This window comes from Microbacterium sp. UMB0228 (genome assembly GCF_002871415.1).
Classification (GTDB): domain Bacteria; phylum Actinomycetota; class Actinomycetes; order Actinomycetales; family Microbacteriaceae; genus Microbacterium.
In genome coordinates, this window is record NZ_PNFU01000002.1 from 581,009 (window position 1) to 637,389 (window position 56,381).

Below are 56,381 nucleotides of genomic sequence, written 5' to 3' on the forward strand. Positions count from 1 at the left end.
GGCCTCGTCTCCGCGCAGCTGCTGTGGGTGCCGCCGAGCTACGAGTGACAACCGAGGAGAGACCGAGATGACCTTCGAACCGATGCCGGCCGCAACGCCGATGGTCCCACCCGTGCTGTACCTGCCCCTGAGCGTGACGTCGACGCCCGAGGAGCAGCTCGTCGAGATCCGGGAGCTGAAGGACGGGCGGCGTGCACTGCTCGCCTACACCGCCCTCGACCGGCTGCTGGAGCTCGCCGGCGAGCGGCAGCCCTGGGTGCTGGTGCGCACCGAGGACCTCGGTCAGATCAAGGAGGCGCAGCCCTACGATGTCGTGATCTTCGACCTCGACGTGCCCGCGTCCTACCGCCGGAACGGAGCCATCGCATGAGCCGCATCGCGATGGACCCGGAGGTGATGGCCGTCCATGCGGACATGCACGAGGAGGCGGTCGAGCTCATCGAGACGAAGCTCTCCGGCATCCCGACGGCCGTCGACGGCGGGCTCGCCTCCGACACGGTCGCCGCGATCATGCAGCGGGTGGGGGAGGGCGTCGACGCCCTCTACCGGATCAACGGCACCCTGGGAGAGATCGTCCGCGCCATCGCCGACGACGCGGAGACGAACGAGCAGGACGTGATCGACCAGCTCGACCCGGTCGCGGCCATCGTCGAGGACCTCTGATGACGATCGACACGACCACGTACGGCGACGCCGACCAGGTGCAGGCGGCCGCGGACTGGCTCGATCCCGACCTGAAGGACGCCGCAGACGTCTCCTCCAACGTCACGACCTTCATCCCGACCGGCGTGCGCGGGCACTGGTACGGCGAGTCGGCGGACGACTACGTCACGATCCTCTCGCGCACGACCGACGCCGCGAAGGAGATCAAGGATCTCGCCCGTGACGCCGCCGAGAAGCTCCGGTCGTACGCCGGGCAGCTGCGGCGCATGAAGGAGGACTTCGCGACGCACCGCGACAATGCGCGGGCGGCGGGGCTCCCGGTCAACGGGATGATCATCGGCCGGCCGGTGTCCCTGATCCCGGTATGCCCCACCTCGCGCGACGACCCCTACTGGGACGAGTGGCAGGAGCACCTCGACCGCATCGAGCTGTACAACGAGATCGCCGCCGACGTCGGCTCCTGGTGGGGCGAGCTCGAGGTCTGGATCAGCGAGAACCTCGACGGCTTCCTCGGGACCATGCCGAGCCAGTCCACGGCGGACAAGATCCTGTCCGGTCTTCGGGAGGCGAGCGGCGAGGTCCCGAAGATCTACCTCGAGGGCCAGGGCCTGGCGTGGGCGGAGACGGCGGCCGAGCTCACCTCCCACGCGGAGGATCTGCGTCTCGGAGCATCGGACTTCGTTCGCGAGCTGCGCTCCGGCAACCCTGCCGTCAAGGCCGCTGCCGAGGCCGCCAACCCCACCGGCATGCGGTGGGCGGCGGACGAGGCCGAGGATCTGGCCCGCGGACTCTCTCGCGCGAGTCGGGCGGTGCCGTTCATCGGCTGGGGCGTCGACGCCTGGAACCTGGGCTCGGCGATGTCGTCGGGCGATGACCCGTCGTCCACCGCGGTGGAGATCATCGGCGGTGCGGCGGGTGGCGCGGCTGCGGCTGCCGGGGTCGCCGCGCTCGCGGCGGCCGGTGTCGTCACGCTCCCGGTCTGGGGCACGGCGGTGGTCGTCGGCGGGGCCGCGGTGGCGGTCGGTGCCGGTGCGGTGTGGGCGTACGAGAACTGGGTGCCGCAGGACGTCCGGGAGTCGATCGACGCCGGCATGGCGGATGCATGGGACGCCACGACGGACTTCGCGGAGGACGCCTGGGAGAACACGACCGACTTCGTGGGCGACGCGGGGCACAACATCGGCAAGGCGTGGAAGGGACTGTTCGGGTGACAGGGCAGCAGCAGTCGACGTCTCCGGAGACGATCTGGGTACCCGGTCATCCGGGGTGGCAGGGGCAGCAGCGGGCGACCACGGCACTCACCGTGTTCGGCGTCGTGTTCGCCATCGTGGTCCTGCTGTTCAGCCTGATCCTGTTCGCCGATCCGGCTCCCGCGATGAAGGCTCTGGGGATCGGTGTGCTCGCGGCCGTCGCCGTGGGCGTCTGGCTGCTGGTGGCCCATGCCCGCGTCTCGCGGGTCCGAGTCGTCCGGCCGGTCGTCGACGGTCCGGCGATCGCGTTCGGCGGGGCCGCGGGGATCGTCTGGCCGCTGCGCGCCCTCGCGCCCGTGGGGGCCCTGCTCCTCGCGGCGTGGGCATGGAGCATCTTCACGGTGCCCGCAGACCGACTGCCGCTCCTCACCCTGCTCCTCCTCCCGGTGGTCGCGCTGATCATGACGATCGCCGGCACCCGGTCGTGGTTCCGGGCTCCCTCCGCCCATCGCCTGACGCTGCGCCCGGACGGGGTGGAGCTTCGGATCCCGCGCAACAACGTGGCCGTGGCATGGGAGGAGGTCGTCGGCGCCGGCCTGGAAGGCAACCGCGTGGTGCTGCGGACGGCGACCGCGCAGCCGTCCTCGTGGGCGGCGGCCGACCTCGCGAGCGATCCTGTGCTCCTGGCCGAGCTCGTCACCTTCTACGCGAACCGTCCCGACGTCCGTGCCGAGATCGGTGCGGGCACGCTCGCCCGCCTGCGGTCCGGGGAGTTCTAGCGGCGCCTCTCAGCGGGCGCCGGCGGCGTCGGCGAGATGACGCGCCTCGTGGCCGAGGACCTTCACGATGATCCCGTGGCGCCGGAGTTCAGCGACGGTGCGCGCGCCCTCCTCGGCGTCGAGCCCCAGGGCCCGGATGTTCGCCACCACGACCACGTCTCCGGTCCGGAGCGTCGAGATGAGTCGCGCGAGGCGGTCGTTCCAGCTCTCCAGGATGTCCGGCGCCGGGTGACGGAAGCCCTCGATGGGCACGCCGAAGCGGGTGAGGTCGGCGCGCTGCTCGACGACCGACGGCATGCCCTCGCGGGCGACGACGAGGCCGACCAGGCGGGAGCCCGCGGGACGCGCGGTCCAGAAGTTGCGGTTCTGCTGCAGCTCCGTGAAGCACTTCGGGCACTTCGCTGCGTCGTGCGGGAGGTGGAGCGGGCTCGTCAGCGCATCGTCGAGAGACGGCGTCGTTCCCGCCGGGTCAATCGTGTCGCTCATCCCGCACCTCCGCCCTCTATTCTGCCCTGCCCAGGTGTCCCGCGGCGACCGGATCAGAGCAGTCCGAGGGCTCGGACCGCGTCCCGCTCCTCCACGAGCTCCGCGACCGAGGCGTCGATGCGCGCGCGGGCCCGGTCGTCGATCTCCAGACCCTCCACGATGCGCCACTCGCCGTCGACGGACTGCACGGGGAACGAGGAGACGAGGCCCTCTGGGACACCGTACTCCCCGCGCGAGACGACGGCGGCGGAGGTCCAGTCCTCGGTCCCGCGGACCCAGTCGCGCACATGGTCGATCGTCGCGCTCGCGGCGGAGGCGACGGAGGACGACCCGCGGACCTCGATGATCTCCGCGCCGCGCTTGGCGACCCGGGGGATGAACGTCTGGTCCAGCCACGCCGGGACGTCGCCGACGATCCGCTCCAGGGCATCCTGCACGGGCTTCCCACCGACGGTCGCATGCGACACGTCGGGGAACTGCGTGGCCGAGTGATTGCCCCAGATGGGCACCCGCCGCACCGTGTGCACGGGGGCGCCGAGCGTCTGGGCGAGCTGGGCCCGTGCGCGGTTCTCGTCCAGCCGTGTGAGGGCGGTGAAGCGGTCGGCGGGCACGCCGTCGGCCGCCGCGGAGGCGATCAGGGCGTTCGTGTTGGCGGGGTTGCCCACCACGGTCACGCGGACGCCGGGGGCGGCGTTCGCGGCGATGGCGGCGCCCTGCGGCCCGAAGATGCCGCCGTTCGCGGCCAGCAGGTCGCCGCGCTCCATCCCGGGACCGCGGGGGCGGGCGCCCACGAGCAGGGCGAGGTCGCAGCCGTCGAAGCCGACCGCGGCGTCGTCGGTCACCTCCACGTGCTCGAGCAGGTCGAATGCGCCGTCCTGAAGCTCCAGCGCCGCGCCCTCTGCCGCGCCGAGTCCCTGCGGGATCTCCAGCAGCCGCAGCCGCACCTTCTCATCCGGACCGAGCATGTCCCCGGCGGCGATGCGGAAGAGGAGCGCGTAGCCGATCTGTCCGCCCGCGCCGGTGATGGTGATCGTGGTGGCCATGTCACGAGCCTACGTCCGTCGCGGTGTCGGCGCGCGGAGTACCCTCGACGCATGACGTTCAATCCCGACGCCGACCTCTCCCGCAACACCACGCGTCGCCGCGGACGCACGGCGGCGATCGCGGGCGGCTCCGGCGTCGGCGTGCTCGCCCTCCTCGCCCTCATCGCCGGCCCCCTGCTGGGCATCGACCTGAGCGGACTCGTCGGGGGCGCGCCCGGGGGCGGGAGCGAGCCCGCCGGTGGTTCGGCCATCGAGAACTGCGACAGCGGCGCCGACGCGAACGCGAACGTCGACTGCCGCATGGCGGGGGCGCAGGTCGCGCTCGACGCCTTCTGGGAGGACAACGTGGAGGGGTATCAGGCTCCGCAGCTCATCGTCGTCGACGGAGCGACCTCCACGCAGTGCGGCACCGCTTCCAACGCGGTCGGCCCGTTCTACTGCCCGCCGGAGGAGACCGTCTACATCGACCCCACGTTCTTCCAGCTCATGCAGCAGCAGTTCGGGGCCTCGGCCGGGAACCTCGCGCAGCTCTACATCGTCGGGCACGAGTGGGGTCACCACATCCAGAACCTCCTCGGGGCGATGGAGCGGTACCCGAACAACGGGACGGGTCCCGGCAGCAACGGCGTGCGCATGGAGCTGCAGGCCGACTGTTATGCCGGCGGCTGGCTCGGCCGCGCGACCGAGCAGACCGACGCCGACGGCGATCCGTACCTCGAGAAGCCGACGGAGGAGCAGATCCGCGACGCCCTGAACGCGGCGTCGACCGTCGGCGACGATCACATCCAGGAGCAGTCCGGGCAGGTGAACCCGGAGACCTGGACCCACGGCTCCAGCGAGCAGCGTCAGCGCTGGTTCGCGGAGGGATACCAGAACGGGCTCGATGCGTGCGGGCAGGTGTTCACCCTCCCCGCCGATCAGCTCGACCCGTAGGCCCGGTGGTCCCGCCGTTGTCAGATAACGTGGACTCGGCAGGACCGCACGACCGGTTGGGGGACCGAACATGACGAACACCGAGGGGCTCTATCCGCCCATCGAGCCGCACGAGACCGGAGTGCTGCTCGTCGGCGACGGGCATCGCGTGGCCTGGGAGATCAGCGGCAACCCCGAGGGTAAACCCGTCGTGTTCCTCCATGGCGGCCCCGGCAGCGGCACCTCGCCGTGGCAGCGCCAGTTCTTCGACCCCGACGTCTACCGGATCGTCCTTCTCGATCAGCGCGGATGCGGTCGGAGCACGCCGTCCGCCGCGGAGCCGGAGGCCCATCTCCGGCACATCACCACCGCGCACCTCATCGCCGACCTCGAACTGCTGCGCAAGAACCTCGGCATCGAGACGTGGCAGGTGTTCGGCGGGTCCTGGGGCAGCGCCCTCGCGCTCGCCTACGCCCAGGCCCACCCCGACGTGGTCTCCGAGCTGATTCTGCGCGGGATCTTCACGCTCCGTCGCGCCGAGCTCGAGTGGTTCTACGAGGGCGGGGCGGCGGCGCTGTTCCCCGACCTGTGGGAGGACTTCATCGCGCCGATCCCGGTCCTGGAGCGCTCCCGGATGATCGAGGCGTACCACCGCCGGCTGTTCGACCCGGACCCGGCGGTCCATGAACCGGCGGCCCTCGCATGGGCGGCGTGGGAGGCGGCGACCGTCACGCTGCGCCCCGACCCGGAGCAGATCGCGGCGATGGCCGATCCCCGCCGGGCCGTCGCTTTCGCACGCATCGAGAACCACTTCTTCGTGCACCGCGGCTGGTGGGCCGAGGGGCAGCTGCTCGCGGGGATCGACGCCATCCGGCACATCCCGACCGTGATCGTGCAGGGCCGCCACGACGTGGTCACGCCGATGATGACGGCGTGGGACCTGCACCGTGCCTGGCCGGAAGCCGACTTCCAGGTGATCGATGACGCGGGGCACTCCGCCGCCGAACCCGGCATCCGCGCGGCTCTCCGCGCCGCGACCGATCGGTTCCGCCCCGAGGGCTGACGCGTTCCGCTCAGGCGCGGAGCGCGCGCAGCAGTGTCTTCACGAGGCCGAGGGCGCCGCCGTCCGCACGATGGCGGGTGAGGCCCTCGCTCACGGCGGCACCGGTGCGGGAGGAGGCGAACCACGGCGGCTTGGGGAGGATGGTCATCCGCCCTCCGCCGTTCGCGACGGGGAGCGAGCGCGGGAACGGCCGGAAGGGGCCGCGCAGCACGGAGCGCTCCACCCGATCCAGGAGCAGGGCGTTGTGGACGACGCCGATGCCGCTGCCGACGTCATCGATCGTGCCGCCGGGGAATGCGCCCCAGGTGAGCGTCGGCGTGATGAACCCGAAGGCGGTCCAGCCGTTGATCGCGATCGAGCCGTAGTGCAAGGCGGTGAGAGCGCGCTCGAACCCGCTGCCGAGCGCCTTCTCGGTCGCCGGGTCGATGAGCAGGTTCGCGCCGAGCGTGCCCTGCAGCTTCTCGTTCGCGTGGGCGACCGCGGCGTCGAGGAACTCCTGGCCCGTGCCGGGGAGGCTCACCACGCCGAGGACCGGCGCGAAGTACTCCGTGTTCTCCAGGGCTGAGGGGTCGTCGTCGGCATCGATCTCGACGAGGAGCCGGTCGCCGAGCACGAGGGCGTCCGGGTAGTCGTCCGCGGCGGACTGCATGCGTGAGGGGGCGCCGGGGTACCAGATGGGGCGCTCCGGAGCGGTGGCGTAGGCGCGGCGCAGTTCGGCGCGGAAGTCGTCGGCCTGGTCCCAGTCCGCGGAGAGGATGACGACCTGCCCCGCGATGCAGTTGTGGCCGCTGTTCTGCAGGCGCATGGTCGCGATGTGCTCGGCCTGGTACGCGAGGTCGGCGGCCGTCCACTTCCCCGGCACGACGATGATGGGGGAGACCCCGCCGAGTTCCGCGGTGATGGGCTTCTTCAGCAGCGGGCGGTTCTCGCGACGGCGGCGCTTCGTCGCGGCCGCCCCCTCGCCGGTCGACGGTCCCCAGACGATGGTGTCGAAGGTCGCCGCCGAGCCGGTGATGTGCACGTGGGCGATGCCGGGGTGCTGGGTGAGGTAGGCGCCGGCGGCGGGGCCCCCGCGCACGATGCGCAGCAGTCCCGGCTCGATGAGCGGGGCGAGCGCGCGCTTGTAGACGGGGACCAGGGAATCTTGCGTGGGGTTCACCTTCAGCAGGGCCGTGCGGTTGTGGGCGAGCAGTTCGTACAGCACGTCCAGCACGGGGATGGAGGTCACGTTCCCGGCGCCGAGCACGAGTCCGACGCCCCCGGACACCGTCGGCGTGCGCTGTGCCAGACCGGCGGTCGCGCGGGCGGTGTTCGGCGTGGTCCCCGGCTCGAGCCAGACCTCGCCGGTGAAGCCGGACAGCAGGAACCGGTCGATGCCGGTGAGGGGGAAGGCATGCACGCGCGCGCGGCCGCCGGGTGCGCGGTCGACCCGGATGCCGTCGAGCGGATTCGCACCGTTCGCGATCCGGATGAGCGTGGCGATCGAGGCATCGAGTGCTCCGAGGACGCTGTACGGACCGCTCAGCCACTCCTCGCCGCGGAGCGGATGCCGCGCGTCCAGGCCCTTGGAGGCGGCGGCTATGGTCGCCCAGTCCTCGGCCGTCGCGGCGACGCTCGTGCGGACCTGCCGGAGCAGCGTCGCGCGCTGCGCTACGGTGAGCGCGGTCCACACCGCGGTCCCCGTCTGCAGATCGGCGACGGCGGCGTCGAGCCGTTCCTTCTCGCCCTCGCCGAGGGCGGGGGTGGCGGGCGCGGTCGTGGGCGCAGAAGTCATCGGCGTCTCCTTCGAACGGGCTTTCAGCTTAGGCGTCCGCGCGGAGATCCGCCGAGTGCGAGGACGATCAGATGATCGAGAGCTCGCGCAGCTTCGACTCCACGTCGGCGTTCGACGGCTCGACGTGGTGCGAGGCGTCGGGGTAGACCACGACGGGGATGTTCGTGCGGCCCGAGATGTCCTTCGCGATGTCCGCGGCGGCGGGGTCGGCGACCAGGTCGACATACGTGTACGCGACGCCGAGCTCGTCGAGCTGCTTCTTCGTGCGGATGCAGTCGCGGCACCAGTCGGCGCCGAACATCGTGATGGTGTCGGAGGCGGGGTTGGTCATGCCTCCAGCCTACGGCCGTGGGGGAGGGGTGGCTCCGAAGAAGCCCGCCAGTGCGGCGGCGAGAGGTTCGGGCGCCTCCTCCGCCATGTGGTGCCCGCTGGTACGGTAGTCCTCGAGCATCGCCCGGACGACCGACGGCTGCCGCACCGCCTGCAGGAACTCGGCGTGGTTCGCCGTGCCCATCGTCGCCGGGTCGGCCTTGGGCGCGTACCAGGCCTCCGGGTCCGCGCCGATGACGCGCTCCGGGATGTCCGGCTGGGCGAAGAAGAACCAGTGCCACCAGTGCGCGGCGAAGGTCGCGTCGCAGCGTCGGAGGTGCTCCGAGATCGGCAGGCAGTCCAGCAGGGCGACCTGTTCGACGGTCTCCGGGTGATCGAGGGCGAGTCGGAGCGCGACGTAGCTGCCACGGTCGTGCCCGACCAGGCGGAAGCGCTCATGGCCGAGCCGCTCGGCGACGGTGCGGATGTCGCGGGCGACGGCGCGTTTGGAATGGGCCGCATGATCGGCGGTGGGCGCCGGGCCGCAGGAACGCCCGTATCCGCGCAGGTCGGGGCAGATCACCGTGAAGCCGCGCTCGACGAGCACCGGGGCCACCCGATGCCAGGTCGCCGAGGTGCGGGGGTGACCGTGCAGGAGCACCACGGGCGGTCCCGAGCCCCCGTGGCGCACGAGGATGTCGGCTTCGTCGGTCGGGATCCGCGCGGTCGTGAAGCCGGGGAACAGCGCGTCGTCGGCGGCGCTCATCGACCGGGGTCCGCTTCGTCCGGCAGCTTCTCGACCGGGACGACCACCACGTCCTGCACCTTCCAGTCCAGGTCGGCGACGCCCTCAGACGCGGCGGTCAGGTCGGCCGTGCGGACGTCACGGTGATGCGGCACCACGAACGCCTCGATGTGGAACACCTGGCCCTGATCCCGCATGCGCACGGCAGCCTGATCCACCCAGGGGCGGCTGCGCAGGTAGGAGACGACGTCGCGGGCCAGCGGATGCGGCTCCGCGCTGTCGAAGGTGCGGGCACGCTGGTCCATGAGGTCGACGATCGCCGTCTTCATATTGCGGAAACCGTCCCAGATGATCCCCAGGGAGATGAAGAGGGCCGCAACTCCGTCGAGCCACCATATGCCCGCGCCGACGCCCAGCACTCCGACGATGGAGGCGACCGTCGTCTGCCAGTCGGCCTTGGCCATGTCGGCGTCGGCGTAGAGCAGCTTGTTGTGCAGGACGGGGGCGAGCTTGGCCTTGGCCGGACCGTAGAAGAACACCGGCCCGACGATCACGACGGCCATGACGGCGACCATCAGCCAGCCGAGCCAGATCGTCTGGCCGAAAACCTGCACGGTGCCGATGGTCGGATGCTCCCCGCGGATGAGCCCGGCGACGGCCTCGGCGGCGAGGTTCAGGCCGACCGCGAGGAGCGCGACACCGGCGACGAGGTGGCCGACGCCCATCGCGCGGTGGAGGCCGTAGGGGTGCTTCCGGGTGGGGCGTCGCCGCACGAACAGGAGCGCGAGGAGGAAGGCGAACTGCGGGATGAGCGACAGCATGTCCTCGATCCACGCCGTGCGCATCGCCTGGGACTCGCCCACGACGAGCGCGATCACGGTGATCGTGATCGAGGTGTAGACGATCGTGAAGATCTCCCAGCGCACGGCCTTGCGCGTGGCCTGCTGCTGTTCGTCGGGGAGCTCGGTGCGCCCGAACTGCTTCGTCCCGGTCATCGAGCGACCTCCTCGTCGAGAGAGGCCTCGAGGGCCGAGAGGAAGGCGTTCTCGCCGAGGGGCACGAGCATGACGAGCTCCCGATCTCCCGCGCCCTCGATACCCGGATAGCCGCGGGTCACGCCCGCCTTGTCGATCCACGGGGTGTCCGGCGTCAGTCCGCCGGCCACGAGGTCGAGGTCGCCCGTCTCCAGCATGCCCACCAGGCTCTCCTCGGTCGCGACCGTCCACGTGACGTCCGCGTCGACGCTCGCGGCGAAGTCGTCGACGAGATCCACGACTGGCCCGCGCGGCTCGCCGCCGTCGACTTCTACGAGGCCCGGGTCGGGCGAGGTGCCGACCCGCAGCTCCCCGCCCGTGACCCGGTCCAGGGTGCCGTCCGGGTCCGCGGGGACCGTCATCCCGCATCCGCCGAGGGCTGTGGCCACGAGGAGGCCGGCCAGGGCGCCGATCAGGCGTCGTCCGGCGGAGATCCGTCGATTCCTGTTGCTGCTCACGGAACAAGGCTGCCCCGCGGCGACGTCGCCGGCCAACGGCGTTGACGAGCGCAACCGTCGAAGGCTAGTCGCCCTTGAAGGTAAGGGTAGCCTTACCTATAGTGGAGGTATGAGCAGCGCGTGCGAGCACCTGGAGGATCCGGACTGGGAAGCGATGGAAGGAGCGGTGCTCATCGCCGGGGATGCGGCCGATGCCGGAGCCATCGCGCGCGTCGCGTCGCGGCTCCCGTGGGACGCGCACGGCGTCATCCTCATCGAAGCGGCGGCCCGCATCCAGTTCCGGCACATCGACGTCCCCCCGGGGGTCTCGGTCCGCTGGCTCGTACGGGCCGAGGGGACGCGCGCCCACGCGCGTGGCGAGCGCCTCGCGAACGCCGTCTACGCGTGGTGCCTGGAGTGGACGTGCAGCGAGCCCCCGGAGCATTGGACGGTGTGGCTCGGTCCGCACACGCCGCCGCACGTGGCGCGGATGGCGCGCAGCCTCCTCGGCGTCGCGAACTGACCCGCCTCAGCGGGTCGCGCCGACCGCGGATGCCGTGGCGTTGGCGGTGATCGCGTCGAGCGCGCGGCGGAGCGCCGAGCTCGACGTGTGCGCGGTGTACGGGAAGTACACGACCTCGACGCCCACCTCGGCGAACTCGCTCTCCAGCCGGAGGCCCTTCTCGGTGCCGCGCCAGTCGTCGCCCTTGAAGAAGTGGGTGAAGCGCACGTCGCGCCACGAGTCCATCTTCGACGGCGTCGTCTCGACGTAGACGTCGTCGACGAAGGAGATGTGCCGGACGATCTCGGCACGTTCGGCGGTCGGGATGACCGGCTCGATCCCCTTGACCTGACGCAGCATCTCGTCGCTCACGACGCCGGCGACCAGGATGTCGCAGTGCTGTTTGGCGTGTCGCAGCAGATTCAGATGCCCGACGTGAAAAAGGTCGAAAGCTCCGACGGCATAGCCGATACGCGTCCCCATGATCTCCCCAGATCGATCATTCCCCAGTCGAACGGATCCCCACCCGTTCGGCGCGACTCCCACAGCCGCAGACGACACTCTAGCAGGAACGTGTCCTGCAGCCCATAGGAACCCATGGAACGATGGATGCCGGAGCCGATGGGGCTGCGGAACGACGAAGGGGACCACGTTGGGGGCAGGGGTCACGGTCATCGTGCCGACGTACAACGAGCGCGACAACGTCGCCGAGCTCGTGGAGCGCACGGCCGCGGCCTTGGCGGGACGGGACGCCGAGATCCTCTTCGTCGACGACAGCAGCGACGACACCGCGGCCGAGGTGGAGCGCGTCGCGGTCGACGCCCCGATCCCGGTGCGGGTGATCCATCGCTCGGACAACGTCGGAGGCCTCGGCGGAGCGGTCGTCGTCGGCCTGGGCGCCGCGGCGGCCGATGTCTGCATCGTGATGGACGGCGACCTCCAGCATCCCCCCGAGCTGCTGCCGACACTGCTGGACCGCTTCGCGGACGGCGACGCGGACGTGGTCGCGGCCTCCCGCTACGTCGGCGGCGGAGACACGAGCGGCCTGGGAACGGCCGTGCGCTTCGGCGTGTCCCGCGCCGCGACGTGGCTGACCCGCGCGATGTTCCCCCGTCGGCTCGCCCGGAGCACCGACCCGATGACCGGGTTCTTCCTCGTCGACCGGCGTCGCCTGCGGCTGGATGCACTGCAGCCGCAGGGCTTCAAGATCCTCCTGGAGATCCTCGCCCGGACGGATCTGCGGATCGCGGAGATCCCGATGGAGTTCGCCGAGCGTCGACACGGCACCTCGAAGGCGAGCCTGCGCCAGGGGGCCACGTTCATCGCTCATCTCGCACGGCTGCGGTTCGGGAAGATGTCGCTGTTCGCGGCGATCGGCGTGCTCGGCGCCATCGCCAACCTCGCGATCATGTGGGCCCTGACGGCGGCGGGCGTCCCCTACGTCTGGGCGGCCATCATCGGCGCCGAGGTCACGATCATCGGCAACTTCCTGCTGCAGGAGCGCTTCGTCTTCGCCGACATGCGCACCGACGCCCGCAGCGCCGGGGTGCGCTTCGCGGCGTCCTTCACGTTCAACAACGTCGAGGCGGCCCTGCGCATCCCGGTGATGGCGCTCATGGTCGAGACATGGCACATCTCCAGCGTCCTGGCGACCGCGCTGTCCCTCATCGTGGCCTTCTTCGCCCGGTTCCTGTTCCACTCCCTCGTCGTCTACGCGCCCCGTCGGCGGCGTGAGGAGAGGGCGGCGGCGGGCGAGCCGGAGCCGGACACCGCGACGCTGCGGATCATCCGCGCCATCGATGCCGAGGCCATGAAGCCGGGCGAGCTCTAGTCCTCGACCGTCCGCGAGGTGCGGGCGGCGTGGTCGCGGCGCGGCGCAGAGAAGGGCAGACGAGATCTCGGGGCCGGTGCGGTCCCGCGACGGACGGCGACGGCGGCGGGGATCGCGGTCAGCGCGAACAGCAGCGCGAGAGTCCGGGAGGAGGTGAGCAGAGGGCTGAAGAACGTGTCCCACGCTCCGAGCAGAGTGAGCCACACGACGATGCCGGGGGCGGCCTTGAGGGAGACGGCGCGGGCTACGGCGTAGATTGCGCATCCGAGAAGGACGAGCGCGAACGCCGCGCCCAACGGACCGAAGCGCAGCCACAGGTCGCCGAGCACCGAATGCACTTCGTACTGCCCGCCGAACATGTAGCCCTCGACGTACCCGTTGTCCGGATCGTAGTTGAGCTCGCTCATGCCGGTCTTGGCGATCCAGACGTCCTGTGAGGTGGGCAGGGTCCCGCTCCCGAAGCCCAGCGGGCGGGCGGAGATCAAGGCGGTCGCGGCGCCCAACTCTGGCCGCCCGCCGGCGATCAGCGACCCGGAGGTGTCGATCTGGGCCTGCGTGCGCTGCTGCGCGGCGTCGCCGAGGACTCCCTCAAGGATCAGAGCCTGCAGCATGCTGAACGCGGCGAGGCTCAACACGCCCAGGAGCACCAGGGTCTGTGCAGGGCGCGGACGCCTGGTTCCCGCCGGAAGGAAGATCTGCCACAGCACGATCACGGCGGCAAGGAGGAGAAAGGACGTCATCGATCGCGAGTCCGAGAAGAGGCAGACGCCCGCGAGGAGGGCGAGTGCCAGCAGATCCAACGACCGCCGCCGGGAGGTCGACGTGAAGCCCAGGATGACGATGATGACCGGGACAGCGAGGGAGTACTTCCAGAGGTTGGCGGGGTTGCCTCCCGTGAGAGCCACATTCGCCAGTGCTCCCACCCCGAACGCGATGGCCGTGGCGCCGAGGCCGAGCTCGCTCCGCGCCCACAGGAGCACGCCGATGCCTCCCGCGAGGGACAGAAGCGTGAGGGACTGTTCGAGCATGAGGCTCGTCGAGGCCGCCCGCGTGGTCTCGAGGAGGGTGGTCGCCGCTCCCCAGACCGCCGCGCCGGCTGCGAGCGCGAGCAACGGCCGAGCGAAACGGTAGCCGCGCAACGCCGGCCACCAGACCGGCAGCAGGACCACGGCCACGACGACGGAGATGCTGATACCGGGGCCGAACGTGAACCGCACCGCCGACGCTGCGGCTGCGGCCGCGGCGACGATGGAGGTGGTCGTCCACGACGTCACGCTGCGCATACGGAGGTCTCCGATCAGCGGAGGTCGCCGCGGAAGACACCGACCTCCGCGCCGAAGAGGTAGTCGACCGTGAGGGTGACGTCCTCACGGTCCTCCTCCGGAATGGTGAACAGATAGACGCCCTCCGCGGCGTCTCCGGGGGAGAGCATCCCCTCGAACGGCACGCCACCGGGCCGGGTCAGCGTGCCGGCGGGTGCCCGGTCGGCGCCGGAATACGCGTTCACAGCGACGTAGTCGAGGTCGAGCGGTTCGGAGCCGGTGTTGACGATCCTGACAGTGGCGCGCACGGCAGGACCCGAAGTCTCCCCGGCGAGTGCCGCCTCGCCCTGCACGGCTTCCACGCGGGCGAGGAGGATGTCCGCACCCTCCGCGACGATCGTGGCGTTGGGCTCCACCGGCGTGAGCTCGGCGAACGGGAGGCCGCTCTCCGACGGAGCGGGCCGCGGCGTCTCCGTCGGGCGCGGCGCGTCGGTGGACACGATGTCACGGGGCGGGACGGTCGGCGTGCTCGTCGGTTCCGGCTGCCCGGCGGGAGTCAGCATCGGGGGAACGAGGAACGCGGCGGCCACGGCGAGACCGACCACCACGACCAGGATCGTCAGGGGAAGCCAGACGCGTCGGCGTCCCGGTGCGTTGTCCTCGTGCACGTCCTTCATGTGATCCCCACTCCCCGGTGTCCTCGCGGTGCGAGAGACGGTGCTCCGAGTTTAGACTGGCGCCCCTGTCGAGCGGTGCCGGGACAGGAATCGTCTTCCATCCCTGACCCCGCGCCATGCTGCGCGCAGCGGCGGAAGGGGGCGGAGGAACTGTCGCCGGCCGCCCCGGAGCAGCACCTGCCAGGCGTTGCGCGGAGCCGACCGTTCCCATGCCGCGACGTCATCGTCGTCGAGATGCAGCGCCGCGAAGAGCAGGCGGTTCCGGATGTTGTAGTAGTAGTAGAGCTCGGATTTCGCCTCGGCTCGCTGCCCGCGACCGCGATGAGTGCTGCCTTCGTCATGGATGGCCGTCGCGTCGTCGACCACCACCAGCCGCGCACCCGCGCGTGCGGCGCGCACGGAGATGTCGACGTCCTCCCAGTAGAGGAAGTACTCCTCGTGGAAGCCTCCCGTCAGTTCCCACACGGATCGCGGGATGAGCATGCACGCGCCGCTGATCCACGGCAGCCGCCGTGCCGAGGGTTGCTCCCGCCGCCTCCGCGGGCCGCCCATCGCACCGTCGTCCAGATAGACGTCCATCCCGGCGAACCACACGCGACCGTCCGCGTCGACCACGCGGGGAGAGGCGAGGGTCAGGTCGTCCGCCGTGGCATCCAGCAGAGCGGCGACGGAACCGCCGTCGATACGGGCGTCCGGGTTGAGGAGCAGGAGGTCGGTGGCACCGAGCACGTCGAACGCGTGCGCGGCGCCGGCGTTCACCCCGCCGCCGAAGCCGGCGTTCGTCGCCATCGGGACGAGGTCCCAGCCCCGCGCGGCGCAGAGCGCCGACACGGTCTCCCGCTCCGTCGGCGTGGACAGATTGTCGACGACGACGATCCGGGCCTCCGGAACATCGGAGGCCGTGGAGACGAGGTTCGACTCGAGCAGTCGGGCGGCGCCGTAATTGACGACGACCACCGCGAGGACCCGCGCGCTCATCCATGCTCCTCTCTGGCCGCACGCGAAGATCAGCCGGGCGCAGCCTGTGGATATAGTGAAGGCTACATTCGACGTCGCCTGGGGGAGTTGTCGTGTCAGAGATCCGAGCGGCGATGGGACGCCTGCAGCAGGCGCAGAAGTCGTCCAAAGGGGCGGCGGCCTATTCCCGCTACATCAACCGACCACTCGGTCGGCCGATGGCCGCGCTCGCGTACGTGATGGGGATGACCCCCACGCAGGTCACACTGGTCAGCGCGGCGTTCACCCTGACCGGTGTCGCCCTGATCGCCACCTTGCCGCCCGAGATCTGGTCTTCGATCCTCGTATCCGTCCTGCTCGTCCTCGGTTACGCGCTCGACTCCGCCGATGGCCAGCTCGCGCGGCTGACAGGCTCCGGATCGTTGGCGGGAGAGTGGCTCGACCACTTCTTCGATGCGATCAAGCTCGCGACCATCCATCTCGCGGTGCTCGTCTGCTGGTTCCGGTTCTTCGACCTTCCGGACGGCTGGCTGCTCGTCCCGCTGGTGTTCGCGGCTTCGGCCAACGTGTTCTTCTTCGGGATCATCGCCGCCGACTTCCTCCGCCGCGTGCACCGTCTGCGGCACCCTCAAGCGCCCGCTGAGACGCCTCGGGAGGCTTGGCGGTCCGGTGGGTTGTACTCCTTGGCGGTCATCCCGACGGACTACGGCTTCCTCTGCCTGGTGTTCGCGGTGCTGTGGTGGCAGCCGGTCTTCGTCGTCCTCTATACCGCGCTGGCCGTGATCAACGTGCTCATGCTTCTTCTCGCCGCGATGCGTTGGTACCGGTCGATCCGAGGGTTGGCGATCCATGTCTGAGGGCCAGCGTCCGATCCGCGTCATGCAGTCCTTCGGTGCGCCTCGGGTCACCACGAATCCCTACATCACCATGCTGGATGAGGCGCTCACTGCGACGCCAGGCATCGAGCATCTCCGGTTCTCCTGGCGCGAGGCCCTTCTCGGTCGATACGACGTGTTCCACTGGCACTGGCCTGAGGTGAAACTCCACGGGGGATCGGCCGTCTCTTCCGTCGGCAAATACGTCCTGACGGCGCTGCTCTCGTTACGGCATTCCCTGTCACGGCGGATCGCGGTCGTGCGCACGGTGCACAACTTGGAACTGCCGGACGACAACGCCGCCCGGCTGTGGCTGCTGCGACGGATCGACCGCCAGGCCGATCACCGCATCGTGTTGAACGAGACGACTCCGCTCCCTGCCGGAACGGCGCAGTCGCTCATCCTGCACGGCCATTACCGGGATTGGTACCGGCCGCAGCCGCGAGCGGAGCGGATCCGCGGACGAATGGGAACGTTCGGAGGGGTCCGACGGTACAAGGGAGTGTCCGGCTTCGTCGATGCCTACGCCGCTGCCGTCGCCGTCGATCCCGAGATGAGTGTCGTCATCGGCGGGAAGGCGTCGAGCGCGGACCTGGCCGACGATCTGCGCGAGCGTGTGGCGGACCTGCCGCAGGTCACGCTCCGTCTGGAGTTTCTGAGCGACGCCGAGCTGGTCGAGCTCGTCACGGGTTCCGAGCTGGTCGTGCTGGCCTATCGATTCATGCACAACTCTGGGAGCGTGCTCGCAGCGCTGTCGCTCGATCGGCCAGTCCTCGTGCCGCGCAATGCGCCCAATGAGGCGCTCGCCGCCGAGGTGGGGCCGGAGTGGGTGCAGATGTACGACGGCGAGCTGGATGGTGAGCGGCTGCGTGCCGCCCTGGCCGCGGTGCGGCAGATCACCACGGAGAGACCGGACCTGTCTCGGCGCGAGTGGGACGACGCCGGCGCTGCCCACGCACACGCGTACCGTTCGGCGCTTCGAGCTCGGCACTCCCGCGTCCGTCCCCGTGGCCGCACGAAGGAGGAGACATGATGCGAGAAGCGGCTTTCCGTCTCAAGACTGCGGCGGGCGGACGGAGCAGCACGGCCGCTTATCGGGACTTCCTCGTCGTGGATGCTCTGCCTCCGGAGGAGGCCATCGAGCTGAGCGCCCAGAGGTCCGCCGCGCACGCGCGCTTCGCGTTCGAGCACAGCGCGTTCTACCGCGAGCTGTATTCCGCGCACGGCTTCTCCGCCGAGGATCTGCGCGACCCCGCGTCGTTCTCCTCGCTGCCCATCGTCGACAAGACGATGCTCCGCGAGAACTTCGAGAGCATTCGCACGGATGAAGCCGATGCGCGCACCAGCGTCGTCTCGAAGACGGGTGGGAGTACGGGTCTGCCGCTGCACCTGCTGCGAGACCTCCGTTTTCCTGCCCGCGCACTCGAGTGGCGCCTGTTCGACTGGTGGGGGGTGAAACCCTGGGATGACCGGGCGATCGTGACGCGCCACGTGCTCACCGGGGCGGCCCGCCTGCGCCACGACCTCGGGTGGCTCCCCTCGCGACGGGTGCAGCTCGACGCCTTCCAGATCACGGACGATGCGGTGCGAGCGTTCGTGGAGCGCTGGAACCGGGTGGAGCCCCGTTTCCTGATCGGCTATGGCGGCGGCGTCCTGGACACGGTCCGACGGATGCGTCGACTGGGGCTCCGGGTCGTTCCGCCGGCGGCCGTGGCCGTGACGGCTGCTCCGCTGTCCCCTGGTACGAGGGCGGAGATCGAGGACGCCTTCGGCGCGCCGTGCTACGACCACTACCGCTCGGCCGAGATCCCCTGGATGGCGGGTGAGTGCGCCGAGCAGAGCGGACTCCACGTCTTCTCCGACGTGCGACGCATCGAGATCGTCGATGAGGCGGATCGGGTCCTGCCCGAGGGACGGGAAGGAGAGGTCATCGTCTCGGATCTGACGAACCGGGTCTTCCCGATCGTCCGATATCGTCTCGGCGACATCAGCAGCTATCGACCAGGGGTGTGCGCGTGCGGGCGGGGGCTTCCTCGCCTGGGCGCGATCTCGGGCCGCTCCTCCGATGCCGTGCGCCTGCCGGATGGGACCACGATCGCGGGCGCTCTCGGACACATCTTCGACGACGCGCCCCTGTCCATCCGTCAGTTCGAGATCGTCCAGGACTCGGATTACGCGGTGACGCTGCGGTGCATACCCGCGGACGGGCAGGACGTACAGGCCGGCATCGACGGCGCGGAGGCGAAGCTGCGTCATGCGACCAGAGGCCTCGTCCCCGTTCGTGTCGAGCGCGTCGACCACATTCCTCAGGTCGGCGGGAAGATGCGCTTCATCCGCAGTTCGGTCGGCACCGATCTGTCCGGGGATCCGTCGTGAATATCTCGGTTACACAACGATCGTCGTCCGAGCGTGTGTAAACTGTGCCGTGGCCGTCGCCCGTCCGGGTAGGCGGTGCGTACCGATACTGCACACCATCTCGCCCGGAGGGGGCTGGTTGGAGGGGCGCGGTGTACGCGGGTTAGACCCCTAGGAGACTCAGTTGCGTTCGCGACGTCGCTCGACCCTCACCCGACCCTCCCCTTCACGAACCTCGGCCGCCCTGGCGTCGGTCGTCGCGGCCACGACGATCGTGGCCGGCCTCTTCGGTGCTTCCCCCGCGGCGGCCGCCGACAGCGATTCCGCCGACGTGCTGCTGCGCGATGACTTCGATCGCGCGGCACCGTCCGGATGGGGGGCTTCCGACAACGGCCTCGCCTACTCGTCGTGGTCGTCCCGCGCCGAGGTGGCCAGTGTGGCCGATGGCGCGGCGGCCCTCACCCTCGACCCCGGAGAGTCCGCCTATCTCACCCCGCAGGCCGTCCGGGCGCGAGACGTCCGCGTCTCGGCGGATCTCCGCCTCGAAGCAACAGGTGGTCGGGGCTACTACGCCTACACGACGCGCGTCCAGGCCGACGGCTCCGCCTACCGAGTCCGACTGCTGACCGACGCCGAGGGGCAGGCGCAGCTCTCCGTCATCCGGACCCGGGGAGGTATGGAGACGGAGCTGAAAAGCGTGGCCGTTCCCTTGAGCGTTCTCGGCGACGGATGGGTCACGTTCGACGCCACGGTCACCGGGGCCGACGCCGTCGACTTCGAAGCGCGCCTCACGCCGGTCGGCTCCTCACCTGGGGCGCCCCAGCTCCGGACAACCGACTCCTCCGCCGCCCGGCTTTCCGGCGCGGGAGGCTTCGCCGTCTGGGCCTATGCATCGAGCAGCGCGACCGCGCCGGTCGACCTGCGGATCGACTCGCTGGATGCCACGGTCGCCGACGCGCCCTTGAGTGCCGAGCAGCCCGAACCGCAGCCGCAGCCGGAGCCGCAGCCCGAACCGGAGCCGGAACCGCAGCCGGAGCCGGAACCGCAGCCGGAACCGGAGCCGCAGCCCGAGCCGCAGCCCGGGACCCCCGAACGCGGTGCGGCTCCTGTCGGCACCGCCCAGTACGCGGTGCCCGCCGGTGCCTTGTTCGTCGATGCGCGGAGCACCGCGGAGAGCCCCACAGGCACAATGGTCGCACCGTACCGTTCCGTTCAAGCCGCCGTGAACGCCGCCCGCCCCGGATCCACGGTCGTCCTTCGGGCTGGCGTCTATCATCAGTCCGTCGACGTCCCGTACAGCAAGACGTTGACCATCCAGGCCTACCCGGGAGAGGCCGTCTGGTTCGACGGCTCGACACGGGTCGCGAACTGGACGAAGTCGGGGTCGGCATGGGTCAGTGCCGGATGGACGGCGGAATTCGACGACGACATGCTCAACGGCAATGCCGGATGGTTCGTCGACCCGGCGTACCCGATGGCGAACCACCCGGACCAGCTCTACATCGACGGTGTCCCGCAGCGTCAGGTCGCCACGGCCGCTGAGGTCGTTGCCGGGACGTTCGCCGTCGACGACGCGCGCGACCGGTTGATCCTCGGGACCGACCCTTCCGGTAAGGAGGTGCGGGCGAGCGACCTCGGACAGGCGCTCAACGTACAGTCGGCGAATTCCGTGCTGCAGGGTTTCGGTGTCCGGCGCTACGCAACCTCCTACGACGTGCTCGGCACCGTCCGTATGCACAACGTCGGCGTCACGGTACGCGACCTCGTCATCGAGGACAACGCGACGATCGGGCTGTTCGTGGGTAACGACCGGGCGAAGATCGACGATCTGACCGTCCGCAGGAACGGGCTGCTCGGGATGTCTATAACCACGGCGTACGGCACGACCTTCACGGACTCTCTCATCACCGACAACAACACCGAGCGGTTCAACGGCTCGCCCGTCGCCGGCGGGGTCAAGGTCACTCGCACCCGCGGCATCGTGATGAGCAACGTCGACACGAGCCGCAACGTGGGCAGCGGGACCTGGTTCGACGAGTCGTGCTACGACGTCAAGATCCTCGACGTGACGTCGAACGGGAACACCGAGATCGGGATCCACGCGGAACTGTCGTCCCAGGTCACCATCGCGCGGAGTCAGGCGTTCGACAACCGCGAAGGGATTCGCATCTTCGACACCGAGAACGTACTGATCACGAACAACGACCTCGGGAACAATGCGCGCCACGATCTCAATCTCATGCAGGACGAACGACGCCAGGCCACCCATCGTGTGGGCCGCGACCCGCGTGTCGACGGAGTGGATCCGACCGTGACGTGGATCACGCGCAACATCACCATCCGCAACAACGTGTTCGGTGCGGGCGGACCCCGCGCTATCTTCGCCCACGACACGGCGACGGGGCGCGCGGTGAACACGTGGAATGTCACGATCGACGGCAACCTGTTCAGCAGCTCCACTCGTGGCCCGTCGATGGTCACCTGGGGAGGGTCTGGCGACGTCTACGAGACGTTCTCGACGCCCGCGCAGCTCGCCGCGGCGAAGAACCCCGGTTGGCGCAACGCGCAGACGGCCGTTGCCCAACCCTTCGCGGACATGAGGGACGACATCGCCGCGAACACCGCCATCGCCCGGCCGCTCCCGTCAGCGGTCGCGAGTCTGCTGGGCATCGCGACGGGCACAGTGATGCTCGGCAGCGGCCGGTGAGCATCTCCCGGTCCGCCCTCCGGGGCGGACCGGGTCGCGTCCCGGCTCCGTCCGGGCACAATGGAGGTGTGACCCACGACTCTCGTGCCCCGCATCTCCTCGTGCACCCGGGATGGGAGCTGTTCGGCTCCGATCGTATGCTCCTCGAGACCGCGACAGCGCTGCGGGAGCGAGGGGAGCCGGTCGTCGTCGTGTTGCCGCGACGTGGCCCTCTCGTGGACGAACTGCAGGCACTCGGCGCGCAGGTGCTCCTTCCCCCGATGTTCGTGCTGCGCAAGTCGAACCTGCGGCCCCGGAACTGGCTGCGGTCCGCGCGGGACGCGGTTCAGGGATTCGCTGCCTCCATCGCGATCGTCCGGCGGCTGCGTCCCCGGAGCATCTACGTGAGCACCATCGTCCTGCCCACCTGGCCCCTCGTGGGTCGACTGAGCCGTATACCGACCGTCACCCATGTCCACGAGGCGGAGGCCTCCGCGTCCCGCTGGGTGAACCTCGCACTCTACGCACCGCATCTCGCGGCGCATCGGGTCGTCGCGAACAGCCGCTTCACGTTGCAGACCGTTCAAGCGGCGCTTCCTGCCCTCGCTCGGCGCGCAGCGGTTATCCCCAACGGTGTGGCCGCCCCCTCCGAGGTCGACGAGCCGCGGCCGTACGTGGACCGCCTCCGTATCGGTTACGTCGGTCGGCTCTCGCACCGGAAGGGCCCCGACCTCGCCGTCGAGGCCTTGGCCGAGCTCGCCGTCGCCGGCGTCGACGCCGATCTCCATCTGGTGGGTGCCGCCTTCGTGGAGAACGCGGGATACGAGCGGGAGCTGCGCGAGCGTGCGGAGGCGCTCGGCGTCGGCGATCGCGTGACGTTCCTCGGATTCCAGTCCGACGTCTGGCCGTTCCTCGCCGGCATCGATGTGCTCGTCGTGCCTTCCCGGCAGGACGAGTCCTTCGGCAACACCGCCGTCGAGGGCGTGCTCGCCGCTCGGCCGGTGGTCGCATCGGACATCCCCGGGCTTCGCGAGGCGGTCGGCAGCTATCAGAGCGTCGCCTTCACGACGCCGGGGGAATCCCAGGAGCTCGCCGCGGCACTGCGGTCCGTGGTGGACGGCTGGGAGGAGCGGCGGGCCGACGCGCTCTCCGCCCGCGCGTCGGCGCTGCACAGGTTTGCTCCGGCGACCTACCGCCGGACCACGGCGGAGTTCCTGACCTCGGTCGCGCCGCGCTGACCGTCCGCCTTCAGCGGGAGAGGAGATCCGGGGTGGGCGGCACGAGGAACGCCGAGACCTGTCGGTAGAGCGCCGATGCCTCCAGGGCGGTGCGCTCCAGCATCGCCCGGTGCGCCCGCGCGGCGTCGTGGTGGGCGTCCGGGATGTCGAACGGGTTCGAGCGCCGACGACCGAGGAGGGTCCTTCGGGCTTTCGGTGGGGCGACGAACCCGCGTCGCCCGTGCAAGGCCGCCGCGTATGCGGCGAGGCCGTCCGCTGCGCGCCCGTCATCCAGAAGGGCGCTCGCATTCTCCTCGCCGAAGACCGCGGCACCCAGATGGAGGGCCTCGCGCAGGGTGAACGCCTTGGACCGCGCCTGCGGGACCAGCTGAGAGATGAAAGAGCGTTCCGCTCGGCTTGCCGTGAGGATGAGATCGGCGGTGCGGATCCGGTCGGCGTCGACGGCGGAGGAGCGATGGTCGTCGGCGCCGGCACCCGCGCCCACCGCGCGCGCCACCTCGACCGCCGCCTCACACATCGGCCGGTCCCCGGGGCCCACGCGGATCCCGGCGCTGGTGATGTCCCAGAGCTGTTCCTCAGCGCTGGCACGAAGGACCTGTGCCATCAGGGGCGACCGACAGATGTTCGCCTCGCAGACGAAGATGAGCCTGTGTGCCACGTGTTCCCCTCGGTGCCGAGTCGGAACCGCCGACCCGCTTTCCAACATAGGCGATAATGAGGTGCTGCGAACCGGCGCACAGATCGCACGGCGTCGTGCCGAGGGGGACGGGAACACATGACACTGCAGGATTACTTCCAGGCGCTGAGGGGTCACTGGGTGGTGATCATCGTGCTCACGCTCCTGGGGGGCGGAGCGGCATACGGGTACTCTCAGCTCGTCGACCCGGAGTACCGGGCGGAAGCCCAGGTGATGGTGATCCCGACTCGCGGCGAGAGCACCAGCGAACTGCTGCAGGGCTCCAACTACGTCCAGAGTCTCGTCCAGACATACACGCTCCTCGTGGTCTCGCCCACCGTGCTCGGTCCGGTCATCGAGGAGGTCGGCCTCAACGAGACGCCCAACCGGCTCGCCCGCCGCGTCGACGTCAACGTGCCGCTCAACACGGTCGTCATCGAGATCGGCGTCACCGACGCCGACGGCGAGACCGCGCAGGAGACCGCGAACGCCATCGCGAGCGAGCTCGCTGTCGCGGTTCGGGACATCTCCCCACTGGGGGCTGACGAGAAGCCCGCCGTGCGGATCGAGACCATCTCGCCCGCCCGGACGCCGACAGTGCCCATCTCGCCCAACACCCGCAACAATGTCGCTCTCGGCGCGGCAGGCGGCCTCCTCCTTGGTGTCGTGTACGCCGTGCTGCGCCGACGGTTCGCGACCCGTATCGTGAGCGCGAGCTCGCTCGGCGAGATCACCGACGTCGCGGTTCTCGGGGAGATCCCCGAGGCCGCGGACAATCAGACGCTCGCCCGGGTCATTCGCTCGCAGCCCGACGGACGCATCGCGGAGGCGATGCGGCAGGTCTCCGCGAGCCTGCGATTCGTCGACGTCGACAAGAGCCGACGGGTGATCCTGGTGACCTCGTGTTCGGCACAGGAGGGCAAGTCTTCCGTCGGTCTGGGGCTCGCGCTGACGCTCGCCGAGGGGGGACGGACGGTCCTCTTCATCGAGGCGGACCTGCGGCGCCCCAGTACCGCGCGCTACACCCAGCTCGAAGGGGCGGTGGGTCTCACCACGGTGTTGATCGGTGACGTCGAGCTGGATGATGCGGTGCAGCAGTGGGGTCGCCCCGGGCTGGACATCCTCACGGCCGGTGCGCAGCCTCCGAACCCGGGGCAGCTGCTGTCCAGTGGAGAGCTGCACAAGGTCGTCGACGACGCGCGGGAGAAGTACGACTACGTCATCATCGACACCGCGCCGGTTCTCTCCGTGAGTGACGCTCTCTGGCTCTCGACCACGGCCGACGGCACCCTGTTCGTCGTTCGCGCCCATCGCACGAAGGGGACCGAGCTCGCGCGTGCGCTCTCGTCGCTCGAGTCCACGCGGACGCCGGTCCTCGGCATCGTCCTCAACGGCATCCGCGGCGCGGCGAAGAGCCCGTACTATACGGACGAGCGCCCTCGCGGGCTGCGTCCTCGGCTGAGCCGCCGCGGCGCCCGAGGCTGAGGCCCCGTGAACTCGCTCCTGGCGCTCGGCGCCCGCGCGGCCACCATGGTCGTCTCCCTCGTCTGCGGTGTGATCACCACCAGGATGATCCTGGGCGAGACCGACGTCGAGCACTACGCGCTCTATACACTGCTCATCACGATTCCATCGCTGCTGACGTTCACGGACCTCGGCAGTGGTGCGGTGCTGGTCAATGCGGTGGCGACCAGCGAAGACGTCCGCACGGACCGCAAGCTGCGCCTTCAGGTGACGTCGGTCGGACGGATCCTGCTGCTCTTCGCCTCCGGCCTCATGATCATCAACACCGTGCTGCTCGTCAGCGGGGGATGGCGCGTGCTGTTCGGGGATGCGGGAGCCATCCCCGGGGCTCCCCTCGCCGCCTTCCTGTGCATCACGCTGTTCAGCCTCACGGTGACCCTCGGCGTGTGGTTCCGGATCCTGCTGGGACAGCGCCGCAACCACCTCGTCATCCTCGTGCAAGGCCTCATCTCCCCCCTCACGCTCGGCGGCGTCTGGCTCCTGCTCACCGTCGGAGGCCGGGCCTTCGACTCCTTCCTCGCACTCGCCTCGTACGGCGCCTCCCTGATCACCGCCGTCATCGGGTTCACCCTGGTGACGCGTTCGACCGCGCCTCTCATCCCCGACGCCCTCCGCGTCCTGTTCCGATGGCGGCGTGTGCCCGGCGTGCGGGTGATGGACGTGGGGTGGCCGATGCTGGCGCAGATGGTCACGTATCCCATCGCCGTCGGCTCGCAGCGGTACGTGCTCGCCCAGTACGGCACGCCGACCGACGTCGCGGAGTACGGTGTCGCAGGCCAGGTGTTCTTCGCGCTCAACGGGTTGGTCATGGCCGCAGGGGTGGCGCTCTGGCCACAGTTCGCGCGGCGGCGGCACCGCGGCGAGCTCACGCGCGGGCCGTATCTGCTGTCCCTCCTCTTCGGCGGTGCTGTGGCCATGGCTACGGCGCTCGTCTGGGTGATCGGTCCCTGGCTGTTCGACTTCATCACGCGCGGCGAATTGGAGGTCCGCCCCTCGACGATCCTCGCGTTTGGCGCCATGATCATGCTGACGGCCGCCGTCTATCCCCTGGGCATGTTCATCATGGACAAACCGGGTATCCGCTTCCAGGTCGTTCCGACGTTGGCGATGGCGGCGCTGAGCATCGTGCTGTCGGTCGTGCTGACACCGCTGCTGGGCATCATCGGGCCGCTGCTCGGCGTAGCGTTCGCGCTGACCGTCTGCCAGCTCATCCCGTACGCCATCTACATCCACCGCCACCGTGGGCGCCTGCTCGCTTCCGACCGCGCCCACGATCCGGCGGCCGAAGACGATCCGGCCTCCGCAGGCCAGCCGGGTTAGCCGGTCCACTCCTCGGCTCGGCGATGCGCGCGCCTCGCCGAGTCGTGGAACGACTCCCCGCGCGCGATCCGCAGCGCCAGATCCTCGTAGGCTTCGGCGACGGCGTCCCACGTGAAATCATCGGCGGCGCGGGTCCGGGCGGCAGCTCCGGCTCTGGCCACGCCGTCCGCGTCGGCCTCGGCGGCGGTGATCGCGGTGGCCGCCTGGGCCGGGTCCGAGAAGTACCAACCATGGCCGTCGAGGACCTCACGGTTGAAGACGACGTCGTACGCGATCACGGCCGTGCCGGCTCCCATGGCGCGCAGGAGCGACGGGTTCGTCCCCCCGACGGAATGACCGTGGAGGTAGGTGAAGGCGTGGTGGTAGAGCGCGTCGAGAAGGTCTTGGTCGTACACCGCGCCGAGGAGGCGGATTCGGTCGTCCGCGGCCGCGAGGTCGTCGATGGCCGCGGTGTAGTCGGCGGCATAGGGGGCGGAGCCCACGACCACGAGGGGCTTCCCGGCCGCAGACGCGGCGTACCCCTCGACGATCTCACGGACATGGTTCTCGGGTTCGAACCGCGCGACCACGAGGTGGTACTCGCCGGGCTCGAGGCCGAGCGCGCGGATGCCGGCCACCGGTGCGTCGTCGAGGAGAGGGGCGCCGTAGCGGATCATCTCGCTGGCCACGCCGAACTGGTGATCGTAGTATTCGGCGATTCCGGGAGCGTCGGCGATGATCGCATCGGCCGTCCGCACGCCGAACGACTCGGCCCAGCGATAGTAGGCCTTTCCACGGGGCCCCCACTTCGAGCGTCGCCACTCGAGTCCGTCCATGTGGAGCGCGACGGGGATGCCCCGGGCGCGCAGCAACGGGAGGAACGGCGAGTTGGCGGCGTTGAAGACGAAAGCTGCGTCGGGACGGGCCCTGGTGACCGCGTGCGCGGTCGACAGCGCGGTGTGGCTGAGCGTCTCGAGCGCTTTGTGCCGTACCGCCGGCAGGGTCACCCTCCGCATGCCCAGGTGTACGTCGCCCGCGGTGCCGGCATCCCGCCCGTACACCAGCACACGGTGTCCCCGGGCGACGAGCCGCCGCCCGACCTCTTCGACGGCCGTCTCGAATCCTCCGTATGCGGCGGGGATTCCGCGCGTGCCGATCAGCGCGATGCGGAGCGAGGGAGAGGGGGACGTCGCGGCGGAGTGCATCGGAACAGTATGCCCGAGCCTTGATCGCCGAGTGCGGGGGCTAATCTGGGGCGGTGTCGTCAGAACCTTCCTCGGACTCATCCCTCGCCTGGGGCTTTCCTGCCGAACAGTCGGTGAGCGCGTGGGAGCGCCGTCACGCGGCAGGTGAGGTGCCGAGCGCCTGGCAGTACGGCTTGGACGGCCTGCGCGCGTTCGCGCCCGTCGACGTGCTCGACCTGCCGGCGCCCGGACGGGTGGCGCGAATGCGGAGCCGCGTCGGCCTCGGCCCGCGCCCGGTCGACGGCCGCGCCTTCACCTGGGACGAGAACGCCGCCTTTCGGATGCAGGTGCGGCGTCCTCGGCGGAGCTTCGCGTCAGGCGTCATCTGGCTGACCGACATGGTGGAGCGGGGCCACGTTCCGCAGCGTCTGATCGAGGTGCTGCAGAGCGCGGACGATCTGTGGGTGCTGAGCCGGGGACAGGTCGAACCGCTCCGGGCAGTGATCGGGGCCGGAGGGCCACGCATCACCGCCGTTCCGTTCGGAGTGGACGCCGACTTCTTCCCGCCGCGGCCCTACCCGGAGCGGCCGCGCATCGTGAGCATCGGCAACGACAGGGATCGTGATCCGCAGACGCTCTTCCGAGCGCTGGAGATCGTCCGGGCGCAGCGGCCCGACGTGGAGGCCGTCGTGCAGACATCGGCGACCGGCGCGCCGGACGGCGTCCGTGTCGTCGAGCGCATGAGCCATCGCGATCTCCGGGACCTGTACGCGACAGCGACAGTGGTGGCGACGGCAACCCGACCGAATCTTCACGTGTCGGGGATGACGGTGACTCTGGAGGCACTCGCGACCGCACGACCGGTCGTGAACACGGACACGCCGGGGATGTCGCAGTACGTCGAGGAGGGAGTGACGGGCCACCTCGCTCCGGTGGGAGACGCCGAGGCGCTGGCCGATCGGCTCCTGTCCCTCCTCTCGAACCCGGCGGAGGCGGCACGGATGGGGCTCGCCGGCCGCGCGGCGGTCGAGTCGTCGTTCACTACGGCGATCATGTGCGCCCATCTCGCGGAGATCCTGGTGCCCACCGCGGATCGCACGGCCATCGGGTCCTGAGGTCGGGTAGCGCTGCGGCGAGTGCTGCGCTATTCTGACGGCGGATGCGTCTTTGGGGGACGCGAGGGGATCCATCATCCGCCGATATTTCGGCATGTGCCTGTGGGGAGGCGCCATGCGAGTCCAGCGACTCGAGGCAATCGAACGCGACGAAGAATCGCGCGCACGTCCATTCCGTCGTCTCGCGATGGGAGTCGTCGCCGTCGTGGTGACCGCGCTCCTCGGCGCGACCATCACCGCACCGGCCGCGCAGGCGGATACAGTGCCGACCGATCCCGCTCTGCCGGCGACGGTGAGCGCTGACCCGCTGCCGACGACGCAGATCAACGGCATCGTCTGGGCTCAGGCGGTGGGCGGCACCAAGGTGTACGCGGGCGGGCAGTTCACGAGCGCGCGCCCGGCGGGAGCGCCGGCCGGCACCAACGAGACGCCGCGATCCAACCTCCTCGCCTACGATCTCGCAACCGGTGTGCTCGACGCATCCTTCGCCCCCCAGGTCAACGGCCGCATCCTCGCCGCGGCGGTGTCGCCCGACGGCTCGCGGCTGTACATCGGCGGCGGCTTCACCGCCGTCAACGGTCAGAACCGCTACCGTCTGGCGGCCTTCGACACGGCCACCGGCCAGCTGATCGGCAATTGGACCCCCGGTACCAACACGATCGTGCAGGGCATCGTCGCCACCGATACGACCGTGTACGTCACGGGGGAGTTCTCGAACATCAACAACACCGCACGTACCGGCGTCGCGGCCGTGAGCGCGTCGACCGGTGCCGTGCTCGACTTCAACCCGGTCCTCGCCGGCGGGTACGGCGTCCGCTCCGTCGTGGTGTCCCCCGATGCCTCGAAGGTGGTCATCGCCGGCTCGTTCACGTCCACCAACGGGTCGACCAACCCGGGTCGCGGCATGGCCGCGCTCGACGCCTCCAGCGGAGCCAGCCTCCCCTGGGCGATCAACAGTGTCATCCGCAACGCCGGCACCGGCGCCTCCATCTATTCGCTCGCCTCCGACGGGGACAGCGTCTACGGCAGTGGGTACGACTTCGGAGGATCGAAGACGGAGGACGACTTCGAAGGCGCGTTCCGCGCGCGCTGGAGCGACGGCTCGATGGTGTGGATGGAGGATTGCCACGGCGACACCTATTCGGTGTACCCGACCGGGGGTGTGCTCTACACGGCGGCGCACTCGCATTACTGCGGCAACATCGGAGAGTTCCCGCAGCTCGACCCGTGGAGCTTCAACTTCTCGCTCGCGTTCGACAAGAACCCGTCGGACCGCACCATCACTCCTGACATCTACGGGTACCGCAGCTTCACCGGCAACCCGGCGGCCCGTCTGCTGCACTGGTACCCGACGTGGCAGCCCGGCACGGTGTCCGGCATGAATCAGGCCGCATGGTCGGTCACGGGCGGTGGCGACTACCTCGTCTACGGCGGTGAGTTCACGGCCGTGAGCGGTAGCGCACAACAGGGACTCGTGCGCTTCGCGAAGCCCGGGACGGCGCCGAACAAGATCGGTCCGACCATCAAGGGCGGCGCCTACCAGATCAGCGCTCAGTCTTTCCGCGCGGGGCAGGCACGCGTCGCCTGGTCCGCGAACTACGACGCCGACAACGCCCGCTTGACCTACGAGGTCTTCCGTCGTGACCTCGCGCAGCCGATCCACACGACCACTGCCGACTCCACCTACTGGGTGCGACCGCGGCTCACGTACTCCGACACGGCGGTGACCGCCGGCCAGACATACGAGTACCGGGTCAAGGTGACCGACCCCAACGGGAACACCACGACGTCCGACTGGACGCCGGTGACGATCGCGGCCGCCGGGACCTCGAACACGTACAACGAAGCCGTGCTCTCGTCCTCGCCGAGGTATTACTGGCCCATGAACGAGGCGTCCGGTTCGTCCGCGACCGACTGGATCTCCGGGAACGACCTCACGCTGTCCGGAGGGACGACCCGTGGCCAGGCGGGCCAGGTCGTCGGTGAGACCTCGGCCTCCACGGCCTTCAACGGCACCGACGGCACCTCTGCCAGTTCGGTCTCCGAGGTCGGTCCTGACGAGTTCTCGATCGAGGCATGGTTCCAGACGACCAGCACGAGCGGCGGGAAGATCGTCGGCTTCGGCAACAACGCCAAGGGGCTGTCCGGAAGCTACGACCGGCACCTCTACCTGAGCAATTCGGGGCAGGTCACGTTCGGCGTGTACCCCGGGACTGCGCGGACGCTCACCAGCGGGGCCGGTCTCAACGACGGCAAGTGGCACCACGTGGTCGGCACGATGAACAGCTCGGGCATGGTGCTGTACGTCGACGGCGTGCGGGTGAGCTCGCGCTCCGACACGACGACCGGTCAGAGCTATTCAGGCTACTGGCGCATCGGCGGGGACTCCCAGAGCGGCTGGCCGTCCGCGGGGTCGTCGAACTACCTCAACGCCCGCATCGCGGACGTGGCCGTGTACGGCAGTGCGTTGACCCGTGACGCGGTGGATGCGCACTGGGTGGCTTCTGGGCGCACGTCGTCGCTCCCCGCTGCGCCCGCAGACGCCTACGGCAAAGCCGTGTACGACCTCGACCCGACACTGTACTGGCGCCTCGGCGAGACCAGCGGGACGGTCGCGAAAGACTCGGGCCGCGACGGAAGCACCGGGACGTACCAGACCAGTGGGTCGGCCACGATCCAACGAGGCCAGACCGGAGCGCTGTCCGGCGTCGCGGACCAGGCCATCCGGTTCACGTCCTCGAAGCTGTTCTCCAGCTGGAACAACCGCCAGACGGTGGTGAGCGCGCGGCAGTACCCGTCGCCGAACACCTATTCGATCGAGACCTGGTTCAAGACCACCTCGACGGGCGGCGGCAAGCTGATCGGCTTCGGGAACAGCAACTCCAACAATGCCAATCCCAGTTCGAACTACGACCGGCACATCTACATGAACGGATCGGGACAGCTGAAGTTCGGCGTCTACAACGGGGGGTCATACGTCCTCACGGCGCCGGGCACCTACCGTGACGGGCAGTGGCACCATGTCGTCGCGCAGCAGTCGGCGGCAGGGATGCAGTTGTTCGTGGATGGCGTGGAGGTCGCTTCGAACGCGCAAGCGGGTGCCGACAACTACAACGGCTACTGGCGCGTGGGCGGCGACACCACCTGGGAAGGGGATCCCTTCTGGGTCGGCACGATCGATGAGGCGGCGGTCTACTCAGCGCCCCTGACGGTCAGCCAGGTGTTGCAGCACTATCAGCTCGGCGACACCGGGGAGCTGAACCAGCTGCCGACGGCGCAGTTCACCGCGGCGACCTCGGACCGGTCGGTGGCTTTCGACGCCTCCGCCTCGAGCGACCCTGAGGGTCCGATCGCCGGCTATGCGTGGGACTTCGGCGACGGCCACACCGGAACCGGTGTCGCGCCTACGCACGAGTACGACACGGCCGGCACCTACACGGTCACCCTCACGGTGACCGATGCCGGCGGGCTCGCGTCCACCGTCGCTCATGACGTGACGACGCGGAACCCGAACGTGCCTCCCACCGCCGCGTTCACCGAGAAGGTGGAATTCCTCTCCGTGGCGGTCGACGCATCCGCGAGCGCGGATACGGACGGCACGATCACGGCGTACGCGTGGAATTTCGGCGACGGTGCCTCGGCGACAGGGGCCACGGCGACGCATGACTATGCGGCTTCCGGAACCTACACGGTGTCGCTCACCGTGACCGATGACCGCGGTGCCTCATCGACCGAGACGAAGACGATCGCTGTCGAAGCTCAGAACGTGCCGCCCAAGGCTGTGGCCAACGTGGTGCGCGCCGCGGATGGTATGTCGATCTCCGCCGACGGAAGCGGCTCCACCGACACCGACGGCAGCATCGTGTCGCACGCGTGGGATTTCGGTGACAGCACCACCGCGACGGGAGCGACGGCGACGCACACCTACACGACAGCGGGAACCTACACGGTCACGCTGACGGTCACGGACGACGACGGCGCAACGCATCAGGCGACCGCATCCGTCGCCGTCGCGCCGGCGGCCACGGAAGAGGTCATCGCCCGAGACGCGTTCGAGCGCACGGCGTCGTCCTCGTGGGGCTCCGCCGACGTCGGCGGCGCCTGGACGGTGTCCGGAGGGGCGGCGGCGTTCTCGGCGGGGGATGGCGTGGGACGGATCTCCCTGTCTCCTGCCGCCACGCGAGAGGCTCGCCTCGCCGGGGTCTCGAGCACGTCGACGATTACCTCGTTGACCATCGCCTCGAGCAACGCGACCAACGGCGGAGCCTTCAACCTCACGGTGAACGGTCGTCAGGTCGGCAACGACGTCTACTCGGGACGCGTGAAGATCGAGGCGAGTGGCGCGATCCGTCTCTACCTGCTGCGCAACGAGACGGCGATCGGCAACAGCGTCGTGATCCCCGGTACGTACGTGGCGGGCGAGAAGTTGTCGGCTGTGCTCACGGTACGCGGAACGTCGCCGACCACGCTCGCGCTGAAGGTCTGGCGAACGGGGACGACGGAGCCGGCGAACCCGCAGCTGCAGGGGACGGACTCCACTGCCGCTCTGCAGACAGCGGGTGCGGTCGGCGTGAAGATGGCGATCAGCTCGGTCTCCTCCGTCTCCTCGGTCTTCTCGGTGGACGACTACAAGGTCGTCACCGGGGCCGTGGTCGCTGCGCCCAACCAGATCCCGACAGCATCCTTCGTCTCCTCGACCTCCGCACTCAGTGCAGCTGTCGACGCTGGCGGATCGAGCGACGCGGATGGGACGATCGCGTCCTACGCGTGGACGTTCGGGGATGGCGGTACCGCGACGGGAGTCACGGCATCGCACACGTATGCGGCATCGGGGACGTACGACGTCACCCTGACGGTGACCGACGACGACGGCGGAACGCACTCAGTCACGAAGCCGGTCACTGTGACCGCGCCGGTCACGCCGCCGGACCCCACAGGGCCGACTCCCCTCGCGACGGATGAGTTCGACCGGGCGACGACGGGAGGCTGGGGCAGCGCCGACCTCGGTGGCGCGTGGACGCTGTCGGGAGGAAACGCCGCATTCAGCACGGCAGGCGGAAAGGGCGTCGTGTCCCTCGCGCCGTCGCAGACGCGGGAGGCGCGACTGGCGGTGACCGGTACGAGCACGGTGCTCGATGCCCTCTTCTCGTCGGATGTCGCCTCGACCGGCGGCACCGCGAGCATCACGCTGCTCGGCCGGACCGTTGGGGCATCGACATACTCGGCGCGCGTGCGACTGGAGCCCGCCGGCGTCATCCGGCTGTACCTCCTCCGGAATGAGACGGCGATCGGGAACAGCTACGTTCTGCCGGGCTCCTATGCGCCCGGACAGGTGCTCCACGCCCGCCTCGCGGTCAGTGGTACCGCCCCGACCAGCCTGGCGGCCAAGGTCTGGGTCGAGGGGCAGACCGAGCCTGCGGATTGGCAGCTCACGGGCACGGACGCGGTGGCGGCGATGCAGGTCGCCGGTGGCATCGGGATAAAGACGTCTGTCAGCTCGGCCTCGACGAACACCACCACGCGGCTCTCCTTCGAGCGGTTCGCCGTGGTCGTCCCGCAGTAGCATCGGACAACGGATGAGGGGCGAGGCCGGATGGCCCCGCCCCTCATCCGTTCCCGTCAGCTCCGGGCGTACGCCGGGGTGATCCGGCCGAGGGCGCCGAGAGTGCGCCCCTGGGCGAACCAGATGCGCCGCCGCAGCACGGCCTGTGCGGCACGGTCGCCGCGCGCGCGGGCGAGGACTTCTCGCAGGGAGAAGATCACAAGGCGGGCCACGCCGCCCACGAGGTGGGCGCCGCGAAGGATGATGCGCCGCGCGAGGGAGCCGTCTCGGGTGAGGAGTTCGGTACGCATCTGACCCTGTGAGATGGTCCGCCGTCGCACGAACTCGCGGGTCGTGCGCTCCGCGGGGACCTCGTCGCGGACGATCGAGTCCGCGGATGCGATGATCGCCCCGCCGGCGGCGAGCAGCGATCGCCCGAAGAGCATGTCCTCTCCGCCGGCCAGGCCGAGGCTTGTGTCGAAGTGCACTCCGAGTGACGCGACCTGCGAAGCGTCGATCAGGACATTCCCGGTCGCCAAGGCGTCCAGTCGCTGCCCGTTCCGTCGGCGTCGTCGCCGCATGAACCCACCGGCGACGATCCAGGGGTCGGTGCCCTCGGGCCAGACGTAGTCCACGTACCCCATCACGACGGCGGGACGCCCGTTTCTCGACCATGTCTCCACGAGGGCGTCGAGCCACCCCTCCAGCGGTACGACGTCATCGTCGACCATCGCGACCAGCTCGCCCGGGCGCGCCGCGTCGAGCGCGGCCTGTCGCGCCGCCGCGATCCCCGGGGTGGGTTCAGGGAGGTAGGTGACGTCGAGTTCTGCGGCGACCTCCTCCGCCGAGCGGGCGGGATCGTTGTCCACGAACGCGATGCGCATGCGCTCCGCCGAGGCGCCGGCCCCCGCCCGGATCGCCATGACGAGCGGAGCGAGGAGCTCGGTGCGACGAAAGGTCGTCACGGCGACGAGGAGAGGTCGTTCTTCGGCCTCGGGTCGCGCGGGGTTCATGGACTCAGTATGCCCCGCTCGGCTGCGCCATGACCTTCGCGGTGCGCCACATGATCTGCAGATCGTTCATGACCGACCAGTTCTCCACGTACCGCAGGTCGAGCCGCACGCTCTCGTCCCACGAGAGGTCGCTGCGTCCGGAGACCTGCCACAGACCCGTGATGCCCGGCTTGATGTAGAGGCGGCGGAACACGGTGCCGTCATAGGCCGTGACCTCGCTGGGCAGCGGCGGACGAGGGCCGACGACGCTCATGTCGCCGACGAGCACGTTCCAGAACTGCGGGAGCTCGTCCAGCGACAGCTTGCGCAGCACCTTCCCGACGCGGGTCACGCGCGGGTCGTCCTTCATCTTGAAGAGCAGGCCGGCGCCCTCGTTCTGCTCCTTGAGCGCCGCGAGCTGCTTCTCGGCGTCGGTGCGCATCGAGCGGAACTTCACCATCTTGAATCGGCGGCCGTCCCGTCCCACGCGCTCCTGGAAGAAGAACACCGGGCCAGGCGAGTCGAGCTTGATGAGCGCGCTGAGCACGGGGGTGAGCAGCGCGATCGGGATGAGCGCGACGGTGGCCACGACGATGTCGAGCGCGCGCTTGAGAAGGTGGACCCCGCCCTCGTAGGTCGGGATCTTCACCTGGATCAGCGGCAGGCCGTCGACCTGGCGCAGCGAGATGCGCGGCCCCGCGACGTCCGTCAGACGGCTGGAGAGCACGAGCTCGGCGGCGGTGCCCTCGAGCTGCCAGCTGAGCTGCTTGACGAAGTCGGGGGACCCCTCGGGGCGGCTCGCCACGATGATGGTGTCCGCCCCGAGCTGTGCCGCCGCCGCGGCGACGGTGTCCAGATCGCCCACGACCGGGTAGATGCTCTCCCCGATCCTGAGCGCGCCAGCATTGCGATCCAGCAGCGTCGTCCCCACGACGTGATAGCCGTTCTCCCCGCCCTTCTGCAGGGAGTCGATCACATACTCGACGTCTTCGGTGGCGCCGACCACCAGTGTCCTCGACGCGAACCGACCGGACAGACGCTGCCGCTGCAGCCAGCGGCGCCAGGTCCAGCGGGCGAAGAGGAGACCGAGCATGCCGACCGGGAGGGCGATGAAGAACAGCGGCTGCAGTCCTTCCCACTCCAGGAGCACGCCCGCGATGGCGGTGATGCCGAAGGCGAGTCCCGCCGCGTGCGCGACGCGACGGTACTCCGTGGCCCCGGACCCGAAGATGGCGGCGGCTCGGCTGTTGAGCGCCGACAGCATCAGGTACCAGGCGAGACCCAGCAATGCGGCGTTGCGCACGGCCTCGATCACCGCGACGCCGGAGACCAGCTGGACCATCGCCGTCAGTGCGACCGCGATCAGGATGACAGCCGCATCCGTGATCCGCAGCCGCATCCGATAGCGACGCTCCCACTGGCGGCGTCGTTCGAGCGTCGCCGACACACGCGGCGTGCTCGCCGCAGGCGTCACCGACGCGGTCGCTCGCGGTGCCGTGATCGGCGTGAAACCCGTACGAGCGATGCTCAGAGCATCCTCGACGGAAGTCATGCCGAGGCCCCTTGAGCCGTGAATGTACGCAGATAACCCCAGTGCGCCATCGTTTCCCCAGTTTTCCCCAGACCGTGAACCCCACGTTCACGGACACGTCTGCGTCCCGACCCCTCGGGTCCTGCTGATGCTTCGCGATCCCACATCGTGAAGGTCCTCGTCGTCCCAACCGACGAGGCGTGCAGCAGGCACTGCAGACGTCCAACACTGTAGCGGATCCGCTCGTCGGAGGGAAGCCGTTCCGCGGACTCGGTGAAATCCGTTCCGGAATACCGCACAGCGCCGGGCGGGCGGGGCTACTCTTTCGCGGTGACCACGCACCAGACACCGAGCACGCGCTTCCACCTGCGTCCCATGGCACCGCGGGACCCGGGGCAGCCACACCGCACGGCGAGCCCGTTGGAGCTCTTCTTCGACCTCGTCTTCGTCGTGGCCGTGAGCATCGCCTCGGCCCAGCTGCACCACGCGCTGAGCCACGGCGACTTCCTCCACGGCATCACCTCCTACGCCATGCTCTTCTTCGCGATCTGGTGGGCGTGGATGAACTTCACCTGGTTCGCGACGTCGTTCGACACCGACGACTGGCCGTACCGGATCGCCACGTTCGTCCAGATGGCGGGCGTCCTCATCCTCGCCGCCGGAGTCCCGCAGGCGTTCGACGAGGGGAACTTCACGCTCCCCGTCGTCGGCTACGTGGTGATGCGCGTCGCGATGGTGGCCCAATGGCTGCGCGCCTCGCGGACCGAGGAACCGCTCCGGGGCGTCGCGCTCCGCTACGCGCTCGGGATCGCGGTCGTGCAGGTGCTGTGGATCCTGTTCCTGCTCATCCCGTCCGGTCCGGTCCAGCTCGTCGCGTTCGTCGTGTTCGCGCTCATCGAGGTCGGCGTCCCGGTGTTCGCGGAGCGCCGAGGACAGACGCCGTGGCACCCGCACCACATCACCGAGCGCTACGGTCTCTTCACCCTCATCGTGCTGGGCGAGAGCCTTCTCGCCTCCGCGAATGCGATCATCGACGCGCTCGACGAGGTGGAGGCGCTCGGTCCGCTCCTCGCGATCTCGGCGCTGGCCTTCATCGTCACGGCCGCGCTGTGGTGGATCTACTTCTGGCCGCCCCACCACCGGGCCATCACGACCCTGGGGCGTTCCCTGCGCTACGGCTACACGCACTACTTCGTGTTCGCCGCGGCCGCGGCGTTCTCGGCCGGTGTCGAGGTCGAGCTGGATGTGATGACGGGGGAGAGCCACCTCGCCCCGGTGATCGCCACGTTCACCGTCTCGGTGCCGATCGCCGTCTTCCTGCTGGGGATCTGGTGGATCGCGATCCGCGACAACGCCGACCGCGTCGTCAACGCGGTCATCCCCGTCGGCGCGCTGCTCGTCCTGCTCGATCCGTTCGTGCCGGTGCCCGTGGCGCTGACGGCGACGGTCATGGTGGCGATCGTGATCGTGCTGGTGATCCGGCCGCCCGTTGCTCGGGGAACCGTCGTCACGGACGAGTGATCCGCGGCGTCACACGCTGGCGGCGAAGAGCTCCCGGCACTCGCGGCGCAGGCGCGCGATCGCCTCGCCGTCGCCGCGCAGGTGGCGGATGAGGGCGTGCTGGAGCATGCCGTCCGTGAGCGCGTACGCGAAGAGCGGCGTGAAGCGGCACGGGCGTCCGCAGAGCTCGGAGTAGCGCTCGACCACGCGCCAGATGGCATCCTGCAGGTCGGCCTCGACTTCGGCGATCGTGTCGCCGAAGCCCGACTCGAACAGGGACTGGTTGCGGAGGTCGTACCAGAGCCGGTGCAGGCGGGCGTCGTCGTGCACGCTCCTGGCGAGCTCCTCGGCGGCCCCGGCCGCCAGCTCCTCCGCGGTCTCGGCCCTCTCCAGCACGGCGAGGTAGCGGTCGCCGAGCCCGCCCTTGGATATCCGCACGGCCTCCGCGATGAGGTCGTTCTTGTCGGTGAAGTAGTAGTGCAGCGACCCGTGGGAGAGCTCCGAGTGCTGCGCGATCTCGCGGAGTCCCGTCCGCGCGAACCCCCGCTCGGCGATCGCCTCCAAGGCCGCTTCGGCCAGCGCCCGCCGGCGCAGCGCGAACTTGTCCACCCCTGCGCGTTCCGCGCGCTTGTCCGCTGTCGTCATGCTGTCCCCCAGTCTCGTCCCCTTCGGGATCGGTGCGGGCAATGCTATGGCATCTCGCCTGATCTGGACAGGTGTCCGGGAAAAACTTGACAGGTGCCAAGTGGCATGTTCCACTGGATGCGCCACGGCCGCGCATGTCCCCTGCATGACGGCCGTCTTCGTGGCCGCGCGCGCGATTCCCCCATCGCCCCGGCCCTGCGTTGTCCGCCGAGTTCTTCGAGCGCCAGCGCTGCAGAGCGGAGCGATGTCCCCGCATCCTCCGCTCTGCTCCTGACTCCACAGGAGCCCCAGGGATCACGCATAGCTTCTTGATTGTTCACCCGTCGAGCATGGGGGCAACGCCGCCGACGCTCGAGAGGAGCACATCATGAGCCGCATCCCCGAACCGACCCCCACGCCGCAGGGCCCCATGTACGAAGGACGACTGCTGGACCGCGCGGACGAAGAGGTCGTCGACCAGGGCGTCGCCTTCGACCTCCGGACGCTGATGAGCCGTCGCGGGCTGCTGATCGGCGGCGGGCTCGGCCTCGGTGCCGTCGTCCTCGCCGCCTGCGCTCCCGGCGCCACCGGATCGTCGTCGACGACCGCCACCCCCACGCCCAGCGCCACCGGCACGGCGTCGGACACGGTCACGGAGATCCCCGACGAGACCGCCGGCCCCTATCCGGGCGACGGCTCGAACGGTCCGGACGTCCTCGACGAGGCCGGGATCATCCGCCAGGACATCCGCTCGTCCATCGACGGCGGGGCCACGGCCGACGGCGTCCCGCTCTCCTTCGAGCTCCAGATCCTCGACCTCGCGAACGGCGGGGTGCCCTTCGCCGGCGTCGCGGTCTACGCGTGGCACTGCAACGCGCAGGGGGAGTACTCGCTGTACTCGTCCGGGCTCGAGGACGTCTCCTATCTGCGCGGGGTGCAGGTCGCCGACGACGACGGCAGGGTGTCCTTCACCTCCGTCTTCCCCGGGTGCTACTCCGGGCGCTGGCCGCACATCCACTTCGAGGTCTATCCGGATGCGACCGCGATCACCGACGCGTCGAACGCGATCGCCACGTCCCAGCTCGCGCTGCCCGAGGACGCCTGCAGTGCGGTCTATGCGGAGACGGCGTACTCCGGATCGGCGGACAATCTCGCCCGGATCTCCCTGACCTCCGACAACGTCTTCGGCGACGACGGCGGGGTGTCGCAGCTCGCCACGACGACGGGGAGCGTCACCGGCGGATACACCGCGACCCTCGTGGTCGGCGTCGACACGACGACCACGCCGAGCGCCGGCGCCGCGCCCACGGGTGGCGGTGGTCGTCCCCCCGGAAGCTGAGGTTCTCGGCGCGTGGTTCGTGGATCTGCTAAGCTGATCGTGCAACGTGTGCGTTTCGCCCCCTCTCGGCCGCCTCGTCGCCACTGATCAGGGCCATCCACGGACCACGCACATCGACGCGCGCGGAATCCGCCCTCGGTCTCTTCACGCGCGGAGCGCCACAGCGCGCCCGCCCCACAGCAATGAGCATGAGCATGAGTACCACCACCGTCCCTTCCTCCATCCCTCTCACCTGGAAACAGGCCGACGTCGACGTGCACGTCGCCACCCGCAACGGTGAGTTCGCCGGATTCGTCGAGTTCGACGGATCCGCGCACCGGCTGCGCGACGAGCGCGGCACCGACCTCGGGTCGTTCCCGTCACTCGACGACGCCTTCCGTGCGCTCGCCGTCGCGCAGCAGCCCGCGCGACCGGCGGCATCGCCGGCCCTCCCTCGGACGCGCGGTCGGCGGCCGCGTCGAGCACGGGCCTGAGTCGTATGCCGCCTCGCGTATGCGAGCGCGGTTAGTGTGGCCACAGCGATCGGCAACCGCCCTTGGCTTCTTCAGCTCAAGGGCTCCCGATCGACAGGAGAGCATCATCTCCCGCACATCCTCCCCGTCCGTCACCGCCACCCTCGGCCCGGTGCGTCAGACCTACGCCGGGAACGCCGAGTTCCCGCCTCTCACCCGGGCGTACCGGGACGTGCAGCAGGTCGTGAAGGAGACAGGGCTCCTGCAGCGCACCCCGGTGTTCTACACGCTGGTCGGCGCGGCGCTGGTCATCGCCTTCGCCGGCTGCGTCGCGGGCTTCCTCCTCCTCGGTGACAGCTGGTTCCAGCTCCTCATCGCCGCCGCCCTCGGGGTCGTCTTCACGCAGGTCGCCTTCCTCGCCCATGAGGCGGCGCACCGTCAGATCCTCTCCACGGGACCGGCGAACTTCCGCCTGGCCCGCGTGCTCGCCGGCATCATCGGCATGAGCTACCACTGGTGGGACTCCAAGCACACCCGGCACCACGGCAACCCGAACCAGGTCGGCAAGGACCCCGACATCCAGGTCGACACCATCTCCTTCCTGGAGGAGGATGCGGCGCAGTCGCGTGGCATCGTCCGGCTCATCACGCGCACGCAGGGGTGGCTCTTCTTCCCCCTCCTGACGCTCGAGGGGCTCAACCTGCACTACCTCGGCCTGAAGCACCTGATGACGCGGAAGAACGTGAAGGGACGCTGGACCGAACTCGGTCTCATCGTCCTCCGGTTCGCCGTCCTCCTCGTGCCGCTGTTCCTCCTGCTCCCCGTCGGCATGGCCTTCGCGTTCCTGGGCGTGCAGCTCGCGGTCTTCGGCGTCTACATGGGCGCGTCCTTCGCCCCCAACCACAAGGGCATGCCGGTCATCGCCCCCGACGCCAAGCTCGACTTCTTCTCGAAGCAGGTGCGCACGTCGCGCAACATCCGCGGCGGATGGTGGGTGACGGGGCTGATGGGCGGCCTCAACCACCAGGTCGAGCACCACCTGTTCCCGAACATGTCGCGGCTGCACCTGTCGAAGGCACGCGGCATCGTGCGCGACTACTGCGCCGCCAACGGCATCCCGTACACGGAGACGAGCCTCGGGCAGTCTTACGCGATCGTCATCGCCTACCTCAACCGCGTGGGCCTGGCGGCGCGCGACCCGTTCGACTGCCCGGCGGCGGCACAGCTCCGCCGCGCCTGAGCACACGCATACGACGAAGGGACGAGCAGACACCTGCTCGCCCCTTCGTCGTCTCTGCGCGGGATCAGCGCTTCGAGTCGTCCGTCTCGATCACGTCGATCGTGATCTTCTCCAGGGGGCGGTCGTCGTCGAACTCGTCGTCGAGGACCTCGTCGCCGCGGAAGGTCTCGACCGATGCCTCGACGACGTCGTCCTCGATGTCGTCGTCGTCCTCGTCGATCGTGGCCTCGGTCACCGCGATCTCGGTGGGAAGGCTGTCGTCGCTGAAGATGCCGTCCGGGCGGATGAGCTCGCGCACCTCGGCCATGAAGCTCGTGAGCTGCTGCTGCTGCCACCGCAGCTGACGGGCGCGGTCCTCGGCGTCGCGGAGGACGGTGGAGGTGTGTCCGGTGACCGCGTCGACGATCTTCTGCGACTTCACGCGGGCACGCTCGAGGATCTCCCTGGCGCGCACCTGGGCGTCGGCCTCGATCGCCTGCGCCTGCGAGCGCATGAGCTTCTCGTAGCCGTCCGCCTTCGCGGAGATGCGCTGCGCGTGCTCCAGCGAGGCCGTGACCTGCTCGTTCGCATCGGTCGTGATGCGCTCGGCGTGGGCGACGGCCTGGTTGTGCAGCACGAGGAACTCCTGCTGCGCGTCGTCCTGACGACGAGTGAGGGTCTCCTCGAACTCCAGCACGCGGGCGTTCATCTCACGGACCTCGCGCTCGGCGTCCGCACGCAACTGCGTGGTCTCGCGCGTGACCAGCGAGCGGAGCGCGGCGGCGCCCTTCTCGGCCTCGGTGCGGATGGCGGTGGCCTCCTGGGAGGCCTGGCTGACCTTCTCCGCGGCGTGCGCCGCCTCGCGCTCGATGCGCGCCTCGTGGGCCGTGTACTCGGTCTCCATCTTCAGCCGCACCTGGTCGGCGTCGCGCTGCGCCTGCGAGATGATGCGCTCGGCGTCGGCCTCCGCTTCGGCACGCTGCGCGGCCACTTCCTCGCGGGCAGAGGTCATCAGGCGGTCGGCCTGCACGGCGGCGTTCTGGATGAGCACGTTCGCCTGCTCCTCGGCCACGCGCAGGATCGCCTCGAACTGCTGACGCGACGGTGCCTCCTCGCCATCGGCCTGCGGCATGTCGACGAGCTCGGAGGTCAGGGTCGCCACCTGCTGCTCGGCGTCGGAGGCCTTGGCGTTCGCGGCCGCGAGCTCCGCCTCCAGGGCTTCGCGGGCTTCGCGCTCTTCGGCCTTGATGGCCTCGACGGACTCGGCCTCGCGCGCCTTCGCCTCGGCCAGCTCGTCGGCCGCCTGCTGGAGCTGCGTGCGCATCGACGCCAGCGCGGCGTCGACCTCGTTCTTGTCGTAGCCCCGGAAGCCGATCGTGAACGCCGAGGTGGACGAGGAGGACGACTCGCGAGGAGTGGTCTCGATCAGCTGATCGAAGAAGTCCGGCGACCGGTCGTCGTCGCGGGGGGTGCCCGAGGAATCGCTCATGGGTTCAAGCCTTTCTGGCGTGTCCGCGACACGAAGCGGTCTTCGTTTCCGTGGACGGGTTCGCAAGCACGGGGAAGGAGGCCCCGGCGTGCACCGCGTCCGGGTCCTCATCGGAGTCCCTGCGGGGCGCGGCGCGCGTCTAGCCTAATTGCGTCGCCTGTGAATCGTGACCCCCATTTGCACGGGCGGGCAGCGGCACGATCAGGCGCGGCGGAACCAGCGGGCGTTGCGGTCGTCGAGCAGGTCTCCGCGCTCGAACACGGAGACGGGTCCGTCGCTCACCTCGATCCGGCGCGCTGCCGCCTCTGCGGTCACCCTTTCCCGCAGCTCCCGCCACAGCGGCGCGGTCTGCGGGAAGCCGAGGTAGTCGCGGAACGTCTCCACGTGCAGGAGAGTCCCCTCGGCGTCGGGACCGAGCCGCACGACGGTGTCGTCCGGTTCGACGAAGCGGATGCCGACGGTGCCGTCGTCGAGGACGGCGTAGGCCTTCTCGTGCCCGGCGACCGCCGCGTGCAGGAGCGCGGCCGCGACCTCCGGCGGCGCCTGGATCCGGAGCGTCGTGCCGAGCTCGGTGAGGAGCTGCGTCATCCGCTCTGCGGTGAATCGCGCGCCCGCGCGGGCGCCGGCCGCGGTGGAGCTGCGTCGCACCCATCGAGGGAGGAAGGCCGCGCCGACGAGGAGAGCGATGATGACGACGACAAGAACGACGGTGAGGACGGTGTCCATGGAGACGACCTCCCGGTCGCGCGTCAGCGCGGGCCGGACAGGTGATCGAGGACCAGTTCGCCGGAGGCGTTGAGGGCCTGCATGATTTCCTGGATGCGGTGCGGGTCCACCGTCGGCGGCTCGGCGTCGTCGAACCCGAACTGCAGCGGGATGGCGGGATGGATCCACACGCTCGCGCGCCGGTCGACGCCCCCCTCGACGGGCCGCCAGGTCATCATGAAGCTCTCCTGCCGGCGGAGCTTCGTGCCGATGACGATCTTCAGATGCGCGAGCGTCTCGTCCTCGATGAGGATCGGATCCGAGTGCCCGTCGTACCGGAGTCTTCCCATGATGCTGACGGTACACCCGAGCGCGGGGGCGTACGGATCCTGTGCGCCCGCGCCGGTCGCGGAGGGCATCCCGGCCGACCGGGGGAGTGGCGTTCGCGTCGCGGAGGGCCCGCTCTTGGTACGGTGACCGCGGGAGACAACCTGTCCTGGGGCCCGCAGACCAAGAGAGAGCTTCGAGATGACGCGCACGTCCCGCTGGCGCCGGGGCCGGATCGGGATCGTCGCCGTGCTCGCGATCGTGGTCGGCGCGCTCGTCCCCGCGGTCTCCACGGCTGGCACCGCGACCGCCGCGTCCGACGGCTACATGGTCTACCCGGCGTCCGGCAACATCCAGTCGAAGGTCGGCGACGGCTGCCGGAACAATTACCGCGCGCACGACGGCATCGACATCTCCCGCAACGGCGGCACGCCCATCCTCGCCGCGTACGACGGGGTGATCAAGAGTCGTACGTCGAACGGCGGCTACGGCAACTACGTGGACGTGCAGCACGCGGGCGGATACGTGACCCGCTATGCGCACATGGCGGCTCCGGGGTGGTTCGCACCGGGAACCAAGGTCCTCCGCGGGCAGCAGATCGGCGTCGTCGGCAACACGGGCAACTCGGCCGCGTACCACCTGCACTTCGAGGTGTGGCTGAACGGCAAGGTCTACTCGCAGATCAACCAGGGCTTCACGTGTCTCTCCGACGTGACGCGAGGGGGGACCATCCCGCTCTTCTTCCCCGGTCTCGGCGCCGGATCGCCCGCCGGCGTCAGCGCCGGAGACTTCACCGGCGATGACAAGGTCGACCTCCTCGTTGTCGCGGGGAACGGCGATCTGCGGCTGCGCGCCGGCAACGGGCGCGGCGGCCTCGCCGGCCCGACCACGCTGTTCGGCAGCGGGTGGGCGAACTCGCGGCGACACATCACGCACACCGATCTCAACGGCGACGGCAATGCCGACCTCCTCGTGGCACGCTCCGACGGCGTCCTGGAGTTCTACGTCGGAAACGGACGCGGGGGCTTCCGTGGGGCGGTCGGGCTGGGCTCGGGGTGGTACAGCATGCGGCACATCGCCTCGGGTGCGGATTTCACGGGTGACGGACGTCAGGACATCCTCGGGGTCTCCGGGTCCGGCAACCTGAGGGTCTACCACGGCAACGGCAGCGGCGGCCTGACCTCCTCGCAGACGATGATCGGCGGCGGCTGGGAGAGCGTCCACTACCTCATCGCGGGAGACTTCGACGGGGACGGACGCGGCGACATCGTCGCAGTCGCGGCCGACGGTCAGCTCCTCCTCTACACCGGGGCGTCAGGCCTGCGCACGGTGCGACAGGTGGGCGTGGGCTGGCAGGAGTTCACCGAGGTCACCGGAGGCGTGGACTACAACGGCGACGGGCGCGCCGACCTGCTCGCGCGCACCCCGGCCGGACAGCTCTACCTCTATCCGGGGAACGGGAACGGCGCCTTCGGCGCGCGAGTGCTCGTCGCCTCCGACGCCGCGGACTACCTCGCGATCGAGTGACCGGCCGGAGTCGAGCACTCCGGGGCGCGTATCGTGGGCGCATGGCCGCGGGGACGTTCGACGACATCGCGGCAGCGCTGTACGCGGGGCCGCCGGAAGCGTTCACCGCCAGCCGGAACGCCGCGGCGAAGGATATCGAGGACGCTGCGCTCGCCGCGGAGGTGAAGGCGTTGCGGAAGCCGTCGGTCGCGGCCTGGGTGGTCAACGTGTTCGCGCAGGAGCGGGCCGCCCAGCTCGGGGAGGCCCTGGCGCTGGCCGCGGAGCTGCGCGAGGCGCAGGAAGACCTGGATGCCGCCGCGCTGTCCACGCTCAGCAGGCAGCGCCGTGCCCTGACCCGGCGGCTCGCCGAGAGTGCGGCGGACCTCGCGGGGTCCCGGGGCGAACGCGTCACGGCGGCCACGCGGGACGCCGTCGAGCAGACGATCTCCGCGGCGTTCTTCGATCAGGATGCCGCCGCGGCCGTCGCGTCCGGACGACTCGTGAGGGCTCTGGAGCCGTCGGGGACCGCGGACGACGTCCGCGACGCCGTGGCCGGCACCCTCCCCACCCTGCAGCCGCAACCCCCGCGCCCGCGGGACGAACTGCAGGAGCGGCGGAAGCGGCGGGACGCGGAGCGGCAGGTGGCCGCGGCGGAGAAGGCCCTGGCCACGGCGGAGCGGGCTCTCACGAAGGAGGACGAGGCGGTGCGGGCACTGAGCGACCGCGCCGAGGAGCTCGCGGACGGCATCGCCGAGGTGGAGGCGCAGCTGGAGAAGCTGCGTCAGGAGGCCGATCGCGTCGAGCGCGACCGTCCCGCCGCGGAGCAGAGGCGCACGGCGGCCGCGGAGAAGAAGGACGCCGCTGCCGAGGCCGTGGAGTCGGCGCGCGAGGCCCTCGACGAACTCTGAGCGGACCTCAGCTCCGGGCGGAGGCCTTCTCCTCGTCGGAGTTCGGCGTCCATCCGAACCAGCCGTCGTCGGACGGGATGACGCTCCAGTCGCCGCAGACGAAGACGGTCTTCGCCTCGTACGCGGACGGGCCGTCGTCCAGAGTCCACGTCGGGGCGGAGGTCCGCTCCGTCTCCACACAGTCGTCCGGCAGCGCCGTCGTGCTCGTCAGCAGGAGCACGGCGTCGTCGGCGTCCTCGATGGTCGACGTCCGGAGCGTGAGAGCGGTCGCGTCGTCCGGAACCCAGTCCGCGTCGACCGGCGTGTCCGCCCGGAAGGCGTCGGCGTCGTCGAAGGTCGTGGTCGACTGCTTGTGCACGAGACCCTCCACGGCAGCGCATCCGCCGAGCAGCAGGGGGCCGCCGAGGAGCAGGGCGGCAGCGGGGAGGAGGTGTCGTCGTGTCATACCTCCACTCTGCGGGCGCGGATCGCGGGCGGCGTCCGTCGGGGGAGGTATCCCTCGTCACCCGGAGGAGTGATCTCTGCCGGAGGCGTCTCCGATAGCCTCGGGGGATGCGGGAGGAAGTCCTCGAGGGCGGCAATGCGAGCGGACCCGTCGTGCGGGCCGGGGGCACCGTCCGCAAGGCGTGGACACCCGCGACCCCGCACGTCATCGCCTATGTGCGGGCGCTGCGTGATGGCGGCGTCGACGCGCCGGAGCCGCTCGGCAGAGATGCGCAGGGGCGGCAGATCATCGAGTTCCTCCCCGGGACGCTCGCCATGGACGCCGCACCGCTCTCCGCCGCCGAGCTCGGTCACGTGGGCGGGATGGTTCGCCGGATCCATGACGTCTCGGCGCGGTACGTCCCTGCTGTCGACGCGATCTGGGAACCGCCCCTCTCGGCGCCCGCGCAGGAGCTCATCTGCCACAACGACCTGGCGCCGTGGAATCTGATGCTCGGCGACCGCTGGGTCTTCATCGACTGGGACGGCGCCTCCCCGAGCACCCGCTCATGGGACCTCGCCTTCTCGGCGCAGACGTTCGCGCTTCCCGATCCGACCCGGGACCCGGAGCGCTCCGCCGATGACCTCGCGGCGTTCGTGGACGGATATGGCGCCGACGAGGAGCTGCGCGCGGTGCTCCCGGACATGATGCGCCGGCGCACGCAGGCGATGCTCGACCTGCTGCGCTCGTCCGCGGAGACGGGGCGCGAGCCGTGGGGCACCATGTACCGCACGGGTCACGGGGCGCACTGGGCGGCGGTGCTCGACCACGTCACCGCGCATCGGGGTGTATGGCAGCGCGCGCTGGGATGAGGTTCCGCCGGTCTGCTTCTCCTAGGGTGATCGACATGAGTGACGACGTCGGCCGCGCAGTGATCGCGGATCTGTGCCGGATCCCGAACCCGGAGTCGATCGACAGGACGGCGTACGTCGACCTCGGCGGTGTCTCCCAGTTCGTCTCGATCCGCGGTCGCAGCACACGGAACCCCGTGCTCGTCGTCTGTCACGGCGGTCCTGCCCTCCCGTCGCTGCCCTCGTCGTGGGTCTGGCAACGCGGCGTGGAGGACTACTTCACGGTCGTCAACTACGACCAGCGTGCAAGCGGCAAGTCCGCGGGTTCCGTGTCCGAGGGCATGGACCTCAGCGTCGACCGGTACGTCGACGATCTCGTGGACCTGATCGCGTGGCTCCAGGGCGAGCTGGGCGTGCAGAAGGTCGGGGTGCTCGGGCACAGCTGGGGGACGGTCCTCGGGCTCACCCTCGCCCGGCGGCGTCCCGACCTGCTGTGGGCGTACGTCGGCGTCGGTCAGGTCATCTCCGGTCCCGAGAACGAGGAGGAGAGCTTCCGCCACGCGATGCAGAGTGCTGTCGCGGACGGGAACGAGCAGGCGAGCTCCGAGTTGCAGGCGCTCGGCGAGTACCCCGGTGAGGAGCCGTTGACCGTCGAACGCATCGTGACCTGCCGGAGATGGGCGCAGTACTACGGCGGCCTCTCGGCGTACCGCTCCGATTTCGCGTACTTCACGGAGTCGCAGGAGCTGTCCCCGTATTACACGGACGCCGACCTGAGCCTCATCGGTGTCGGGCAGCGGGCGACCATGCCCGCGGTGCTGCCCGCCCTGCTCGGCTTCGACGCCCGCGATCAGACGGCGTTCGAGGTGCCGATGCTCCAGTTCCTCGGACGGCACGACTGGACGACCCCCACCGGGCCGGTCGTCCGCTGGCTGGAGACCGTGACGGCACCGTCGACGCACGCCGTGTGGTTCGAGAACTCCGCGCACCTGTGCATGTTCGAGGAGCCCGGGAAGTTCCTAGTGAGTCTCGTGACCCACGCGCTACCGTATGCGGTCGCCGCAGGGCAAAGCAAAACCCCCGCCATGTAGAAGCTAGGCGAGGGTTTCTGGGCTGATTGTAATGATCAGCCTTGTGGCTCCGACCGGCATCGATCCGGTGACCTTTCGAGTAAGAGTTTCGCCCTATCAGGGGTTTCTGCGGACTTGCGGGTGCTTTGAACAGTCCTGATCGCGCCTGCTTTCGGTTGCCAGCGAGTGCCGCGAGCTGGCGGTGAATCTGCGGAATAGATGCGGGGTTCTGGACATTCGGTAGCGTCTGCTCCGTGTCGATGGTCGCGCTTTATTCTTTGGCCACGAACCGATCGCGGTCCTCGTCCAGGCGCGGGGTCGCCCACGGCACCGTTTCCGCGAGCGACGCGAACCGCTCGGTGGGGTCGTCCGGCGTCGTGGGCATGCCCTCACGGTACTCGTGTCTCGCCTGCGCGAGGACTCCGGTGTTGTCTCCGCGGCCGCCAAGATGGAAGCATGACGTTCCCGCTCAACGACGAGATCGCCGCCGCCTTCGCGCAGTTCTTCTTCGGCGGCGGTAGCGGGCCGAGCCACTCCACGCTGTCACGACTCTTCGCGGGCGCCGGATACGTCGACGCTGATCCCTACGACTTGAACACGCAGGCACCGAACAAGCAGCAGCGCGTCCTCGCGGTGTTCCGAGCGGCCGAGCGGCGGCCCGCGGGCGCGCTCGTTGACGGGATGCTCAACGCGCTCCGGCTCGACGGCGCGTTTGGGAAGTATGCCGACGACAAGCACGTCGCTGACCTGCACGCGGCGGTGACCCACGCCGGCTGGGCGCTCTCGGCGTACGGACGGCTCGAGTACGCGGGCGACATCCACCTCGAGACCGGCGGTCGCGCCGCGCTCGATGAACAGCTCGAGCGGCTGCGGCGGAACATCGACGACCCGGCGGCGCTGCTCGGCGGGGCGAAGGAGCTGCTCGAAGCCGTCGCGAAGTTCGTCCTCGAGGAGGGCAACCGCCTGCCGGAGCGCGCCGACTTCCCGGCGCTGGTGGCGCTCTCGTTCGAGAAGCTGGGGCTTCGCCCGGCGGTCGTCGACGACTCGGTCCCGGGCGCGAAGCAGGTCCCCTCGATCTACCAGTCGGCGAAGACCGTAGCATTCACCGTCAACGAGCTGCGGAATCTGCAGGGCACCGGCCACGGCCGGACGCTCCTCACCGGAGTGACTGCTGAGGCGGCGCGCTACGTCATCCGCGAGGTTGTACACGTCGCCGACCTGATGTTGTCGACGCACGACCGCCAGATGGGGCGGTAGGCAGGCGCGGCCGTCGGAGGCCTTCGGGCGCGGCTAAGCCACGTCGCTCAGTAACTGATTCACCCGGCTCCGGCTGACGCCGAGCGCCTCCTGGAGCTCCTTGATGGGCGTGCCAGCTGCGCGAAGCGCCTTGCACACCGCCGCTCGCTTGGCGAGCAGCTCGGCGTGCTCGGCCTCGTTCGCCTGCCGAGATCACCGCGGTTGGAATGTGGGGTGTTGCGGGGATCACGATTGCCAATGGGGCGGACAATATCTCTTTGTACACGCCGATCTTCCGCACCACCGCACCCGGCGACGTCGCCGTCATGATCGTCGTGTTCCTCGTTCTCGTCGCCGTCTGGTGCGCCGCTGGACGGCTGATCGGCACCAACAAGGCTGTCACTGAGGGGCTGGAACGCGTCGAGCACTGGCTCGTCCCGGCCGTGTTCATCGGTCTGGGTCTGTTCATCCTGATCGAATCCGGCGTCATCGTTCGTCTGATTGAGGTCCTCGCATGACGTCGCCCGAGGCAGAAGCTCGCCCGTCCGCTCCGCGGAAATTGTCGCCGGCACAGCGCTGGCAACTCACTGGCGGAGCGCTGCTGATCGCCGCGGTTGTTGTTCTGATCGATCAGGGAACGAAAATGTGGGCGGAAGCAAGCCTCACCGAACGCGAGCGCATCCCCCTGATCGGGCGGCCTGGCTGGTTGCAACTTGCTTACAACCCCGGAGCGGCATTCTCCTTCGGGGAGGGCTACACCTGGGTCTTCGCGCTACTCGCCGTCGCCGCCACCATCGCAGCGATCGTATTCGCACTCCGAGTTCAGCGCCCAGGTTGGGCGATCATCGTCGGCGCGCTCGGCGGAGCTGCAGCATCACACGCAGGCGATCGTCTCTTTCGGGGCCTGGATTCGCCCGCGGACATGTCGTGGACTTCCTCGCCTATGGGAACTGGTTCATCGGGAACATCGCCGACATCGTGATCTTCGCAGCGGCGATCGCGGCGCACTCCTAGTCTCGGCGACCTTCTGCGGCAGCGACTGGACCAGCCCTCCGACGCGCGTGACCTCCGCGGCTTTGGCCGCTTCGTTGCTTTTGACTCGTTGGAAATCGTCCCAACCGAGATAGGACGCCGCGTACGGGGCGGACACGCCGGAGGTGATGCCGAAGCTGGCGAGAGCAACGGCGCTGAGGGCGCGATGTCCGAGCGCCCCGCGCCGGCTGATGCGCAGCTTCCAGAAGGAGTCGCGTTCAGCGGGGGTGGGCGCGCACCCGCAGTCCTCGGATGATGCAGCTGCTTCGTTCGCGATGTGGGCGTTCACGCTTTCCCTTCTTTCAGTCGCATGGATAACGTGTTCGCGCGTCCATCGTCTCCTGGGGGGCTGCCGCTTCCGTGGCACCTCGCCACATGTGACTGATTCGCGCTGGGTATGGTCGGCGCGTAACTGCGTCGTCGCTGCGACCCGATGGCCGGGGTCCGTACATCAGTCATGGCGCTGATCCTTCTTTCGGCGCAACTGTCGTGCGACGAGAGCTGTGGCGATGACGCCAACTCCGACCACGCCTACGGCGATGATGAGGGGAATCGCGATGGCTGTGGTTTCGTCCTGGGGTGGGGATGTCGGTGCCGACGACGGCTCTGAGTTTTCCGTTTCACCGCTCGTTGTGGGGGTAGGCGACGGAGTCGACTTACCGGGTTGAGCGCGGGACTCTTCATTTCCGCATGCTGGTTTGTCCCACCCGAATTCGGGGTCCACGCCTGTCGGTGCGTAGGTGAACGTGTAGCTCTCGGAGATGGGGTGCCCATCGCTGGAGACCGCGTTCCAGAGGACGGTGTAGACACCAGGTTTTCCGAGTCTCACCGGAGTGGTGAGGACGTTGCGGTCGATAGTCGAGCACGCGCTCTCGTAGTACAGACCATCGGGGCCTTGGACCTGCGCGAAGCTGGCCTGGCTGAAGTCGATGAGCTCTCCGCTGAAGGTGAGGGCGACGGCGTCGAGCTGTGTCACCGTCTCTTCCGGCGCGGGTACCGCGTCGAGGAGGTTATCGTGCGCCATGGCCGCGGGTGCGGGGGCGACGATGATGCTCAAGGCAATCAGGGTCATGATGCTGCCGGCGAGCCAGGTCGGGCGTCGGGTCGAGGTCACCGCGATGCGTCCTTTCGGGAGGTGTGCGTGGGGAGGGTAACTGAGTTTGTGCGCTGGGGGCGCAGCACCGAGGCTGCGATCAGGGCCGCGAGCAAAGCCGCGATTCCGACGATGATGATTCCTCCGACGCGCTGGTCCTGGAGCGGGGTGGATCCCCAGCTCCGTCCCATGGCGCCGAACCACTCGGCGACGATGAGGTCTGTTCGGGTGATGGTGGCGATGCCGATGAACACCGTCGTCAGAGTCAGAGTGATGAGTGCGGTGAAGGTCCACCGCCGAGATCGCCCGGGAGCGGGCACGGCGCCATTGCGCCGGAAGAGCGAACTGACGAAGAGGCACCCGATAACGAGGAGGTGCGTGATCATCCATTCGCTTCCGAGTTGGTCGTAAAGCGACCATCGGAAGAGGTCCGAGTATGTGATCAGCCACATCGTGGCGGTGAACAGTATGGCGGTGATGATGGGGTTGAGCGCCAGCCGAATTGTTCGGCTGGCGGCAACCCACAGAAGCCATTCGAGAGCTCCGCGGCTGTCGTCGTCCCGAGGATGTATGACGGTGAGTGCGAGCACGAGGGGCGCAGCGGAAACGAGAAGTACCGGTATGACGAGGCCGAGAAGTGCGAAAGAGAGGAAACGCATACTGATCAGAGGTTCGTCGTACACAGCGAGCGGGCCACTGGTGGTCCACACGAGCGCGCCCATCCCGATCACCCAGCCGATGGTGCGCCGCATCGGCCAAGGCTGCCCGAGACGTCTCATGCGCTCCACCCCGGCAAGGTAGAAGAACACCGCGAAACCTCCCACAATCACCCACAGCAGATCAATGCTCCACGCCGTGAACCATCGCTCCGTCGTGAATTCTGGCGGGACTGGGGCGTCGGTGAGGATCTCCGCGGCCGTGGTCTGAGGAATCGTGATCGTGTCCGCGGGTGCGGCTGTTCGGGCAAGGGCCGCGGCGGCGCCGCTTGCGATACCCATGAATGCCAGCTCGACGCACACGAACATCCAGAAGGTGTTGCGGCCCTCGCCCGCTTTTGCGATGAGTCGACCGCGGTAGGCGGCTCCGAGGATGCCCATCACCACCAGCGCGAGGATCTTTGCGAGCAGGATCAGCCCATACGGCGTGACGAGGTCGTCCCATCGTCCGAGGGCAGTGAGCGCCCGGGCATACCCCGATACGGCGACGACGACGAAGGCGATGAGTGCCAACGTCGAGTACCGTCGGAGTATGTCCTCGAGGGTGGACGATGGAAGGCCCGGACGGATCACGATGAGCAATGTGAGCCCGCCGAGCCACACCGCCGCCGAAACGATATGCAGGGTGAGAGACATGACTGCCGCGTCGTGGTTGGCCAGTTCCCCGGAGTGCCCCTGAGTGGACATCGGAATCAGGCTGATGATCGCGAGCATCGTTGTGACGAGCACGGCACCGTAGCCGCGCACCGCGAATGCGAGCACGGTCACGACCGACGCGAAGATGGCGGTGATGAGCCAAGATCTTCCAAGCTCGGTGTCGAGGAGGAAACGGCCCAGTTGTGCGCCGAACTCTGCCTCCAGGCTCACCTTCGGGTTGAACGAGGACAGGAAGGTGAGGAAGGTGACCGTCCCGCTCGCGACGGTAAGAATTGCGGCACCCGCCGAGGCAAGATTGAGCGCGGTGAGGAAGGGCTTCGTGCCGGATGCGAGAGCGAACAGAGCGAACACGAGTGGTCCTACCATTGCAGCGCCAGAGAGGTTGACGAGTAGTTTCGCGACCGGGAGGCCCCAGCGAACCACCGCGCCGGGGTCGCTGGTCAGCCTCGGTGCAGCTCCTCCGCCGATCACCAGCCCGATGACGACGGCGACGATTGCAGAGACGACGAAAATCGTCAGCCCGGCGACGCGGAGAATAGGAGGCGTCACGGTGTCGCTCCCTCCGTCGAAGAGGTTTCTTCGTCAGGGTCTTTCGTGATCGGTTCTGTGCACGCATCGTTCTTCGGAAGCTGCTGAATCGCTCCGGCAAGTGCTTGGAGAACGGCGTCGGCCGACAACGTCGTCGTGTCCACATACACTTGCGCTGCGGGCTCCCGCCCGTAGGTCGTCAACCGTAGATTTGGTGTCTCCGCTTCGTCCACGATCCAATCGACGCCCCCCAAACTCACACATTGCAGCGTGGTGGGAGCCGGTGAGTCCAGCCCGCAGGTGAGCAGCACGCTGGTGGGACTTCCCCATGCGCCAGTGGCTTGCGCGTCCGTCCACACCCGCGCCTGATCACCGATAGAGTCGGGTAGCCGGGCCGTGACCTCCGCGCACAACGGATCGTTCGCTTTCGGAGCCGCCTCGAGATGCACGGTGGGAGCGCACCCGCTGAGCAGAAGCAGCGCGCCGAACGCCGCACCAAGCGAGAGCGATTTTGTCTTCACAGCGTGTTCCCTTCGTGAAAACGGAAATCCTCGCCCGCTCGCTGCTGACGAGTAGCGGTGGTGACGAGCAGCATCAATACGGTTCCCATGCTCAACGCCCACCCGATCCACGGCATAAGAACCACCGCTGGCGTGGTCCCGGTATAGAGGGGCACTTCGGTGACGTTTGCGCCTTGCGTGTTCACCGCGAGCTCTGCAAGTGGGGTCCCATCAGGGCGGATGACCTGGCTCGTGCCGGTCGTCGACACGTTCACGATGCTTCTTCCGGTTTCGATGGCGCGCATACGCGCAATAGCGAGCTGCTGGAGGTTCTCATCTGTGCCTCTGAAGTCGGCGTTGTTCGTCTGGAACACGTACAGTTGTGCGCCCTTCGCCGCGCTGTCCTCAATGACGTTGTCGTAGATGACGTCGAAACAGATCGCCAGACCGACGGGAACACCGCCGACGTTCACGAGGGGCGTGTTTGAGCCAGGCGTGTACTCGCGCTGAATGAGTCCGATGAGGTCAGGAGCGATGGCCTCGTAGAACCAACGGTCCGGGACGTATTCGCCGAAAGGCACGGGGTTGGCTTTGTCGTGGATCTGCTGCGGTCCGGCGCTCGTCCACAGGATCGACGTATTGAAAGTATCGTCGCCGCGCACGGTCGCCGCATTCACCAACACCGGAGCGCCGGCGTCTGCTACGAGTCGGTCAAGCCGGTCGGTGACGTCTGCATCCTGGAAAGGATCCGCGTCGACTGCGCCTTCTGGCCAGACGAGAAGATCCATCCCCCGACCGAGGAGAGGAGCTGTCGCCCCTTCCTGAGCCCGCATGATGTCGCCGGGTGCTTTGGTGTCGAAGTAGCCGCTTGGTCCGTTTCCTTGCACCCATCCGACACGTATGGCACCTGCCTGCGTAGTGGGGAACAGGGGGGCGAGCGCGGTGGCAGTGAGAGCGAGAACTGCGACTGCTCCCGGTCGCCGTCGTCGATGAGCGAGTGCGTCCAAGCTGCTCGCGCAGATGAGGACCGTCAGGAAGGAGAGCCCGGTAGTTCCCACCCAGGAGGCGGCTTCCGCGAACGGGCTTTGAGTAAGGGTGAATCCGATCCGCGCCCAGGGGAACCCCGTGTAAGGGAAAGTTCCCATCACGGTTTCGCGCAGCACCCACACGCCTGCGATGAGCGCAGGCGTGATCATGGAATATCCGCACCGCGAGCGGCTGGTCATCACCCTATATGCGAGCGCAATCAGCATCCCACCGGCACCAAAGAGCAGCGATTCCAGTCCGGCCAACGCCACCCAGGGGATGGGGCCGAGAAATCGTGAGACCCAGACGAGGTGGGTGAAATAGAACGCGGCCCCGTAGACGAGGGCAACCAAGAACGCCGCGGGTAGCGAACGCCCGCGCAGTGTCCACAGGCCGATCGTCACACTCGCAAAGGCCACAGGCCACCAGCCGAGCTCCGGGTACGCAAGATCCAGCGCGGCGCCGGCGATAGCGGACGCGACTATCGCAACGGGCAAC

General features: G+C 69.1%; 53 protein-coding genes (1 of these 53 cut by a window edge). 28 read left to right on the top strand and 25 right to left on the bottom strand.

Annotated elements, in window-relative coordinates:
* Positions 1–67: 67 nt before the first annotated feature.
* Genes CJ226_RS06820 through CJ226_RS06835 form a run of 4 tightly spaced genes read left to right on the top strand, consistent with a single transcriptional unit; the run spans position 68 to position 2,632 of the window.
* The gene (locus CJ226_RS06820; protein ID WP_085604937.1) at positions 68–370 is read left to right on the top strand and encodes an SAV_915 family protein; all 303 of its coding nucleotides are present in this window, start codon (positions 68–70) and stop codon (positions 368–370) included.
* Positions 367–663: a hypothetical protein gene (locus CJ226_RS06825; protein ID WP_062635420.1), complete on the top strand. Its 297-nt coding sequence runs from the start codon at positions 367–369 to the stop codon at positions 661–663. The genes CJ226_RS06820 and CJ226_RS06825 overlap by 4 nt, the downstream gene beginning before the upstream one ends.
* Positions 663–1,874: a hypothetical protein gene (locus tag CJ226_RS06830; RefSeq protein WP_025104634.1), complete on the top strand. Its 1,212-nt coding sequence runs from the start codon at positions 663–665 to the stop codon at positions 1,872–1,874. The genes CJ226_RS06825 and CJ226_RS06830 overlap by 1 nt, the downstream gene beginning before the upstream one ends.
* Positions 1,871–2,632, top strand: coding sequence for a PH domain-containing protein (locus CJ226_RS06835; protein WP_025104633.1), 762 nt, complete (start codon positions 1,871–1,873; stop codon positions 2,630–2,632). The genes CJ226_RS06830 and CJ226_RS06835 overlap by 4 nt, the downstream gene beginning before the upstream one ends.
* Before the next feature lie 9 nt (positions 2,633–2,641).
* Here CJ226_RS06835 and CJ226_RS06840 read toward each other — a convergent pair whose 3' ends face one another.
* On the bottom strand, positions 2,642–3,118 hold the full coding sequence (locus CJ226_RS06840) for a dehydrogenase (protein ID WP_025104632.1): 477 nt from the start codon (positions 3,116–3,118) through the stop codon (positions 2,642–2,644).
* 53 nt (positions 3,119–3,171) lie between these two features.
* Positions 3,172–4,161, bottom strand: a complete 990-nt coding sequence (locus CJ226_RS06845; protein ID WP_085604943.1) for a malate dehydrogenase — start codon at positions 4,159–4,161, stop codon at positions 3,172–3,174.
* A 51-nt stretch (positions 4,162–4,212) separates the two neighbouring features.
* Here CJ226_RS06845 and CJ226_RS06850 point away from each other — a divergent pair, with 51 nt between their 5' ends.
* Together CJ226_RS06850 and pip are read left to right on the top strand one after the other, a co-directional pair.
* Complete coding sequence (locus CJ226_RS06850) at positions 4,213–5,094, top strand: neutral zinc metallopeptidase (RefSeq protein ID WP_025104630.1); 882 nt, start codon at positions 4,213–4,215, stop codon at positions 5,092–5,094.
* Between the two features lie 70 nt (positions 5,095–5,164).
* Positions 5,165–6,136 (top strand): prolyl aminopeptidase, encoded by a 972-nt coding sequence (gene pip, locus CJ226_RS06855; protein WP_102208725.1) that lies wholly within the window; start codon positions 5,165–5,167, stop codon positions 6,134–6,136.
* A gap of 10 nt (positions 6,137–6,146) precedes the next feature.
* On the opposite strand, the gene CJ226_RS06860 is transcribed toward pip, so the two are convergent.
* The 5 genes from CJ226_RS06860 to CJ226_RS06880 all read right to left on the bottom strand — a co-directional run bounded on the left by CJ226_RS06860 (position 6,147) and on the right by CJ226_RS06880 (position 10,456).
* The gene (locus CJ226_RS06860) at positions 6,147–7,910 is read right to left on the bottom strand and encodes an aldehyde dehydrogenase family protein (protein ID WP_102208726.1); all 1,764 of its coding nucleotides are present in this window, start codon (positions 7,908–7,910) and stop codon (positions 6,147–6,149) included.
* 67 nt (positions 7,911–7,977) lie between these two features.
* Complete coding sequence (locus CJ226_RS06865) at positions 7,978–8,241, bottom strand: glutaredoxin domain-containing protein (protein WP_025104627.1); 264 nt, start codon at positions 8,239–8,241, stop codon at positions 7,978–7,980.
* 9 nt (positions 8,242–8,250) lie between these two features.
* On the bottom strand, positions 8,251–8,985 hold the full coding sequence (locus CJ226_RS06870; RefSeq protein ID WP_102208727.1) for an alpha/beta fold hydrolase: 735 nt from the start codon (positions 8,983–8,985) through the stop codon (positions 8,251–8,253).
* Positions 8,982–9,959 carry a cation transporter gene (locus CJ226_RS06875; RefSeq protein WP_102208728.1) on the bottom strand — a complete coding sequence of 326 codons (978 nt, stop codon included), beginning with the start codon at positions 9,957–9,959 and terminating at the stop codon, positions 8,982–8,984. Before CJ226_RS06875 ends, CJ226_RS06870 begins: the two co-directional genes overlap by 4 nt.
* Positions 9,956–10,456 carry a hypothetical protein gene (locus CJ226_RS06880; RefSeq protein WP_257996546.1) on the bottom strand — a complete coding sequence of 167 codons (501 nt, stop codon included), beginning with the start codon at positions 10,454–10,456 and terminating at the stop codon, positions 9,956–9,958. Before CJ226_RS06880 ends, CJ226_RS06875 begins: the two co-directional genes overlap by 4 nt.
* A gap of 109 nt (positions 10,457–10,565) precedes the next feature.
* On the opposite strand from CJ226_RS06880, the gene CJ226_RS06885 reads away from it, so the two are divergent.
* Complete coding sequence (locus tag CJ226_RS06885) at positions 10,566–10,958, top strand: SIP domain-containing protein (protein ID WP_102208730.1); 393 nt, start codon at positions 10,566–10,568, stop codon at positions 10,956–10,958.
* A 6-nt stretch (positions 10,959–10,964) separates the two neighbouring features.
* Here CJ226_RS06885 and CJ226_RS06890 read toward each other — a convergent pair whose 3' ends face one another.
* Positions 10,965–11,420 carry an adenylyltransferase/cytidyltransferase family protein gene (locus tag CJ226_RS06890; RefSeq protein WP_025104624.1) on the bottom strand — a complete coding sequence of 152 codons (456 nt, stop codon included), beginning with the start codon at positions 11,418–11,420 and terminating at the stop codon, positions 10,965–10,967.
* A 169-nt stretch (positions 11,421–11,589) separates the two neighbouring features.
* Between CJ226_RS06890 and CJ226_RS06895 the strand changes: the two genes are divergently transcribed.
* Positions 11,590–12,768, top strand: a complete 1,179-nt coding sequence (locus CJ226_RS06895; protein ID WP_238695610.1) for a glycosyltransferase — start codon at positions 11,590–11,592, stop codon at positions 12,766–12,768.
* On the opposite strand, the gene CJ226_RS06900 is transcribed toward CJ226_RS06895, so the two are convergent.
* The 3 genes from CJ226_RS06900 to CJ226_RS06910 are packed head-to-tail and all read right to left on the bottom strand — an operon-like array spanning position 12,765 to position 15,685.
* Positions 12,765–14,051, bottom strand: coding sequence for a hypothetical protein (locus tag CJ226_RS06900; RefSeq protein ID WP_025104623.1), 1,287 nt, complete (start codon positions 14,049–14,051; stop codon positions 12,765–12,767). The genes CJ226_RS06895 and CJ226_RS06900 overlap by 4 nt on opposite strands.
* A gap of 14 nt (positions 14,052–14,065) precedes the next feature.
* Entirely contained in the window at positions 14,066–14,707 is a 642-nt protein-coding gene (locus CJ226_RS06905; RefSeq protein ID WP_025104622.1) for a hypothetical protein, read from the bottom strand.
* Between the two features lie 51 nt (positions 14,708–14,758).
* Positions 14,759–15,685: a glycosyltransferase family 2 protein gene (locus CJ226_RS06910; RefSeq protein ID WP_025104621.1), complete on the bottom strand. Its 927-nt coding sequence runs from the start codon at positions 15,683–15,685 to the stop codon at positions 14,759–14,761.
* Positions 15,686–15,777: 92 nt separating this feature from the next.
* Between CJ226_RS06910 and CJ226_RS06915 the strand changes: the two genes are divergently transcribed.
* The 5 genes from CJ226_RS06915 to CJ226_RS06940 all read left to right on the top strand — a co-directional run bounded on the left by CJ226_RS06915 (position 15,778) and on the right by CJ226_RS06940 (position 22,818).
* Positions 15,778–16,521, top strand: a complete 744-nt coding sequence (locus tag CJ226_RS06915; RefSeq protein ID WP_029989676.1) for a CDP-alcohol phosphatidyltransferase family protein — start codon at positions 15,778–15,780, stop codon at positions 16,519–16,521.
* Positions 16,514–17,572, top strand: a complete 1,059-nt coding sequence (locus CJ226_RS06920) for a hypothetical protein (protein ID WP_025104619.1) — start codon at positions 16,514–16,516, stop codon at positions 17,570–17,572. Before CJ226_RS06915 ends, CJ226_RS06920 begins: the two co-directional genes overlap by 8 nt.
* Entirely contained in the window at positions 17,569–18,915 is a 1,347-nt protein-coding gene (locus CJ226_RS06925; RefSeq protein WP_102208731.1) for a phenylacetate--CoA ligase family protein, read from the top strand. The genes CJ226_RS06920 and CJ226_RS06925 overlap by 4 nt, the downstream gene beginning before the upstream one ends.
* 163 nt (positions 18,916–19,078) lie before the next feature.
* Entirely contained in the window at positions 19,079–21,601 is a 2,523-nt protein-coding gene (locus tag CJ226_RS18040; RefSeq protein WP_025104617.1) for a right-handed parallel beta-helix repeat-containing protein, read from the top strand.
* Between the two features lie 68 nt (positions 21,602–21,669).
* Positions 21,670–22,818 (top strand): glycosyltransferase, encoded by a 1,149-nt coding sequence (locus tag CJ226_RS06940; protein ID WP_025104616.1) that lies wholly within the window; start codon positions 21,670–21,672, stop codon positions 22,816–22,818.
* A gap of 10 nt (positions 22,819–22,828) precedes the next feature.
* Here CJ226_RS06940 and CJ226_RS06945 read toward each other — a convergent pair whose 3' ends face one another.
* Complete coding sequence (locus CJ226_RS06945) at positions 22,829–23,476, bottom strand: hypothetical protein (protein ID WP_180964552.1); 648 nt, start codon at positions 23,474–23,476, stop codon at positions 22,829–22,831.
* A gap of 117 nt (positions 23,477–23,593) precedes the next feature.
* On the opposite strand from CJ226_RS06945, the gene CJ226_RS06950 reads away from it, so the two are divergent.
* Together CJ226_RS06950 and CJ226_RS06955 are read left to right on the top strand one after the other, a co-directional pair.
* On the top strand, positions 23,594–24,979 hold the full coding sequence (locus CJ226_RS06950; RefSeq protein ID WP_025104614.1) for a polysaccharide biosynthesis tyrosine autokinase: 1,386 nt from the start codon (positions 23,594–23,596) through the stop codon (positions 24,977–24,979).
* A 6-nt stretch (positions 24,980–24,985) separates the two neighbouring features.
* A complete protein-coding gene (locus tag CJ226_RS06955) occupies positions 24,986–26,338 on the top strand; it encodes a lipopolysaccharide biosynthesis protein (protein WP_025104613.1) in 1,353 nt (450 codons plus the stop codon).
* On the opposite strand, the gene CJ226_RS06960 is transcribed toward CJ226_RS06955, so the two are convergent.
* The gene (locus CJ226_RS06960; RefSeq protein WP_249521785.1) at positions 26,335–27,522 is read right to left on the bottom strand and encodes a DUF1972 domain-containing protein; all 1,188 of its coding nucleotides are present in this window, start codon (positions 27,520–27,522) and stop codon (positions 26,335–26,337) included. The genes CJ226_RS06955 and CJ226_RS06960 overlap by 4 nt on opposite strands.
* A gap of 53 nt (positions 27,523–27,575) precedes the next feature.
* Here CJ226_RS06960 and CJ226_RS06965 point away from each other — a divergent pair, with 53 nt between their 5' ends.
* Together CJ226_RS06965 and CJ226_RS06970 are read left to right on the top strand one after the other, a co-directional pair.
* The gene (locus CJ226_RS06965; protein ID WP_029989670.1) at positions 27,576–28,616 is read left to right on the top strand and encodes a glycosyltransferase family 4 protein; all 1,041 of its coding nucleotides are present in this window, start codon (positions 27,576–27,578) and stop codon (positions 28,614–28,616) included.
* Positions 28,617–28,803: 187 nt separating this feature from the next.
* Positions 28,804–34,179, top strand: a complete 5,376-nt coding sequence (locus CJ226_RS06970) for a PKD domain-containing protein (RefSeq protein ID WP_257996548.1) — start codon at positions 28,804–28,806, stop codon at positions 34,177–34,179.
* 56 nt (positions 34,180–34,235) lie between these two features.
* Here the strand turns inward: CJ226_RS06970 and CJ226_RS06975 are convergent, their stop codons facing one another.
* Positions 34,236–35,171: a glycosyltransferase family 2 protein gene (locus tag CJ226_RS06975; protein WP_025104609.1), complete on the bottom strand. Its 936-nt coding sequence runs from the start codon at positions 35,169–35,171 to the stop codon at positions 34,236–34,238.
* Between the two features lie 4 nt (positions 35,172–35,175).
* Complete coding sequence (locus tag CJ226_RS06980; protein WP_025104608.1) at positions 35,176–36,702, bottom strand: sugar transferase; 1,527 nt, start codon at positions 36,700–36,702, stop codon at positions 35,176–35,178.
* Positions 36,703–37,056: 354 nt separating this feature from the next.
* Between CJ226_RS06980 and CJ226_RS06985 the strand changes: the two genes are divergently transcribed.
* Positions 37,057–38,202, top strand: coding sequence for a low temperature requirement protein A (locus CJ226_RS06985; RefSeq protein ID WP_102208734.1), 1,146 nt, complete (start codon positions 37,057–37,059; stop codon positions 38,200–38,202).
* Positions 38,203–38,211: 9 nt separating this feature from the next.
* Here the strand turns inward: CJ226_RS06985 and CJ226_RS06990 are convergent, their stop codons facing one another.
* On the bottom strand, positions 38,212–38,826 hold the full coding sequence (locus CJ226_RS06990) for a TetR/AcrR family transcriptional regulator (protein WP_025104606.1): 615 nt from the start codon (positions 38,824–38,826) through the stop codon (positions 38,212–38,214).
* A gap of 367 nt (positions 38,827–39,193) precedes the next feature.
* On the opposite strand from CJ226_RS06990, the gene CJ226_RS06995 reads away from it, so the two are divergent.
* The 3 genes from CJ226_RS06995 (at position 39,194) to CJ226_RS07005 (ending at position 41,836) form a co-directional block, all read left to right on the top strand.
* A complete protein-coding gene (locus CJ226_RS06995) occupies positions 39,194–40,144 on the top strand; it encodes an intradiol ring-cleavage dioxygenase (RefSeq protein WP_102208735.1) in 951 nt (316 codons plus the stop codon).
* 194 nt (positions 40,145–40,338) lie between these two features.
* Positions 40,339–40,617 (top strand): hypothetical protein, encoded by a 279-nt coding sequence (locus CJ226_RS07000; protein WP_146008213.1) that lies wholly within the window; start codon positions 40,339–40,341, stop codon positions 40,615–40,617.
* Positions 40,618–40,768: 151 nt separating this feature from the next.
* A complete protein-coding gene (locus CJ226_RS07005; RefSeq protein ID WP_374754522.1) occupies positions 40,769–41,836 on the top strand; it encodes a fatty acid desaturase in 1,068 nt (355 codons plus the stop codon).
* 64 nt (positions 41,837–41,900) lie between these two features.
* On the opposite strand, the gene CJ226_RS07010 is transcribed toward CJ226_RS07005, so the two are convergent.
* The 3 genes from CJ226_RS07010 to CJ226_RS07020 form a co-directional block, all read right to left on the bottom strand.
* Complete coding sequence (locus tag CJ226_RS07010) at positions 41,901–43,304, bottom strand: hypothetical protein (RefSeq protein ID WP_025104602.1); 1,404 nt, start codon at positions 43,302–43,304, stop codon at positions 41,901–41,903.
* A 201-nt stretch (positions 43,305–43,505) separates the two neighbouring features.
* A complete protein-coding gene (locus CJ226_RS07015) occupies positions 43,506–44,030 on the bottom strand; it encodes a hypothetical protein (RefSeq protein WP_102208738.1) in 525 nt (174 codons plus the stop codon).
* A 23-nt stretch (positions 44,031–44,053) separates the two neighbouring features.
* Positions 44,054–44,359 carry a hypothetical protein gene (locus CJ226_RS07020; protein WP_025104600.1) on the bottom strand — a complete coding sequence of 102 codons (306 nt, stop codon included), beginning with the start codon at positions 44,357–44,359 and terminating at the stop codon, positions 44,054–44,056.
* Between the two features lie 178 nt (positions 44,360–44,537).
* On the opposite strand from CJ226_RS07020, the gene CJ226_RS07025 reads away from it, so the two are divergent.
* Together CJ226_RS07025 and CJ226_RS18045 are read left to right on the top strand one after the other, a co-directional pair.
* Positions 44,538–45,863, top strand: a complete 1,326-nt coding sequence (locus CJ226_RS07025) for a VCBS repeat domain-containing M23 family metallopeptidase (RefSeq protein WP_102208739.1) — start codon at positions 44,538–44,540, stop codon at positions 45,861–45,863.
* 41 nt (positions 45,864–45,904) lie between these two features.
* A complete protein-coding gene (locus tag CJ226_RS18045; protein ID WP_102208740.1) occupies positions 45,905–46,750 on the top strand; it encodes a transposase in 846 nt (281 codons plus the stop codon).
* Positions 46,751–46,757: 7 nt separating this feature from the next.
* On the opposite strand, the gene CJ226_RS07035 is transcribed toward CJ226_RS18045, so the two are convergent.
* Positions 46,758–47,195 (bottom strand): hypothetical protein, encoded by a 438-nt coding sequence (locus tag CJ226_RS07035; RefSeq protein WP_102208741.1) that lies wholly within the window; start codon positions 47,193–47,195, stop codon positions 46,758–46,760.
* A 107-nt stretch (positions 47,196–47,302) separates the two neighbouring features.
* Here CJ226_RS07035 and CJ226_RS07040 point away from each other — a divergent pair, with 107 nt between their 5' ends.
* The 5 genes from CJ226_RS07040 to CJ226_RS07060 all read left to right on the top strand — a co-directional run bounded on the left by CJ226_RS07040 (position 47,303) and on the right by CJ226_RS07060 (position 51,313).
* On the top strand, positions 47,303–48,046 hold the full coding sequence (locus tag CJ226_RS07040) for a phosphotransferase (RefSeq protein WP_102208742.1): 744 nt from the start codon (positions 47,303–47,305) through the stop codon (positions 48,044–48,046).
* A 35-nt stretch (positions 48,047–48,081) separates the two neighbouring features.
* Entirely contained in the window at positions 48,082–49,116 is a 1,035-nt protein-coding gene (locus tag CJ226_RS07045; protein ID WP_180964554.1) for an alpha/beta fold hydrolase, read from the top strand.
* 435 nt (positions 49,117–49,551) lie between these two features.
* Entirely contained in the window at positions 49,552–50,352 is an 801-nt protein-coding gene (locus CJ226_RS07050; protein ID WP_029266269.1) for an abortive infection family protein, read from the top strand.
* A gap of 206 nt (positions 50,353–50,558) precedes the next feature.
* The gene (locus tag CJ226_RS07055; RefSeq protein ID WP_257996549.1) at positions 50,559–50,849 is read left to right on the top strand and encodes a cadmium resistance transporter; all 291 of its coding nucleotides are present in this window, start codon (positions 50,559–50,561) and stop codon (positions 50,847–50,849) included.
* A complete protein-coding gene (locus CJ226_RS07060; RefSeq protein ID WP_231868230.1) occupies positions 50,846–51,313 on the top strand; it encodes a signal peptidase II in 468 nt (155 codons plus the stop codon). The genes CJ226_RS07055 and CJ226_RS07060 overlap by 4 nt, the downstream gene beginning before the upstream one ends.
* On the opposite strand, the gene CJ226_RS18290 is transcribed toward CJ226_RS07060, so the two are convergent.
* The 5 genes from CJ226_RS18290 to lnt form a co-directional block, all read right to left on the bottom strand.
* Positions 51,287–51,652 carry a hypothetical protein gene (locus CJ226_RS18290; RefSeq protein ID WP_183152932.1) on the bottom strand — a complete coding sequence of 122 codons (366 nt, stop codon included), beginning with the start codon at positions 51,650–51,652 and terminating at the stop codon, positions 51,287–51,289. The two genes, CJ226_RS07060 and CJ226_RS18290, sit on opposite strands and share 27 nt — an antisense overlap.
* A 162-nt stretch (positions 51,653–51,814) precedes the next feature.
* Positions 51,815–52,477 carry a copper resistance CopC family protein gene (locus tag CJ226_RS07065; RefSeq protein WP_051667920.1) on the bottom strand — a complete coding sequence of 221 codons (663 nt, stop codon included), beginning with the start codon at positions 52,475–52,477 and terminating at the stop codon, positions 51,815–51,817.
* Positions 52,474–54,378 carry a cytochrome c oxidase assembly protein gene (locus tag CJ226_RS07070; protein WP_062635481.1) on the bottom strand — a complete coding sequence of 635 codons (1,905 nt, stop codon included), beginning with the start codon at positions 54,376–54,378 and terminating at the stop codon, positions 52,474–52,476. The genes CJ226_RS07065 and CJ226_RS07070 overlap by 4 nt, the downstream gene beginning before the upstream one ends.
* A complete protein-coding gene (locus tag CJ226_RS07075) occupies positions 54,375–54,878 on the bottom strand; it encodes a DUF3515 family protein (protein WP_036331304.1) in 504 nt (167 codons plus the stop codon). The genes CJ226_RS07070 and CJ226_RS07075 overlap by 4 nt, the downstream gene beginning before the upstream one ends.
* Positions 54,875–56,381, bottom strand: the 3' portion of a protein-coding gene (lnt, locus tag CJ226_RS07080; protein WP_051667918.1) for an apolipoprotein N-acyltransferase. Its footprint extends 17 nt past the window's final position; only the last 1,507 of its 1,524 coding nucleotides appear in the window; its start codon lies off the right edge, out of view; the stop codon is at positions 54,875–54,877. The genes CJ226_RS07075 and lnt overlap by 4 nt, the downstream gene beginning before the upstream one ends.

What these genes read in the sequence shown, in the direction of transcription:
- CJ226_RS06820 (WP_085604937.1), top strand. Translation starts at nt 68, where the DNA reads ATGACCTTCGAACCGATGCCGGCCGCAACGCCGATGGTCCCACCCGTG.
- CJ226_RS06825 (WP_062635420.1), top strand. Translation starts at nt 367, where the DNA reads ATGAGCCGCATCGCGATGGACCCGGAGGTGATGGCCGTCCATGCGGAC.
- CJ226_RS06830 (WP_025104634.1), top strand. Translation starts at nt 663, where the DNA reads ATGACGATCGACACGACCACGTACGGCGACGCCGACCAGGTGCAGGCG.
- CJ226_RS06840 (WP_025104632.1), bottom strand. Translation starts at nt 3,118, where the DNA reads ATGAGCGACACGATTGACCCGGCGGGAACGACGCCGTCTCTCGACGAT.
- CJ226_RS06845 (WP_085604943.1), bottom strand. Translation starts at nt 4,161, where the DNA reads ATGGCCACCACGATCACCATCACCGGCGCGGGCGGACAGATCGGCTAC.
- CJ226_RS06850 (WP_025104630.1), top strand. Translation starts at nt 4,213, where the DNA reads ATGACGTTCAATCCCGACGCCGACCTCTCCCGCAACACCACGCGTCGC.
- pip (WP_102208725.1), top strand. Translation starts at nt 5,165, where the DNA reads ATGACGAACACCGAGGGGCTCTATCCGCCCATCGAGCCGCACGAGACC.
- CJ226_RS06860 (WP_102208726.1), bottom strand. Translation starts at nt 7,910, where the DNA reads ATGACTTCTGCGCCCACGACCGCGCCCGCCACCCCCGCCCTCGGCGAG.
- CJ226_RS06865 (WP_025104627.1), bottom strand. Translation starts at nt 8,241, where the DNA reads ATGACCAACCCCGCCTCCGACACCATCACGATGTTCGGCGCCGACTGG.
- CJ226_RS06870 (WP_102208727.1), bottom strand. Translation starts at nt 8,985, where the DNA reads ATGAGCGCCGCCGACGACGCGCTGTTCCCCGGCTTCACGACCGCGCGG.
- CJ226_RS06875 (WP_102208728.1), bottom strand. Translation starts at nt 9,959, where the DNA reads ATGACCGGGACGAAGCAGTTCGGGCGCACCGAGCTCCCCGACGAACAG.
- CJ226_RS06885 (WP_102208730.1), top strand. Translation starts at nt 10,566, where the DNA reads ATGAGCAGCGCGTGCGAGCACCTGGAGGATCCGGACTGGGAAGCGATG.
- CJ226_RS06890 (WP_025104624.1), bottom strand. Translation starts at nt 11,420, where the DNA reads ATGGGGACGCGTATCGGCTATGCCGTCGGAGCTTTCGACCTTTTTCAC.
- CJ226_RS06900 (WP_025104623.1), bottom strand. Translation starts at nt 14,051, where the DNA reads ATGCGCAGCGTGACGTCGTGGACGACCACCTCCATCGTCGCCGCGGCC.
- CJ226_RS06905 (WP_025104622.1), bottom strand. Translation starts at nt 14,707, where the DNA reads ATGAAGGACGTGCACGAGGACAACGCACCGGGACGCCGACGCGTCTGG.
- CJ226_RS06910 (WP_025104621.1), bottom strand. Translation starts at nt 15,685, where the DNA reads ATGAGCGCGCGGGTCCTCGCGGTGGTCGTCGTCAATTACGGCGCCGCC.
- CJ226_RS06920 (WP_025104619.1), top strand. Translation starts at nt 16,514, where the DNA reads ATGTCTGAGGGCCAGCGTCCGATCCGCGTCATGCAGTCCTTCGGTGCG.
- CJ226_RS06925 (WP_102208731.1), top strand. Translation starts at nt 17,569, where the DNA reads ATGATGCGAGAAGCGGCTTTCCGTCTCAAGACTGCGGCGGGCGGACGG.
- CJ226_RS06950 (WP_025104614.1), top strand. Translation starts at nt 23,594, where the DNA reads ATGACACTGCAGGATTACTTCCAGGCGCTGAGGGGTCACTGGGTGGTG.
- CJ226_RS06960 (WP_249521785.1), bottom strand. Translation starts at nt 27,522, where the DNA reads ATGCACTCCGCCGCGACGTCCCCCTCTCCCTCGCTCCGCATCGCGCTG.
- CJ226_RS06970 (WP_257996548.1), top strand. Translation starts at nt 28,804, where the DNA reads ATGGGAGTCGTCGCCGTCGTGGTGACCGCGCTCCTCGGCGCGACCATC.
- CJ226_RS06975 (WP_025104609.1), bottom strand. Translation starts at nt 35,171, where the DNA reads ATGAACCCCGCGCGACCCGAGGCCGAAGAACGACCTCTCCTCGTCGCC.
- CJ226_RS06980 (WP_025104608.1), bottom strand. Translation starts at nt 36,702, where the DNA reads ATGACTTCCGTCGAGGATGCTCTGAGCATCGCTCGTACGGGTTTCACG.
- CJ226_RS06985 (WP_102208734.1), top strand. Translation starts at nt 37,057, where the DNA reads ATGGCACCGCGGGACCCGGGGCAGCCACACCGCACGGCGAGCCCGTTG.
- CJ226_RS06990 (WP_025104606.1), bottom strand. Translation starts at nt 38,826, where the DNA reads ATGACGACAGCGGACAAGCGCGCGGAACGCGCAGGGGTGGACAAGTTC.
- CJ226_RS06995 (WP_102208735.1), top strand. Translation starts at nt 39,194, where the DNA reads ATGAGCCGCATCCCCGAACCGACCCCCACGCCGCAGGGCCCCATGTAC.
- CJ226_RS07000 (WP_146008213.1), top strand. Translation starts at nt 40,339, where the DNA reads ATGAGTACCACCACCGTCCCTTCCTCCATCCCTCTCACCTGGAAACAG.
- CJ226_RS07010 (WP_025104602.1), bottom strand. Translation starts at nt 43,304, where the DNA reads ATGAGCGATTCCTCGGGCACCCCCCGCGACGACGACCGGTCGCCGGAC.
- CJ226_RS07015 (WP_102208738.1), bottom strand. Translation starts at nt 44,030, where the DNA reads ATGGACACCGTCCTCACCGTCGTTCTTGTCGTCGTCATCATCGCTCTC.
- CJ226_RS07020 (WP_025104600.1), bottom strand. Translation starts at nt 44,359, where the DNA reads ATGGGAAGACTCCGGTACGACGGGCACTCGGATCCGATCCTCATCGAG.
- CJ226_RS07025 (WP_102208739.1), top strand. Translation starts at nt 44,538, where the DNA reads ATGACGCGCACGTCCCGCTGGCGCCGGGGCCGGATCGGGATCGTCGCC.
- CJ226_RS18045 (WP_102208740.1), top strand. Translation starts at nt 45,905, where the DNA reads ATGGCCGCGGGGACGTTCGACGACATCGCGGCAGCGCTGTACGCGGGG.
- CJ226_RS07035 (WP_102208741.1), bottom strand. Translation starts at nt 47,195, where the DNA reads ATGACACGACGACACCTCCTCCCCGCTGCCGCCCTGCTCCTCGGCGGC.
- CJ226_RS07040 (WP_102208742.1), top strand. Translation starts at nt 47,303, where the DNA reads ATGCGGGAGGAAGTCCTCGAGGGCGGCAATGCGAGCGGACCCGTCGTG.
- CJ226_RS07045 (WP_180964554.1), top strand. Translation starts at nt 48,082, where the DNA reads ATGAGTGACGACGTCGGCCGCGCAGTGATCGCGGATCTGTGCCGGATC.
- CJ226_RS07050 (WP_029266269.1), top strand. Translation starts at nt 49,552, where the DNA reads ATGACGTTCCCGCTCAACGACGAGATCGCCGCCGCCTTCGCGCAGTTC.
- CJ226_RS07055 (WP_257996549.1), top strand. Translation starts at nt 50,559, where the DNA reads ATGTGGGGTGTTGCGGGGATCACGATTGCCAATGGGGCGGACAATATC.
- CJ226_RS07060 (WP_231868230.1), top strand. Translation starts at nt 50,846, where the DNA reads ATGACGTCGCCCGAGGCAGAAGCTCGCCCGTCCGCTCCGCGGAAATTG.